The sequence below is a fragment of the Kitasatospora sp. NPDC092948 genome, from assembly GCF_044754805.1.
GTDB lineage: Bacteria > Actinomycetota > Actinomycetes > Streptomycetales > Streptomycetaceae > Kitasatospora.
The window spans coordinates 1-56674 of record NZ_JBIVPU010000004.1 but is presented as its reverse complement, the minus strand read 5'-3'; the positions used below and the strand labels follow the sequence as shown (position 1 = coordinate 56674).

Below are 56674 nucleotides of genomic sequence, written 5' to 3'. Positions count from 1 at the left end.
CTGACCGGGCACGTGCTGCTCCCGTCCCAGCAGGTCGACGTGGTCTTCAAGGACTTCTCGGCCAACGTCTCCAACCGCAGCGACGTCGACGCGGGCCCGCTGGGCGGCCGGCTCTCCTGCGGCGAGATCTCCCTCGGCGGCGAGCAGGGCGGCATCTGCGTGTGGGGCGACAGCTCCTCCGTGGTGGTCGTCATGGAGGTCGACCGCGGCAGCGACACCGGCGTCACCAAGGACAAGGTCGTCGCGGACACCCAGGAGCTGCGCAAGCTCGCCGAAGTCCCCAAGTAGCCTGCGCCGCACCACGGCTGCGACAGCGAAGGGGCCCCGCACCGTTCACCGGTGCGGGGCCCCTTCGCTGTCGCCGGGTTGACGCCGGGTCAGGCGCTCTTCTCCCGGCGCTCACGCTTGATCATGTCGCGCGGGACCAGGGTCGGGATGGCGTGCTTGGAGACCACGTCCCCGGTGACCACCACGCGGGCGACGTCCTGACGGGACGGCACCTCGTACATCACGGACATCAGCACCTCCTCCATGATGGCCCGCAGACCGCGCGCACCGGTGCCCCGCAGGATCGCCTGGTCGGCGATCGCCTCCAGCGCGTCCCGGGTGAACTCCAGCTCCACGCCGTCCAGTTCGAACAGCTTGCGGTACTGCTTCACCAGCGCGTTCTTCGGCTCGGTGAGGATCTGCAGCAGCGCCTCGCGGTCCAGGTTGTGCACGCTCGTGATGACGGGCAGCCGGCCGATGAACTCCGGGATCATCCCGAACTTCACCAGGTCCTCCGGCATCACCTGACGGAAGTGGTCCGAGGCGTCCAGCTCGCGCTTGGAGCGGATGGTCGCGCCGAAGCCGATGCCCTTCGCGCCCGCCCGGCCCTCGATGATCCGCTCCAGGCCCGCGAACGCACCGCCGACGATGAACAGCACGTTGGTGGTGTCGATCTGGATGAACTCCTGGTGCGGGTGCTTGCGCCCGCCCTGCGGCGGCACCGAGGCGGTGGTGCCCTCCAGGATCTTCAGCAGCGCCTGCTGCACGCCCTCGCCGGAGACGTCCCGGGTGATCGACGGGTTCTCGCTCTTGCGGGCGACCTTGTCGATCTCGTCGATGTAGATGATCCCGGTCTCGGCCTTCTTGACGTCGTAGTCGGCCGCCTGGATCAGCTTCAGCAGGATGTTCTCGACGTCCTCGCCGACGTAGCCGGCCTCGGTCAGCGCGGTGGCGTCCGCGATCGCGAACGGCACGTTCAGCATCCGGGCCAGGGTCTGCGCGAGCAGCGTCTTGCCGGAGCCGGTCGGGCCCAGCAGCAGGATGTTCGACTTGGCCAGCTCGATCGCGTCGTCCCGGCCGGAGCCGGAACGACCGGCCTCGCCCGCCTGGACGCGCTTGTAGTGGTTGTAGACCGCGACCGACAGCGCCTTCTTCGCGAGGTCCTGGCCGACCACGTACTGGTCCAGGAACTCGTAGATCTCGCGGGGCTTCGGGAGTTCCTCGAAGCGCACCTCGGAGCTCTCGGCGAGCTCCTCCTCGATGATCTCGTTGCACAGGTCGATGCACTCGTCACAGATGTACACGCCTGGCCCGGCGATCAGCTTCTTCACCTGCTTCTGCGACTTGCCGCAGAACGAGCACTTGAGCAGGTCGCCACCGTCTCCGATGCGTGCCACGAGGTGCTTCCCCTTCGCCAGGGGCCCCGCGGGGGTCCGGGGCCTGGTGCTGTGAGACCGGCTGCGCCACCGGCGGTCGGTCTGGTATCCGACGGTACTCTGCCGAGCCGTAGTTTCAGTCGACTTCGGCCGCTCTGCCGTACGCCCTGGGCGAATTGATACCGAACAGATGCCGTCGCGGGTGCATGACCCGACAGCCATTGTGCCGGGGCGCCGGCCCCGACCGGAACGCCCCGGGGCGGGGCGTACATCACGTACGCGCCGCCCCGGGGCGAGCGATCACTCCATGTAGGAGTTCTTGCGGGTCGAGATGATCTGGTCGATCAGGCCGTACTCCAGCGACTCCTCGGCGGTGAGGATCTTGTCGCGCTCGATGTCCTCGCGGACCTGCTCGACGGACTTGCTGGAGTGCTTGGCCAGCATGGTCTCCAGCTGCTCGCGCATCCGGAAGATCTCCTTGGCCTGGATCTCCAGGTCCGACACCTGACCGCGGCCGGTCTCGGTGTACGGCTGGTGGATCAGCACCCGGGCGTTCGGCAGCGCCATCCGCTTGCCGGGGGTGCCGGCGGCCAGGATGACCGCGGCGGCCGAGGCGGCCTGGCCCATGCAGACCGTCTGGATGTCGGGCTTCACGAACTGCATGGTGTCGTAGATCGCCGTCAGCGCGGTGAACGAGCCACCGGGCGAGTTGATGTACAGCGAGATGTCCCGGTCCGGGTCCATCGATTCCAGGCAGATCAGCTGCGCCATGATGTCGTTCGCGGAGACGTCGTCCACCTGCGAGCCGAGGAAGATGATGCGCTCCTCGAACAGCTTGGCGTACGGGTCGTACTCACGGACGCCCTGCGAGGTGCGCTCGACGAACCGCGGGACGATGTAGCGGCCCTCGGCCCGCATGTCCTCCAGGCGGGCCTTGGCACCGGACAGGCTGGGGATGTTCATGTTCTGTGGTCCTCCGAAGCGTGCGGTCTGGGTTCCGATACCGATCAGCCGGCCTGGCCGGCGCCGGTGCCGCCGCCGCCCGGGACGTCCGCGGCGCTGTGCATGATCTCGTCGATCAGGCCGTACGCCTTGGCCTCCTCCGGCGTGAACCAGCGGTCGCGGTCGGAGTCCGCGGTGATCTGCTCGAAGGACTGGCCGCTGTGCTGGGCGATCAGCTCCGACATCCGCTTCTTGGTGCGCAGCAGCTGCTCGGCCTGGATCCGGATGTCGGTGGCGGAGCCGCCGAGGCCCGCGGAGGGCTGGTGCATCAGGATGTTGGCGTTCGGCAGCGAGAAGCGCTTGCCCTTGGCGCCCGCGGTCAGCAGGAACTGGCCCATCGACGCGGCCATGCCCATGGCGATGGTCACCACGTCGTTCTTGATGTACTGCATGGTGTCGTAGATCGCCATGCCGGCCGAGATCGAGCCGCCCGGGGAGTTGATGTAGAGGTAGATGTCCTTCTCGGGGTCCGCCGCGAGCAGCAGGAGCTGGGCGGTGATCTTGTTGGCGATGTCGTCGTCGACCTGCTGGCCGAGGAAGATGATGCGCTCGTTGAGCAGCCGGTTGTAGACCTGGTCGCCCAGGCCGCCGCCCACGTCGCCGCCGGCGGCGTGCGGTGCCATCGGGCCAGGCATCTGCATCTGCGGGAACGTCACTTAGCCACCTGCTCAGTCGATCTGCGTGTGTGTCGCTGTCCACCGACCCTAACGCGCAGGCCCCGCCGCTGAATCCCCCACGCAGAACTGTTCGCTGTGAGCGCAGGGTGAGCAGCCCGAACGAGAACGGGCCCGGGCACCGTGCGGTGCCCGGGCCCGTGCCCGGTCTGACTCTCCGTCGGAATCCCGGCGGTTACGAGGCTCAGGCCTCGGTGGTCTCCTCGGCGGCGGCCTCGGTGGCAGCCTCCTCGGCGGCCTCGTCGTCCTCGAACGAGACGACCTCGCCGTTGGTGTCGGTGACCTTGGCGGCCTCGACGACCAGGGCCAGCGCCTTGCCGCGGGCGACCTCGCCGACCAGCAGCTGCACCTGGCCGCCCTGGACGACCTGCTGGGCGAACTGGTCCGGGGTCATGCCGGAGCCGGCGGCGCGACGGATGAGGTGCTCGGTGAGCTCCTCCTGGTTGACGCCCAGCTCCTCGTTCTTGACGATCTGGTCCAGCACGAACTGGGTCTTGATGCCCTTCTTCGCCTGGTCCTCGGTCTCCTTGTCGTAGTCCTCGCGGGACTTGTCCTGGGAGGCGAGGTAGGTGTCGAGGGTCAGGCCCATCGGCTCCAGCTGGTGGTGCTCCAGGTTGTGCTTGCGGGTGCCGATCTCGTCCGCGAGCAGCTTCTCCGGGTACTCCATCTCGACGCGCTGCAGCAGCTCGTCGAGGACCTTCTCCTGGGCCTGGGTGGCCTGGTCGAACTCCTTCATCCGCTCAAGGCGCTTGCGGGAGTCCCCGCGCAGCTCCTCCAGGGTGTCGAACTCCGACGCCAGCTGCGCGAACTCGTCGTCCAGCTCGGGGAGTTCCTTCTCCTGGACGGTGGTCACGGTGACGGTGACCTCGGAGTCCTGGCCGGCCTGGGTGCCGCCCTTGAGGGTGGTGGTGAAGGTCTTGGCCTCACCGGCGGACAGGCCGACGACGGCCTCGTCGATGCCGTCCAGCAGGCGGCCGGAGCCGATCTCGTAGCTCACGCCGGTGGCGGTGCCGTCCTCCGGCACCTCACCGTCGACCTTGGCCTCCAGGTCGATGACCACGACGTCGCCCTCGGCGGCGGCGCGCTCGACGTCCTTCACGGAGCTGAAGCGCTCGCGCAGCTGCTGCAGCGACTTCTCGATGTCCTCGTCCGAGACCTCGACCGGGTCCACCACGACGGCGATCTCGGTGAAGTCCGGCAGGGTGACCTCGGGACGGACGTCGACCTCGGCGGTGAACTTCAGGTCACCGCCGTCGGCCAGGTTCTCGACACCGGCGATGTCGGTGATGTCCGGCTGGCCCAGCACGTCGATCTGGCCCTCGTCGACGGCCTGCGTGTAGAAGCGCGGAAGCGCGTCGTTGACGGCCTCCTCCAGCACCGCGCCCCGGCCGAAGCGCTGGTCGATGACCCGGTTCGGGATCTTGCCCTTGCGGAAGCCCGGGACGGTGACCTGCTGGTTGATCTTCTTGTACGCCGCGTCGAGGCTGGGCTTGAGCTCCTCGAAGGGCACCTCGACGGTGAGTCGAACCCGGGTCGGGTTCAGAGTCTCGACGGCGCTCTTCACGGTTAGGTCTCCTAGGGGGCTTGCGGTCAGGGCGATAGGCGGTTGGGGCTGCAATGCTGTCCGTACTACCGCCAGCGGTCCATCCTACCGGTACCACGAAAGCGACTGTGCCCGGCACCGGGTGCACGGCGGAACGGCCCCCGATATCCGGGCCCCACAACGACAACAGGGCCCCGCCCACCGGCGAGACCCTGCCGCACACGGTCGGGGTGACCGGATTCGAACCGACGGCCTTCCGCTCCCAAAGCGGACGCGCTACCAACCTGCGCCACACCCCGTGGTGCCGAGCAGAAGAGTACACGTCGGCCCGCCCCTGACCGGGGCGATATTCGCGAGCCGACGACGCGGAAGAAGTGTGCAATCCACCCGCGCGACCAGGTACCCTGATCCAGTCCTCGCCACCGCGACCGCGGTGCGGGTACGCCTTTGCGGGTGTAGCTCAATGGTAGAGCCCCAGTCTTCCAAACTGGTCACGCGAGTTCGATTCTCGTCACCCGCTCCACCACGGCCGACGGCCCCGACTGCCCATGCAGTCGGGGCCGTTGCCGTTTCTGCCTGCGGGCCGCACCCGGCTTCGGTCCTCGGTCCGCAGATCGCCGGGCATCCCGAGATCCGCCCGCGCACTGGCGTGGAGCACGCCCAGCGCGGCGATCAGCCCGCGCGCCGCGCGCTCCCGTTCCTCCCCCGGCCCGTACACCCGCCGGGTCGCCATCGCCCGGCGGCGCTTGGAGCGCTCGGCCGCCGAGGCGGCAAGGTGCGAGGCGAGAGCGCCGGTCAGGACGCCGGCCGAGGTGACGACCCGACTGATCACCGCGCGACGCCAACAGCGGGACTCCGCTCGCAAAATGGCGCCCGGGCAGCCCGAAGGCCCCGCGCAGCGGAGTGCGCGGGGCCTTCGGAGGGGTGAGGCGTGGGTCAGACGTTGACGCCGTGGGCCGCCAGGTAGGCGATCGGGTCGATGTCGGAGCCGTAGTCCGGGGTGGTGCGGATCTCGAAGTGCAGGTGCGGGCCGGTGACGTTGCCGGTGGCGCCGGACAGGCCGATCTGCTGACCCGCCGTCACGGACTGGCCGGCCGAGACGGAGATCGAGGACAGGTGGGCGTACTGGGCGTACTTGCCGTCGGCCAGCTTGATGACGACCTGGTTGCCGTAGGCGCCGCCGTTGCCGGCGGAGACCACGGTGCCGGCGGCGATGGCCTTGAGGCTGGTGCCGGTGGCGACCGGGAAGTCGATGCCGGTGTGGTAGCCGCTGGACCAGCTGGAGCCGACCACCTTGTAACCGGTGGTGACCTTGCCCGGCGCGGGGGCGACGTAGGCGGCGGACGAGCTGCTGGACGCGGCGGCCGGCACGACCGGCACGTCGACGACGGCCGGGGTGGACGCCTTCGGGGCCGGCTGCTGGGTCTTGGCGGCGTCGGCGGTGGCCGACTTCGCGGTGGTGTCGGCCTTCGGCGCGGCAGCGGCCTTCGGGGCGGCGGCCGTCTTCGGGGCGACGGCGACGGCGGCGGCGTCCGTGGAGGTGGACTTGGCGGCCGGGGCCTTCGCGGGGGCGGCGGGCTGGCCGTTGATCGCCAGCTGCTGGCCCGGGAAGATCAGGTCGGGGTTGCCGCCGACCACGGAGCGGTTGTCCTGGTACAGCTTCTGCCAGCCGCCGTCCACGTGCTGCGCGGCGGCGATCTTGGACAGGGTGTCGCCGGAGACGACTCGGTAGCTGTGCGACTCGGCGGTCGGGGCGGCGTCCGCCGAGACCTTGACCGCGGGGCGGTCGGCGCCCTGGTCGGTGGCGGTGTGCGCGGAGGCGGCGGTGACGGGGAGGCCGATCGCGGCGCCGGCCACACCGGTGGCGATGGCGATGCGGGCGATGGTGGCCAGGCTCGGCTTGCGGTGCTTGCCCTGAGCGGACATGAAGCATTCCTCTCCGACGCCTGCGAGGTGAGCTGTCGGGTTCGGGCGAGAGTTGCCCGGCCGCAGAACTGCGGCTTCACCCCTAGCCGTTCCCGGATGTTCCCGGGCCCGGCGACTTACCTGTGGGTCCCCCGCTCCTGCCGTGGCGTGGTATCTGGTCGGCACCGGACGACGGCAGGACTAGGCGTTCCGTCCGGTGGCCCGCCCGGTCGCTGGCCGGGCTGCGGAGGAAGCAAATCCCACGGCCCGTGAGGCTGGCAAACGCCGATCGGCCCCGTTCCCAAGATCGGGAAGGGGCTGACGATCCACCAGGTCACGCTGTGCCGACACACCCGCTGCGGTGCGCGTACGGGATCATGACAGTGCGCACACGAACCCCGCACGGTGGGCGACTTCGACCACCGTGCGCGCCCGATCGCCGACTCGGCGTGACGCCACGGGTGAGCCTGGTCACCCGCCGGCAGGCCGAAGGGACGGCGCGGGGGTGCCTCCCGCCCGTCGTGACGTGCCGCGGTCGAGCCGACGCGGCGTCAACCCGCGATGGACGCGATGGCCTTGGACACCGAGGTGAGGAACTGCTGGATCGGACCGGCCATGGTCGACTGGCTGAGCATGAAGCCGAACAGGGCGGCAACGATGGCGTGCCCGGTCTTCAGCTGCTTGTTGCGAATGAAGATCGCGCAGATGATGCCGAACAGGACAAGCGCGGAGACGGAGAAGGCCACCGGGACTCACTTCCTCGATTCATGGCGGGGTTCGGGTGGGAGTCGGCGATGGCTCCCAGGCGGAAACCGGCCCCTGCCCCCCGTGTCCCCACCACTCCATCCGGACTCAGTGTGGTCGCTCGTGCGGAGGGCGTAAAGAACTTGCCCGGCCACCGGGCGCCCGAACCCGCCTGGTAGGACTGATTTTCGCCGACCGCGACGATAGCGGACAGGTTCTGACGGCCCGTCGGCGGGCGGCGGTTCGCGCCGGTCGGCGCGGCAAACCGGCAGGCAGATCGGCTGTCGCCGCCGAACCTGGACGGTGCACCGGAATTGGCCGAAGATCAACGCCCGGGTTTGACACTCCGTGGACACTCCACGCTCACCGTGCCTGCACCGCGGGCGAGTTCAGCGACGCCAGATCAGCAGCACCGCGCGGTCGTCGTTGACGTGCTTGGCGACGGTGTCGATCAGCCGCACCGCGGCGCCGGACCGGCCCGCCACGGGGGCGGCGGCGACCAGCCGGTCGGCCTCGCCCATCAGCCGGTCCATGCCCTCGGCGAGGTCGCGGCCGGGGATCTCCACCATGCCGTCGGTGCACAGCATCAGGACGTCGCCGGGGCCGAGGACGCCGCGCACCCCTTCGAACTTGGCCTCGTCGTAGACGCCGAGCAGCGGGCCCTCGGCCTCCTTGACCTCCCAGTACCCGGCCCCGGCCAGGCGGTGCATGCCGGGCAGGTGGCCGGCGGAGAGCAGCTCGTACTCCCCGGTGTCCAGGTCGACCACCAGGTGGACGGCGGTGGCGAAGCCCTCCGCCCAGTCCTGGCGCAGCAGGTAGCCGTTGGCGGCGGGCAGGAAGTCGTGGGCGGGCAGCGAGCCGAGCAGTCCGCCGAACGCGCCGGACAGCAGCAGGGCGCGGCTGCCGGCGTCCATGCCCTTGCCGGAGACGTCGGCGAGGACGACTTCGAGCATCCGCCCGCCGGGGCCGGTGCGGGCGGCGGCCATGAAGTCGCCGGAGAAGGACTGTCCGCCGGCCGGGCGCAGCGCGGTGTCGGTGTGCCAGCCGTCGGGCAGGTGCGGGATGCGGCCCTGCACCCGGATCCGCTCGCGCAGGTCGAACAGCATGGTGGAGCCGCCCCGCCAGGGCACGCCGATCCGGCGGCGGAACTGGGCGACCAGCAGTCCGGCGACGCCGACCGCGCCGACCACCAGGGCGGCACCCGGGGTCACGCCGTGGGCGTAGGCCTCGGGCTGCGCGCTGGCGACGCGCTCCCCGGTGTGCACCAGGGACTCGGTGATCAGGCCGCCGGCCGCGACGGCGTACAGCAGCACCAGGGTGCCGGGGCGCAGCAGCAGCGCGCCGGCCAGCACCGGCAGCACCAGGGCGGTGGGCGGGGCCCAGTCGGGGACCACGATGTTCAGCAGGGCCAGCAGCGGCACGGTCAGGGCGAGGGCGGCGAACGCCCACCAGTCGGCGCCGTCGCCGCGGAAGTAGTCGACGCCGGTTCGGCGCAGCCTGCGCCGGGCCCGGTACAGCGCAGCGCGCAGCCGGGCCGTCACGGGCTCGCGGGACGGTCCGCCGTCCCGGCCCGTCGCTCCGCTGCGCGCGCTGTCGGCCATGGGGACCGACCTTATCCACCGGCGGTGCGCGCGTCGACGGCCCGGGTGGCACCGAGTGCAACGGGGGCGGCACGCTCCGGTGGGTTTCGGCCGTGCGCGCCGGGACGGCGGGCACCGGAGACCGGTGACGACATGCGCGTGACAAATCACTCGCACGGTTCCGTTTCCGGTGGTAGGCAGGCGTCATGACGATTCGACACCCCGATCTGACCGTACGGCCGCTGCGCGCCGAGGAGTGGGAGACCTGGTACAGCACCCTGGACGTGGCCTTCGGCGGCGGCGGGGAGGCGCCCGCGGAGCACGCGCTGTGGCACGAGCTGACGGAGGTCGAGCGTTCGCTGGCGATCTGCGAGGGCGAGCGGATCGTCGGCGGCGGCTCGGCGTTCAGCTTCCGGCTGGTGGTGCCGGGCGGCGCGGTGGTCCCGGCGGCGGGCGTGACGATGGTCGGCGTGCTGCCCACCCATCGGCGCCGGGGCGCGCTGACCGGCATGATGCGCCGCCAGCTGGCGGAGGTGCGGGCGGCCGGGGAGTCGCTGGCGGTGCTGACGGCGTCCGAGCCGGCGATCTACGGCCGGTTCGGCTACGGGCAGGGCACCCGCAAGGTGGCGGTGTCGATGATCCGCGGCCGGGTGAAGGTGCACACCCCGGAGCGCCGCGGCGACCTGGTGCTGCGGCTGGCCGATCCGGTGGCCGAACTGGCGCGCTGCGAGGAGCTGTTCGCCCGCCTCGCCACCGGCCGTCCGGGCATGCTGCTGCGGCAGCCGAAGTGGGAGAAGCTCCCGGTGCTGGACGCGCCGGAGTCCCGCGGCGGCTTCTCCCCGCTCCAGTCGGTGCTGGCGGAGGACCCGGAGACCGGCGAGCTGCTCGGCTACGCCCGGTACGCGGTGAAGGACGACTGGAACGACCGCGGCCCGGCCGGCGTGGTCCGGGTCCGCGCGGTGCAGGCGGAGCAGCCCTGGGTGTACGCCCGACTGTGGGAGTTCCTGCTCGACCTGGACCTGACGGAGCGGGTGGAGGCGTTCAACCTGCCGGTGGACGACCCGCTGCTGCACCTGGTGTCGGACGTCCGGCACCTGACGCCCCGGCTGGTGGACGCCATGTTCGTGCGGCTGGTGGACGTGCCGAAGGCGCTCGGGGCGCGCGGCTGGGCGCAGCCGGTGGACGCGGTGCTGGAGGTCACCGACGCGTTCTGCCCGTGGAACGCGGGCCGTTGGCGGCTGACGGCCGCGCCGGGCAAGCCGGCCTCCTGCGTGCCGACCGACGAGCCGGCCGATCTGGAGCTGGACGTACGGGAGTTGGGCTCGGCCTACCTGGGCGGCACCTCGCTGGCGTCGCTGGCCGCGGCGGGCCTGGTGCGGGAGCTGCGGCCGGGCACGCTGGAGCCGGTGTCGGCGGCGTTCCGCTCGGGGCTGGAGCCCTGGTTGCCGCACAGCTTCTGACCGTCGGCCGGAAAGCGCGCGCCCGCCCGGGGCAACTCCCGGGCGGGCGCGGTGCGTCGGGGGCGGGGCTCAGCCCTGCGGGTGGTGGGCCGGAATGGGCGGCAGCTCACCGGTGGTCTCGTACTCGGAGAGCATCTCGATCCGGCGGGTGTGCCGGGCCTCGCCGCTGTACGGGGTGTTCAGGAAGATCTCGACGAACTTGGTGGCCTCGTCCAGGGTGTGCATCCGGCCGCCGACCGAGATCACGTTGGCGTTGTTGTGCTCGCGGCCGAGGGCGGCGGTCTGCTCGCTCCAGGCCAGCGCGGCGCGGACGCCCTTGACCTTGTTGGCGGCGATCGCCTCGCCGTTGCCCGAGCCACCGATCACCACGCCCAGCGCCTCGGGGTCGGCGGCGGTGCGCTCGGCCGCCCGCAGGCAGAACGGCGGGTAGTCGTCCTCGGCGTCGTAGATGTGCGGGCCGCAGTCGACCGGCTCGTGCCCGGCCTCCTTCAGCCACTCGACGAGGTGGTTCTTCAGTTCGTATCCGGCGTGGTCGGAGCCCAGGTAGACGCGCATGGTCACGAGTGTGACATGCCGCCGGGCCCGCGCCCCGGCAGGGGCGGCGGGCCCGGTTCGGACGGGTCGTCAGCGGCGGCCGACGAGCTTCCAGGTGAGCGGCAGGGCGCCCATCGCCAGCACCATCTTCAGCGCGTCGCCGATCAGGTACGGGTACATGCCGAGGCTGGCGGCCCTGGCCAGCGGGACGTCCAGGGCGAACGCCAGGTAGGGCACGCCGACGGCGTAGATCACCAGGCTGCCGGCCGCCATCGCGCCGGCGGTGTACAGCGGGCTGCGGTCGGCGCCGCGGCGGGCCAGCGCGCCGGTGAGGGCGGCGGCCAGCACGAAACCGATCACGTAGCCGAAGGTGGCCATGCCCGCGCCGGAGGTGCCCTCGGCGAACCAGGGCAGGCCGGCCGCGCCGGCGGCCAGGTAGAGGCCGAGCGCGGCGGCGCCGCGGCGGGCGCCGAGCGCGGTGCCGACCAGCAGCGCGGCGAAGGTCTGCCCGGTCACCGGCACCGGCGAGCCCGGCACGGGGACGGACAGCTGGGCGGCGATGCCGGTCAGGGCGGCGCCGCCGGCCACCAGGGCCAGGTCGCGGGCCCGGGCGCCGATCCGGGTGGACGCCTGCGGCAGCAGGTCGGCAAGGACGGCGGTGGACGGTGTCGACGCGGCGATGGCCATGGCTGCTCCCGGTTTCCGAGGATGTGTGGATCATCTGTGAACCTACGCCGGGTCAGGGCTCCGCAACCGCGTCGGGGCGCGACAAAGCCGACCGGCCCGGGCTTGTCGGGTCCGGCCTGTGACCAAGCCCTCACCGACTGCTCACGGTGGTCCCGACGTCACTGTCCGTCGGTCCGGCGTCCGGATGCCGGTCCCGATTGGGGCGTCCACGTCATATGCCGAATAGTGGACAGACCCCTCCGAAATGGTCGGGCAGTCACACAGTCTGGAAAACCCTCCGCATGACCCGTACCTCCCCCACTTCTCAGGTGCCCACCCGGCCGGACGCCGGCCAGGGCCCCGAGGACTCCGGCCTGGGCCACGGGCTCAAGCAGCGCCACCTGTCGATGATCGCGCTCGGTGGAGTGATCGGTGCCGGGCTGTTCGTCGGTTCCGGAGCCGGCATCGCCGCCGCCGGGCCCGCCGTGGTGCTCGCCTTCGCCGCCTCCGGGCTGCTGGTGATGCTGGTGATGCGGATGCTCGGCGAGATGTCGGCCGCCCGCCCCGCCTCCGGTTCGTTCTCGGTGCACGCCGAGCGGGAGATCGGCCCGTGGGCCGGGTTCACCGCCGGCTGGCTGTTCTGGGTGCTGCTGTGCGTCGGCGTCGGGGTGGAGGCGATCGGCGCGGCCGGCATCGTCTCCGGCTGGCTGCCCGGGGTCCCGTCCTGGGTCTGGGTCGCCGTCTTCATGTCCTTCTTCTGCCTCACCAACCTGGCGGCCGTCCGCAACTTCGGCGAGTTCGAGTTCTGGTTCGCCGCCATCAAGGTGCTGGCGATAAGCGCCTTCCTGGTGATCGGCGTGCTCGCCATGCTCGGCATGCTGCCCGGCACCGCCTCCCCCGGCGCCGCCAACCTCACCGGCCACCACGGCTTCCTGCCGCACGGCGCGACCGGGCTGGTCACCGGCCTGCTCGCCTCGGTCTTCGCGTACGGCGGGCTGGAGACCGTCACCATCGCCGCCGCCGAGTCCGAGAACCCGCGGCGCAGCGTGGCCGTCGCGGTGCGCACCGCGATGTGGCGGATCGCCCTGTTCTACGTCGGCTCGATGGCGGTGATCGTCACCCTGGTGCCGTGGGACGACCCGGCCGTGGTCCGGCCCGGCCCGTACGTCGCGGTGCTGCAGACCCTGGGCATCCCGGGCGCCGCGCAGCTGATGAACGTGGTGGTGCTGATAGCGCTGCTGTCCGCGATGAACGCCAACATCTACGGCTCCTCCCGGATGGCGCACTCGCTGATCGCCCGCGGCCACGGCCCGCGCGCGCTGGCCCGGATCTCCGGCGGCGTCCCGCGGCGTGCGGTGCTGGCGTCCTGCGCGTTCGGGTTCCTCGCCGTGCTGCTGTCCTACTGGTGGCCGGAGACGGTCTTCTCCTGGCTGCTCAACATGGTCGGCGCGGCCGTCCTGGTGGTGTGGGCCTTCATCGCCGTCGCCCAGCTGCGGATGCGCCGGAAGGTGCCGGCGGCGCAGCTCCCGGTCCGGATGTGGGCGTTCCCCTACCTGACGTACGCGGCGCTGGCCGCGATCGCGGTGGTGCTGGTGCTGATGACGCTGGACTCCGCCAACCGCATCCAGCTGTACTTCACCGCCGGTCTGACGATCACCCTGGCCGTCGTCGGCCACCTGCGCAGCCGCCGGACGGCGTCCTGACGCACGAAACCCCCGCATCCCGTCCGAGGTGCGGGGGTTTCTGCGTGCGCCCTACTCGAACGAGGGCGCTGCGGTGCGGGTGCGCTTGATCTCGTAGAAGCCGGGCGTGGAGGCGACCAGCAGCGTGCCGTCCCAGAGCCGGGCGGCGGCCTCGCCGCGCGGGGTCGGGGTGACGACCGGGCCGAAGAAGGCGACCCGGTCCCCGTCCGGTCCCTCCACGGCGATGACCGGGGTGCCGACGTCCTGGCCGACCAGGCCGATGCCCTCGGCGTGGGAGGCGCGCAGCTTCTCGTCGTGGGCGTCGGTGTCGGCGGCGTCCGCGAGCTCGGCGGGCAGGCCGGCGGCGGTGAGGGCGGCGACCACGGTCTCCCGGGTGTTGGGCAGGCCCTGGTTGTGGAAGCGGAGGCCGAGCTCGGTGTAGAGCCGGCCGAGCACCTGCTCGCCGTGCGCCTCGGCGGCGGCGATCAGCACCCGCACCGGGCCCCAGCCGGCGTCCATGATCTCGCGGTACTGCTCGGGCAGGTCGTCCCGCTTCTCGTTCAGCACGGACAGGCTCATCACGTGCCAGCGGACGTCCACCGGGCGGAGCTGCTCGACCTCCAGCATCCAGCGGGAGGTCATCCAGGCCCACGGGCAGATCGGGTCGAACCAGAAGTCGGCGGTCTTGCGGCTGTCTGCAGTACTCACGGGCGGCGTCCCTCAGAAGTCGGCGATCGAGAGGTGCGGGGTGTCCCCATCGGAGCTGCAACCCGGACCGGTCCGTGATGATTCCTCACCCAGTGCAATGGCACAGCGGGGAGGGCGTGAAAGGATGCCTCCGAGGGGTGCCATGAACACTCCGAAGAGCCGTGTGTTCCGTACAGAGGAGTGCCGCCGTGCCGGGCAAGAACCTGAGCCGTGAGGAGGCCCGCGACCGGGCCGGGATCATCCGGGTGGAGAGCTACCGCGTCCACCTGGACGTGAGTGCGGCGGCCGACCCCGGCCGGCCCACCTTCCGTTCCACCACCCGGATTTCGTTCGACTGCAGCGCCCCGGGCGCGTCCACGTTCGCCGACCTGCTCGCCCCCGAGGTGGTCGCGGTCGAGCTGAACGGCCGCTCGCTGGACCCGGCCGAGGTGTTCGACGGCGCCCGGGTCACGCTGCCGGAACTCGCCGCGCACAACGAGCTGACGGTGGTCGCCGAGTGCGCCTACAGCCGTACCGGCGAGGGCCTGCACCGCTTCGTCGACCCGGCGGACGGCGAGACCTACCTGTACACCCACTACGAGCCGGCCGACGCCCGCCGGGTGTTCGCCGACTTCGAACAGCCCGACCTGAAGGCCCCGTTCAGCTTCACGGTGACCGCCCCCGCGGCCTGGGACGTGTACGCCAACGCGGTGCACGAGGAGATCACCGAGGACGGCGCCACCCGCACCTGGACGTTCGCTCCGACCAAGCCGATCTCCACCTACCTGACCGCCGTGGTGGCCGGCCCGTACCACGTGGTGCGCGACCACTACTCGCGCGAACTGGCCGACGGCACCGTGCTGGAGATCCCGCTCGCCGCCACCTGCCGCCGCTCGCTGGCCCCCTACTTCGACGCCGACGAGATCCTCACCGTCACCAAGCAGGGCCTGGACTTCTTCCACGACGAGTTCGACTACCCGTACCCGTTCGGCAAGTACGACCAGTGCTTCGTGCCCGAGTACAACATCGGCGCGATGGAGAACCCCGGCTGCGTGACCTTCCGCGAGGAGTTCATCTACCGCTCGAAGGTCACCGAGGCCGCCTACGAGGCGCGCGCCAACGTGATCCTGCACGAGATGGCGCACATGTGGTTCGGCGACCTGGTCACCATGAAGTGGTGGGACGACCTGTGGCTGAAGGAGTCGTTCGCCGACTTCATGGGCTCCTTCGCGCAGATCGAGGCCACCAAGTACCGCTCCGCCTGGATCACCTTCGCCAACCGCCGCAAGGCCTGGGCGTACCGGCAGGACCAGTTCCCCACCACCCACCCGATCACCGCGGACATCCGCGACCTGGAAGACGCCAAGCTCAACTTCGACGGCATCACCTACGCCAAGGGCGCGTCCGTCCTCAAGCAGCTGGTCGCCTACGTCGGCCGGGACGCGTTCTTCGAGGGCGCCCGCCGCTACTTCAAGAAGCACGCTTATCGCAACACCGTCCTCGGCGACCTGCTGGACGCCCTGGAGGAGACCAGCGGCCGCGACCTGCGCGCCTGGTCCGCCGCCTGGCTGCAGACCTCCGGCGTCAACGTCCTCACCCCCGAGGTCACCGCCGACGCCGAGGGCCGGATCACCGAACTGGCGATCCGTCAGGACGGGGAGGTGCTGCGCCCGCACCGGATCGCGGTCGGCCTGTACGACCTCGCCGAGGACGGCGCGCTGCGCCGCACCGACCGCTACGAGCTGGACGTCACCGGCGCCCGCACCGTGGTCGCCGACGCGGCCGGCCGTTCGCTGCCCGCGCTGGTGCTGCTCAACGACGACGACCTGACGTACTGCAAGGTCCGCTTCGACGAGCGCTCGCTGGAGACCCTGCGCTCCGGCCTCGGCGACCTCGACGGCGAGAGCGGCCTGGCCCGGGCGCTGGCCTGGTCCGCGGCGTGGAACCTGACCCGGGACGGGCTGATGCCCACCCGCGACTACCTCGACCTGGTGCAGCGCTTCGCCGGCCGGGAGTCCGACATCGGCGTGCTGCAGTCCCTGCACCTGCAGGCCGGCGTCGCCCTGGAGGTGTACGCCGACCCGGCCCGCCGCGCCGAGTACGGCGCCGCGCTCGCCGAGGTCGCGCTGCGCGAGCTGGCGCAGGCCGAGCCCGGCAGCGACCACCAGCTCGCCTGGGCCCGCTTCCTGGCCGACACCGCCGAGCGGGCCGACCACCTGCAGCTGCTGCGCGGTCTGCTGGAGGACACCGCGCGGATCGACGGCCTGGCGGTCGACCAGGAACTGCGCTGGAACTTCTGGCTGGCGCTGGCCACCAACGGCGCCGCCACCACCGAGGAGCTGGCCGCCGAACTGGCCCGCGACAACACCGCCAGCGGCCGCCGCCAGCACACCCAGTGCCTGGCCGCGATGCCCACCCCGGAGGCCAAGGCCGCCGCCTGGAGCGCGGTGGTCGACTCCGACGAGCTGCCCAACGCCCTGGTCGAGGCGCAGATCGCCGGCTTCAACGTGGCCGGGCAGCGCGAGCTGACGGCCGCCTACACCGAGCCGTACTTCGCGATGCTGGAGTCGATCTGGGCGGACCGCTCGATCGAGATCGCGATGCGGATCGTCGGCGGCTTCTTCCCCCGGTACCGGACCACGCCCGAGACCCTGGCCGCCACCGACGCCTGGCTGACGGCCCACCAGGACGCCGCGCCCGCGCTGCGCCGCCTGGTGCTGGAGTGCCGCGACGACCTGGCCCGCGCACTGCGCGCCCAGGCCTGCGACGCCGAGTAGCCGAACCGCTCAGTGGGGCAACTCCCGTTCCATTGACGGGAGTTGCCCCACGGCGTGGAGGCTTCCGCTACTTCAGCGTGGCGGAGGTCAGGCCCGCCTGGACCTGGCGCTGGAAGGACAGGTACACCACCAGCACCGGCAGCATCGCGATCGTCATGCCGGCGAACAGGCCGGGGAAGTCGCTGGCATAGCCGGACTGCTGGGCCAGGTTCATCAGGCCCTGGGCGAGCATCGAGTGGTCCGGGTCGCTGCTCTTGTTCTGCTGCATCAGGGTCAGCGGGAGCAGGTACTGGTTCCACTGGCCGAGCACGTTGAAGATGAACACGCTGATCAGGCCGGACTTCGCCATCGGCACCATGACCTGGAAGAACGCCCTGGTGTGCGAGCAGCCGTCGATCATCGCGGCCTCGTGGACGGCGCTGGGCAGCGACCGGAAGAACGAGTGCAGGAAGAACACCGTGAACGGCAGCGAGTAGGCCGTGTAGACCAGGATCAGGCCGGCGTACTGGTTCAGGCCGAGCCACGGGACGACCGTGCCGAGGTTCTTCATCATGAAGAACAGCGGGACGAGCGCCAGGTAGACCGGGAACATCGAACCGGCCACGAAGAAGAAGTAGATGAGCCGGTTGCCGCGGAACTCGTACCGGGCCAGCACATAGGCGGCCATCGAGCCGAGCAGCATGGTCAGCGTCAGCGAACCCGTCAGCACGATCACGGTGTTGAGGAAGAAGTCGCCGATGCCCTTGTTCCAGGCCCGGCTGAAGGCGTCGAAGCCCCAGTGCGAGGGCCAGCTCCAGGCGCTGTCGCCGATCTCCGCGTTGTTCTTGAACGAGCCGAGGATGATCCAGATCAGCGGGCCGATGATCAGGACCGCCCACAGCGCCAGGAAGCCGTGCGAGAAGACGTTGAGGACTCCCCCGCCGTCGGCGAAGCGCTGCTCCTTGCCGGGCTTGCGCGGCTTGTCGGCCCCGCTGCTGCGCTGGTCCGGGATGCCGGTGGTCGCGTCGGTGTTGGTGCTCATGCCGGGAACCTCAGAACTCGATCTTCTCGCGCCGGCTGACCCGGAGCGAGACGACGGACAGGACCAGGGTGACGAAGAAGATCACCACACCCATGGCGCAGGCGTAACCGGCCTTGCCGAAGGTGATGAAGTTGCGCATCAGCAAGGTCGCCATGATCTCGCTGTGGTGGTCCGGGCCACCGCCGTAGTACGCGCCGGGGGTCATGGTGGAGACCAGGGCGAAGGCGTCCATCGCGGCGATCGCGAGGTAGACCCAGGCGGTCTGGATGCTCTCCCAGAGCAGCGGCAGCGTGATCCTGAAGAAGGTGGTGCCGCGCTTGGCGCCGTCCAGCATGGCGGCCTCGTAGATGTCCTTCGGGATGCTCTGCATGGCGGCCGAGAACAGCACCAGGTAGAAGCCGACGCCGGACCAGATGATCACGGCCATCACGCACCACAGGCCGAAGGTCGGGTTGGTCGTCCAGTCCCAGGGGTGCTGCTCGTCGACGATGCCGAGCGAGATCAGGACGCCGTTGAGCAGGCCGCCCTTGTCGGTCCGGTACATGCCCTGGAACAGCACCGACAGGATCGCCACCGAGAGCACCTGCGGAAAGAAGAACACGACCTTGTAGAAGGCCGAGCCGCGGACGCCCTGCACGCCGCCGGTGCCGCTCCTGCCGCCCACGTTGAGCATGAAGGCGAAGAACAGCGCCAGCAGGATGGTGGCCAGCGGCAGCACGATCAGCAGCAGCAGGTTGTGCTGGAGCGCGGACAGGAAGGCGCTGTCCTTGAACAGGGCGACGTAGTTGTCCAGCCCGACGAATTTCTTGGGGGGCGCGGCGCCCGGCCAGTCGGTCAGCGAGTAGCCGAAGGTCTGGAGGTAGGGCCAGATGACCAGAAGGATGTACAGCACGACGGGCGCCACGAGGAACCCGAAGATGAACGGTGTTTTACGGTGTCGCATGGGAGCTGCTCCTGTCCGCCGACAGCCTGTGGTCAGACAGGCCTGGAACTGCGGTGTCGCGTGGAACGGCCGGGGTCCGCGAACGGACCCCGGCCTTGCGGTGTCAAGCCGTCGGCCTGCTGGGGGTCGGTCAGGCCTTCTTGGAGGTCGCGGCCTTGCCGCGGGCGACCCACTCCGCCGGGGTGATGCGCTTGTTGACCAGCTCGTTGGTGGCGTTCTCGACCTCGGCGTCGAACGCGGTCTGCAGGTCCTGGAAGCTGAAGCTGAAGGTGACGTCGCCGGCCGCCTTGACCGCCACGGCCGAGGACTTGGTGCCCGGCTTGAGCTGGACGTCGGGGTTGACGCCGTCCTTCAGGACGGTCAGCGAGTTCGCGGTGGCCACGAACTTCGAGGACCCGTCCTTGGTCAGCATCATGCGCAGGAACTCGAGACCGCCGGCCTTGTTGGCGGCCTTGCTCGGAACCATGAACGGCTCGCCGGCGCCGGCCCACAGGGCGGTGGCGGGCAGCTTGTCGCCGGGCAGCGCCGGGATGGGCAGGAAGGCCATGTCGAAGTCGGCCGGGGTGGCGGCCAGCATCTCGTTCTCCAGCCAGGAGCCGGACGGGATGAAGGCGGCCTTGCCCTGGCACCAGGCGGTCTGCGACTCGGTGTGGGTCATGCCGTTGGTGCCGGGGAGGAGGAAGTCGCCCTCCATGATCTTGTTGAACGCGGTGACGCCGGCCAGCACCGCCGGGTCGTCCCAGGCCGTCGCGTCACAGGCGTTGATCTTCTTGACCAGGTCCTGGCCACCCTGCTTGGCGATCAGGCTGAAGATGACGTAGTTCGCGTAGTAGGGGTACTTGCCCTGGTGCGCGAACGGGGAGATGCCCGCAGCCTTGATGGTGCCGCAGAGGGTGATGAACTCGTCCCAGGTCTTCGGGGCGGCCCAGCCCTTGTCCTTGAACAGCTTGGCGGAGTACCACAGGCCGAACACGGTGTAGACGTAGTTCAGCGAGTACATCTTGCCGTTGATGGTGCCCTGCTCGATGGTGCCGGGCAGCAGGACGTCACGGATCTTCTTGCTCGGGTCGTCCAGGTACGGGGCGTCCAGCAGCACCGTCAGGTCGGTCAGCTGGTCGGCGCCGACCAGGACGTCCGCCTTCATGGCCTGGCCGCCCGAGTTGTCGAAGACGTCCGGCGGGCTGCCGGCGTTGAAGCGCGGCTGCAGCTTGCCGCTGATCTCCTGGGTGCCAAGGTGCGAGACGTTCGCGCCGGGGTAGGCCTTCTTGTAGGCGTCCTCGAAGACCTTGGCGTAGTCGTCGCCGTAGCCGCCCTTGAAGATCACCACGTCGAGCGCGTCGCCGGCCTTCACGCCGAACGGGTTCTTGTTGTCGCTGCCGAGCGTCGGGGTGGCACCCGACTTGTCGTCGCTGCTGGCGGAACCGCCGGCACAGGCCGCGAGCAGCGAGCTGCTGCCGGCCGCCAGGACGGTGATCGCAGCCGCGCGCTTGAACAGGTCGCGACGGTTGTACTCAGTTGCAGAGCCCATGCGTGCCCAACCCCTCAGTTCCAGAAGATATGAGCCGGAGCTGACGTCCCGTCAACTCCCTTGGCCCGAAAGGTGCCCAGCGGCTTAGGTGCCGGTCAGAGGCGGTGAGATGATGCGCAAAGGTATAGTCCACTGCTTCATCTGACAGCAATAGGCCGCCGGTCCGATAACAAACCTGACAGTCAAAGCGTTGTCGGCGGTGCAGCATGTGCAACGTGCAGGGACCCTGCACATTACGTGTCCGCGCCAGCCGTGAGCGCGAATCTAGCGCGCGACTGTTTGCTTGAACATAGAAATGCGCAGCTTCGCGCATCACGGTTCGAGAACCGTGACGGCGGAGCTGCGCACCGGAGACCGCCTGACGACCCCTCGGCAATCCTCAGTCGTCCCGAAGTCCCTTGTCCAGTGCGGCGATCATGCTGCCCTGGGCGTCGTCGCCGTCCAGCGACCAGACCATCACACCGGCCAGGTCGTTCTCCTGGACGTAGCGGGCCTTGGCGGTCGCCATCTCCGGGGTGTCGTACGTCCAGAACTCGTTGCCGTCGTACTTCCAGCTCACCCCGTGCGCCCGGTCCGTCCAGACCTTGCCGGGCAGGTCCTTGATCTGCCTGTAGGCCAGGGTGCCGCCGCGGGCCAGGCCGGTGGCCGGCTGGTACAGGCCGTTGCCCCGCGGGCCGCCGGGCACGCCCGTCCAGCCGAAGCCGTAGAGCGGAACGCCCACCACGGCCTTCTTCGACGGCAGGCCGCGGTCCGTGTAGGCACCGACCAGCCGGTCCACGCTCAGCTGAAGCCCGGTGGGGTCGTTCGGGTCGGAGTACAGGTTGGACTCGTGGTTGGTCGGGCCCTTGACCTCCCACGGGCCGTGCAGCTCGTAGGCCATCAGGTTCAGCCAGTCCACCGGCTTGGCGACCTTGTCGATCTCGAACTTGTCGATCGCGGACTCGCCGGCCGGCACCGCGGCGGTGAGCAGGTAGTGCGGGCCCTTCTTGCCGGACAGCGCGTCCAGCTGGGTGCGGAACTCCTGCATCAGCAGGGTGAAGTTCCGCCCGTCCTCGGGGCGCACCACGTTGCCGTCGTCACCGGGGGTGCCCGGGTACTCCCAGTCGATGTCGATGCCGTCGAACACTCCGGCGCCCGCGCCCGCGCCGCCCTCGGCGGAGCCCAGCTGCGGCAGGTCGCCCTTGAGGTACAGGTCGATGCAGGAGGAGACGAACTTCTTCCGGGAGGCATCGGTCAGCGCCGCGTCCGAGAAGTGCTTGGACCAGCTCCAGCCGCCCAGCGAGATCACCGCCCGCAGCTGCGGGTTCTTCGCCTTCAGCTTGCGCAGCTGGTTGAAGTTGCCCTTGAGCGCCTGGCCCGGGGCGTCCGCCACGCCGTCCACCGACTCCTCGGCGCCCACCGGCCGCTGGTAGTCGGCCCAGGCGTCGCCCTCCCCGGCCGCGTTGGCCTCGAAGCAGGTGCCGTCGGCGGAGACGTTGCCGAACGCGTAGTTGAGCACGGTCAGCTTGCCGGCCTGGCCGCTGTCCTGGACCTTCTTGGCGGAGAACCCGCTGTAGATGCCCCACTGGGTGAAGTAGCCGACCCGCTGGCCGTTCAGGTGCGGGGCCTTCTCCTGGGTCTGCGCGGCCTGCGCGGTGACCGGGGAGACGAGCAGGGCGCCGATGGTCGCGGCGGCGAGGAGGGCCGAGGTGCGTCTGGTCATTCCGTGAATCTCTCCGATTCAGCGTCAGATTGGTATGGACCAAGTGCTGATGGAGAGGTCTAGTCCACTCGACCGGTACCGCACAAGAGGATGGCCGAATTCCTCCAAGAAATGGCAAAGAGCCGCACCACTCCTCGCGGGAGCGGTGCGGCTCTTGACTGCGCGTCAGGTCAGCAGCTGTGCCCGATCAGCCGATCAGGCTGCGCAGCACGTACTGCAGGATGCCGCCGTTGCGGTAGTAGTCCGCCTCGCCGGGGGTGTCGATGCGCACCACGGCGTCGAACTCGACGGCGCCGGCCTTGACCTTGACGGTCTTCGGGGTGCGGCCCTCGTTCAGCTCGGTGACACCGGTGAACTCGAAGGTCTCCTCGCCGGTCAGGCCCAGCGAGTCGGCGTTCTGGCCGGCCGGGAACTGCAGCGGCAGGACGCCCATGCCGATCAGGTTGGAGCGGTGGATGCGCTCGTAGGACTCGGCGATGACGGCCTTGACGCCGAGCAGCGCGGTGCCCTTGGCCGCCCAGTCGCGGGACGAGCCGGAGCCGTACTCCTTGCCGGCCAGGACCACCAGCGGGATGCCCGCGGCCTGGTAGTTCTGCGAGGCGTCGTAGATGAACGACACCGGCGCGTCGGCCTGGGTGAAGTCGCGGGTGTAGCCGCCCTCGGTGCCCGGCGCGATCTGGTTGCGCAGGCGGATGTTGGCGAAGGTGCCGCGGATCATGACCTCGTGGTTGCCACGGCGCGAGCCGTAGGAGTTGAAGTCACGCTTCTCCACACCGTGCTCGGTGAGGTACTGCGCCGCCGGGGTGCCCGGCTTGATGTTGCCGGCCGGGGAGATGTGGTCGGTGGTGACCGAGTCGCCCAGCTTGGCCAGCACGCGGGCGCCGGCGATGTCGGTCACCGGGCTCGGGGTCTTGGCCATGCCCTCGAAGTACGGGGGCTTGCGGACGTAGGTGGACTCGGCGTCCCACTCGAAGGTGTTGCCGGTCGGGACCGGGAGCGACTGCCAGCGGTGGTCGCCGGCGAAGACGTCCTGGTAGCCCTTGTCGAACATGGCCTCGTCGATCGAGCCGGCGACCGCGTTGGCGACCTCCTGCTCGGACGGCCAGATGTCGGCGAGGAAGACGTCGTTGCCGTCCGCGTCCTGGCCCAGGGCGTCCTTGGTGATGTCGACGTTCATGTTGCCGGCGAGGGCGTAGGCGACCACCAGCGGCGGGGACGCCAGGTAGTTCATCTTGACGTCCGGGTTGATCCGGCCCTCGAAGTTGCGGTTGCCGGACAGCACCGAGACGACCGCCAGGTCGGACTCGTTCACCGCGGCGGAGACCTCCTCGGGCAGCGGGCCCGAGTTGCCGATGCAGGTGACGCAGCCGTAGCCGACCAGGTTGAAGCCCAGCTTCTCCATGTACGGGAGCAGGCCGGCCTTCTCGTAGTAGTCCATGACGACCTTGGAGCCGGGCGCCAGGGTGGTCTTGACCCAGGGCTTGACGTGCAGGCCCTTCTCCACGGCCTTCTTCGCCAGCAGGGCAGCGCCCAGCATGACGGAGGGGTTGGAGGTGTTGGTGCAGGAGGTGATCGAGGCGATCACGACCGCGCCGTTGTCGATCTCGTAGGTCGAGCCGTCGGGGGCGGTGACGGCGGTCGGCTTCGAGGCCTCGGCGGAGTAGGTCGGCAGCGCCTCGGCGAACTTCTCGGCGGCCTCGGCCAGGATCACGCGGTCCTGCGGGCGCTTCGGGCCGGAGATCGACGGGACGACGGTGGAGACGTCCAGCTCCAGGTACTCGGAGAAGACCGGCTCGACCGACGGGTCGTGCCAGAGGCCCTGCTCCTTGGCGTACGCCTCGACCAGGGCGAGCTGCTGCTCGTCACGGCCGGTGAGCTTCAGGTAGTTGATGGTCTCGGCGTCGATCGGGAAGATCGCACAGGTCGAGCCGAACTCCGGCGACATGTTGCCGATGGTGGCGCGGTTCGCCAGCGGGATCGAGGTGACGCCCTCGCCGTAGAACTCGACGAACTTGCCGACCACACCGTGCTTGCGCAGCATCTCGGTGATGGTGAGCACCAGGTCGGTGGCGGTGGTGCCGGCCGGCAGCTGGCCGTTCAGCTTGAAGCCGACCACGCGCGGGATCAGCATCGAGACCGGCTGGCCGAGCATCGCGGCCTCGGCCTCGATGCCGCCGACGCCCCAGCCCAGCACACCCAGGCCGTTGACCATGGTGGTGTGCGAGTCGGTGCCGACGCAGGTGTCCGGGTACGCCTGGCCGCCTCGCACCATGACGGTGCGGGCCAGGTGCTCGATGTTGACCTGGTGGACGATGCCGGTGCCCGGCGGGACGACCTTGAACTCGTCGAACGCGGTCTGGCCCCAGCGCAGGAACTGGTAGCGCTCCTTGTTGCGGCCGTACTCGATCTCGACGTTCTGGACGAAGGCGTCCGGGGTGCCGAACTTGTCGGCGATGACGGAGTGGTCGATGACCAGCTCGGCCGGCGCCAGCGGGTTGATCTTGGACGGGTCGCCGCCCAGCTCCTTCACGGCCTCGCGCATGGTGGCCAGGTCGACCACGCAGGGCACGCCGGTGAAGTCCTGCATGATCACGCGGGCCGGGGTGAACTGGATCTCCTCGGACGGCTCGGCCGTCGGGTCCCAGCCGCCCAGCGCGCGGATGTGGTCGGCGGTGATGTTGGCGCCGTCCTCGGTGCGGAGCAGGTTCTCCAGCAGGACCTTGAGGCTGTACGGCAGCCGCTCGGAACCCTCGACGGCGGAGAGCTTGAAGATCTCGTACGACTCGTCGCCCACCTGCAGCGAGCTGCGGGCGTCGAAGCTGTTCGCGGACACGACTGACTCCTTCTTGGTCCACCCGGTGGTAAGGTAAGGCTTGGCTAACCTGTCGGTCGCCTGCCCACCGAGCCGATGATGGAAGGCCCGCCGAACGCGGGGCCTGCGCCTCTCGGCAAGTATCTTGACGTCAAGATAAAGTCTAACGCCGAATGTATCTCGATGTCGAGATAAACCATAGTGCATGGCTCCGTCCAAACTTCACCGGCACATCCTGTAACGCAACCGCAGCCCCGGCGCATCTGTCCTCATGTACCGAGCAGGCCAGGCGGGGCCGCCGGAACCGGCACGTGACGAGGGGTGCGGATGGCGGTGGGGCGGCGACGGGCCGAGGAGCGACGCGAGTTCGAGGAGTTCGCGCACGCCCGCGGCACCGCGCTGTTCCGCACCGCCCTGCTGCTCTGCGGCGACTGGCACCTCGCCGAGGACCTCACCCAGACCGCGCTCGCCCGCATCTACGCCTCCTGGGGCCGGGTCCGGCAGGCCGACAACCCGGTCGCCTACGCCCGCACCGTGCTGCTGCGCTGCTACCTCTCCCACCGGCGGCTGCGCCGCAGCAGCGAACTGCCCGGCCTCGACCTCCTCCCCGAACAGGCCGCCCCCGACAGCGACCCGGCCCTGCGCGTCGCCCTGCTCGCCGCCCTCGCCGAACTGCCGCCCAAGGACCGGGCCGTCCTGGTGCTGCGCTACTGGGAGGACCGCAGCGTCGAGGAGACCGCCGCGGAACTCCAGCTCTCCCCCGGCACCGTCCGGGTCCGCGCGCTGCGCGCCCTCACCCGGCTGCGCCGCCAACTCGCCCCGCACCTGGACACCCTCGTCCCGTGACCCCTCCCCTGCTGCCCTGCTGGGACCGTTCGGCCGCCCGGCCGCCCGCCGACCCGACCGACGTGCCGTCAGAAAGCGAGAACTCCCCGATGCCCGAGCAGGAGCTGAACGACGTCTTCCAGCGGGCGGTCGGCGACGCGGCACCCGATCTCGGCCTGCTCGTCGCCGGGGCCACCGCCCGGGGCCGGTCCATCCGGCTGCGCCGGCGGGCCGCGCTGCTCGGGACCGTCCTCACGGTCGCCGGGCTGGCCCTCGGCGGCGGACTCCTGCTGCGCCCCGCCCCGCCCGCCCCCGCCGTCGCCCCCGCCGCCGCCGGGTCGGTGGCGCCCGTCCCCTCGCCGCAGCCGACCCTGCCGCCGGGCTGGGCGCCGATGAACGGCACCCGCACCCGGGCCATGCTGGAGAAGCTGCTGAGCCCGGAACTGACCATCGACACCTGGAACGGCCGCCGCGCCACCTCGGACACCCAGGTGCAGACCGTCTTCCTGGCCCGCCTGCGCAGCCTCGGCGACCAACGCACCGGCACCTTCGAGATCCAGGTGTCGTTCCCGACCGGCCGGACGCAGCCGCCGTTCGACCGCCTCGACTGCACCACCAACCCCGCCGACGAGAACTGCCGACCGCTCACCGGCGGCAAGGGCGACACCGGCGTGGCCTTCACCAGGTACGACGAGGCCGGCCAGATCAGCTACGTGACGAAGCTGCGGCAGGCCGACGGCGTCCTGATCACCCTGATCGCCGTCGGCACCGACGGGGACGAGCCCTTGGTGAGCCTCTCGAGCCTCATGAAGTGGGTGACCGGACCGGACTGGCCGACCTTCATCGCCCAGGAGAACGCCGAGACCCCCGCGCCGCAGCCGGAGCCCGGCCCCGACCGGACCTCGACGGGGCGGCCGACTGCGGCGGTGTCGCACCTGCCCCTGGGCGCGCACCCCGGCACGCCGCTGGGCGGGACGTCGCAATAGCCGGGCAGCGAGCGCCGGTTGGGGCACCCCGACGCCGAGCCGCAGGCAGCGAGCCCTGGTTGGGGCAGCACGCCGCCGAGCCGCAGGCCGGGAACGGCGGTTGGGGCACCCCGACGCCGAGCCGCGGGCCGGGCGGGCTACCGTGGGCGGGTGATCGTGGTGGACGCTTCCGCAGTGGTGCTCTCGCTCGCCGACCAGGGCCCGCGAGGGGCCGCGGCCCGGGCAGCACTGGCCGCCGACCCCGACTGGGTCGCGCCCGAGCACGTGCTGATCGAGGTGATGCAGTCGCTGCGCGGGCTCTACCTCGCCAAGGAGGTGACCGCCGAACAGGCGGCCGAAGTCGCCCGGCGGCTGCCGGAGCTGACGATCCGCAAGGTGGAGATTGCGCCGCTGCTCGGCCGGATCTGGGAACTCAAGGACAACCTGACCCCGGACGACGCCGCCTACGTCGCGGTCGCCGAAGCCTGCGACGCCCCGTTGATCACCGCCGACCTGCGGCTGATGCGCGCCAGCGGTCCGCGCTGCGAGATCCGCGGCATCACCGCAGCGGGCTGAGCGGGCCGGCGCAGCCCCGGGGTGGCCCGGCCTCGTCACTGCCGGGCTGCCGGCTTCGACCGGGACGGGCTGTGACAGGCTGGGCTGGGACGGGCCGGGCTGGGCTGGGACGGGCCGAGCCGGGGCCGGGCCGGTTGCCCGCTGACGGTCCGTCGAGGTCGACCGGGACGGTTCTGCGCCCGGCCGGGCGTTCTCGTACGGGTGACTGCGGGCGGCACTGCGGCACGGCGACGTGCGTGACGGGGCGACCGGCGGCCACGGTGGGCGATGTTCCCTGACGGCCCGTCGGAAGGTCCGCGATGCCCCTGCCCTCCGTCTCCGGTGCACTGCTGATGCCGCTCGCCCTGCTGCCGGTCGGCCCGCCCGCCGTCGCGGGCCCGGCCGGGACGCCGCTCGGGGCCGTCCCCGACCAGGTGGTGGACGCCCGCTTCGACCGCGCCGACGGCATCGTCCCCGCCAGGGCGATCACCCACGAGCCCGACCTGGTGCCGTACGGCGCGCAGGTGCGGGTCACCGTCCACCGGGAGGCGGGCCGGACGACCGTCGCGGTGGAACTGGCCGGGGTGGCAGGCTCGCACGAGTTCCCGACGCACGTGCACACCGGCCACTGCAGCGCCGACCCGACGACGTCCGGGCCGCACTACCAGCACACGGCGGGTTCGGACGCCGCGGACAACGAGCTGCGGATGACAGTGCGCACCGACCCCGGCGGGCGCGGCGACGCCTCGGCGACCGTCCCGTGGACGTTCCGGCCCGACGGGGCGCACTCGCTGGTGCTGCATGCCGGCCCCGATGCCGGGTCGCACGCGCCCACCGACCGGGTGGGCTGCGTGGACGTCGATTTCTGACCCTCGACGCCCGGCGATCGGCGGCGCCGGGCGCCGAAGGTCAGGAGTCGGGGGCCAGGAGTCGGCAGGCAGGTGGCGGCGGTCAGGAGCCGAGGGTCGCCACCATCACGGCCTTGATGGTGTGCAGGCGGTTCTCGGCCTGGTCGAAGACCACGGAGTGCGTCGACTCGAAGAGTTCGTCGGTGCACTCCAGCTCGGACATGCCGGTGAGTTCGAACATCTGGCGGCCGATCTCGGTGCCGAGGTCGTGGTACGCGGGCAGGCAGTGCAGGAACTTGACCGCCGGGTTGCCGGTGGCGCGCACCGTGTCCATGGACACCTGGTACGGCTTCAGCAGCGCGATCCGCTCGGCCCAGACCTCCTTGGGCTCACCCATCGACACCCAGACGTCGGTGTACAGGAAGTCCGCACCGGCCACGCCCGCCGCCACGTCCTCGGTCAGCGTGATCAGCGCGCCGCTGGCCTCGGCCAGCGTGTGCGCGGCCTTCTGGACCTCCTCCGACGGCCACAGCTGCGCCGGGGCGACGATCCGGATGTCCATGCCCAGCAGCGCGCCGGTGACCAGCAGCGAGTTGCCCATGTTGGAGCGGGCGTCGCCGAGGTAGACCAGGGTGGTCTCGTTCAGCGGCTTGGTGGAGTGCTCCCGGATGGTGAGCACGTCGGCCAGCATCTGGGTGGGGTGCCACTCGTCGGTCAGGCCGTTCCAGACCGGGACGCCCGCGTGGGCGGCCAACTCCTCGACGATCTCCTGGCCGTCGCCGCGGTACTCAATGCCGTCGAACATCCGGCCCAGCACCCGGGCGGTGTCCTTGACCGACTCCTTGTGACCCATCTGCGAGCCGGCCGGGTCCAGGTAGGTGGTGGACGCACCCTGGTCGTGGGCCGCCACCTCGAACGCGCAACGGGTGCGGGTGGAGGTCTTGGCGAAGATCAGGGCGATGTTCTTGCCCGTCAGCCGCGGCTGCTCGGTACCGGCGTACTTGGCGGCCTTGAGCTGCGCGGCAAGGTCGACCAGGTGACGGAACTCCTGGGGAGTGAAGTCGATCTCCTTGAGGAAGTGCCTGTTCCGGAGGTTGAACGCCATACCGGTCTCCTGGGTCGGTCAACGGACTGAGACGGGAAGTGTATACGAGTTATCGAATATTCATGCACATCGAGGTCCGTTTCCGGCGGCGGGCCCGACGGGGGCGGCGAACCGGCGGCACCGGAGCCGGCCGCACCCGACCCGGCCGGGGCAGGGCTCCCCGGCCGGATCCGGCGGTGGGCGTCAGAGGCGGGGGTCGACCGGCTCGGACTCCAGGGCCAGCACCGCGAACACCGCCTCGTGCACCCGCCAGAGCGGCTCGCCGGCCGCCAGTCGGTCCAGCGCCTCCAGGCCGAGCGCGTACTCGCGCAGTGCGAGCGAGCGCTTGTGGCCCAGCGACCGCTGCCGGAGCCGGTCCAGCTGCCGGGTGTAGTCCGGGCCGTAGATGATCCGCAGGTACTCGCGGCCGCGGACCTTCAGGCCGGGCTGGACCAGCCGCCCCGTACCGTCCCGGTGCAGTGCCTCGACCGGCTTGACCACCATGCCCTCGCCGCCCGCGCCGGTCAGCGCGTCCCACCAGGCGGTGGCGGCGGCCACCGAGGACTCGTCCTCGGTGTCGACCAGCATCCGCCCGGTGCGGTGCAGCAAGGCGGTGGTGCCGTCCGACGCCTCGGCGAGCCGGTGGTCGGCGTCCACCAGGCGGTCGATCAGGTCGAGGTGCTCGGTGTGCGGGCGCAGCGCCAGGTTGGTGCCCTCGGCGGCGAGCAGCTGGAACGGGGCCAGCCGGATGCCGTCGAGGCCCTCGGTCGGCCAGCAGTAGCGCCGGTACGCCTCGGTGAAGGCCAGCGCGTCGGCGGCGCGCTCCTGCTGGCGTCCCGTCAGCTCCGTCACGTCCAGTCCGCGGGCGGCGGCCTTGGCGAGGGCGTCGAGCGCGACCGGCAGCGCGGCGCCGGCGGCCGCGCCGACCGCTGCGTACTGGCGGCGCAGCAGCTCGACGGCCTTCAGCGACCAGGGCATCAACTCGGCGTCCAGCAGCAGCCAGCCGGTGTCGAGTTCGTCGAACAGACCGGACTGCTCGGCGGCGGCCCGCAGCCGGTCGAGTATCGCGCCGGTGAGCTGCTCGTCGGACAGGAAGGCCCGGCCGGTCCTGGTCCAGATCGCGCCCCGGCCGGGCAGGCCGAAGCGCTTGTCGAGCGCGGTGTCGTCCCGGGCGACCAGCACGACGGCGCGCGAGCCCATGTGCTTCTCCTCGCAGATCACCTGCCGCACCCCGTCGTGCCGGTAGGCGAGGATCGCCTCCTCGGGGTGCTCCAGGAAGCCTTCGCGACGGGAGGTCGGCGAGGGCGCCATGGTCGGCGGCAGGTAGGCGAGCAGCCGCGGGTCGAGCGCGAAGCGGCTCATCACCTCCAGCGCGGCGGCGGCGTTCTCCTCCCGGACGCCGACGTTGCCGAGCGTGGCGGTCTCCACCACGCGGCGGCCGGCCACGTCGGCGAGGTCCAGCGGGCGACCCTCCCGGCCGCCGGGCGCGTCCTTGCGCAGCGGGCGGACCGGCTCGTACCACTCCTGCTCGGCCGGCACGCCGACGATCTCCCGCTCCGGGTAGCGCAGCGCGGTGAGGCTGCCGCCGAAGACGCAGCCGGTGTCGAGGCAGATGGTGTTGTTGAGGAAGCTCGCGACCGGCACCGGGGTGTGGCCGTAGACCACCAGGGCCCGGCCGCGGTACTCCTCGGCCCACGGGTAGCGGACCGGCAGGCCGTACTCGTCGGTCTCACCGGTGGTGTCGCCGTACAGCGCGTGCGAGCGGACCCGGCCGGAGGCACGGCCGTGGAACTTCTCGGGCAGGCCCGCGTGGCAGACCACCAGTGCGCCGCCGTCCAGCAGGTAGTGGCTGACCAGGCCGCGCATGAACGTCCGCACCTGGGCGCGGAACTCCTCGCTCTCGCCGGACAGCTGATCGATCGTCTCCTGCAGACCGTGCGAGACGGTGACCTTGCGGCCGTCCATCCAGCGGCCGAGCTTGTTCTCGTGGTTGCCGGGCACGCAGATCGCGTGGCCCGCCGTGACCATGCCCATCACCAGACGCAGCACGCCCGGGCTGTCCGGGCCGCGGTCGACCAGGTCGCCGACGAACACCGCGGTCCGGCCGTCCGGGTGCGCGGCGTCGACCGGGCGGCCCTGTTCGTCGCGGGTGATCGCGTAGCCGAGCCGGCCGAGCAGGGTCTCCAGCTCGGAGCGGCAGCCGTGGATGTCGCCGACGATGTCGAACGGGCCGGTCAGGTGCCGGAGGTCGTTGAAGCGCTTCTCCGGGACGATCTCGGCGTGCTCGATCTCCTCGACCCCGCGCAGCACGTGCACCTTGCGGAAGCCCTCGCGTTCCAGGCCTCGCAGCGAGCGCCGCAGGTCGCGCTGGTGCCGAGGGATCACGTGGGCCGGCAACTGCCGGTCCGGCCGGGCCCGGTTGCGTTCGGCGCACACCTCGGCGGGCACGTCCAGCACGATCGCGATCGGCAGCACGTGGTGCTCCCGGGCGAGGGCGATCAGCTGACGCCGGGCGTCCTGCTGGACGTTGGTGGCGTCGACCACGGTGAGCCGGCCGGCCGCGAGCCGCTTGCCGACGATGTAGTGCAGCACGTCGAAGGCATCGGCCGACGCGGACTGGTCGTTCTCGTCGTCGGAGACCAGCCCCCGGCAGTAGTCCGAGGAGATCACCTGAGTGGGCAGGAAGTGCTTCCGGGCGAAGCTGGACTTTCCGGAGCCGGTGCTGCCGATCAGCACCACCAGCGAGACATCGGTGACGGGGAGCCGCCGGCCGGTCGGGGTTCCGGCCTCCAGGGTTTCGGTGGTCATCGGTGGGCGCTCCCTTCCGGGGCGAGGTCGTTCGACGGGGCGTCGGTGCGGTCGGTGGAGGTGGTCGGGCCGGCTGCGACAGCGGCGGCCGCGCCGGTGGTGGTCACGCCGGTGGTGGTCGTATCGGGCTCGGTGACGCGGAAGTGTGCGAGTTGGGTGGGTGCGCCGACCTCCGGGTCGACAGGGCCGACCGGCTCGAACGCCACCGTGTAGCCGTAGTTCTCCGCCACCCGCTCCGCCCAGGCCACGAACTCGGCGCGGCTCCACTCGAAGCGGTGATCTCCGTGCCGCACGTGCCCGGCGGGCAGGCTCTCCCAGCGCACGTTGTACTCGACGTTCGGGGTGGTGACCACGACCGCGGCGGGCCTGGCCGCACCGAACACGGCGTACTCCAGCGCGGGCAGCCGAGGCAGGTCGAGGTGTTCGATCACCTCGCACAGCACCGCCGCGTCGTAGCCCTTCAGCCGGGCGTCGGTGTACGTCAGCGCGCCCTGGACCAGCCGCACCCGGCTGGCCTGACGCTCCGACATCCGGTCCAGCCGGAGTCGGCGAGCGGCGATCGCCAGCGCCCGGGAGGACACGTCCACACCGAGCACCTCGCTCACCCGCGGCTCCTTGAGCAGCGCGCCCACCAACTCGCCCTGGCCGCAGCCCAGGTCGAGCACCCGGGCGGCACCGGTGCGGGCCAGCGCGGCCAGGATCGCGGTACGCCGCTGCTCCGCCAGCGACCCGACGCGCCCGGCTGCCTCGCCGCCCGCGAAGGGGGAGTCGGCGCCCGGTCCGCACGGCTCCGGCTCGGTGGTCGGCGGTGCCTGCGCGGCCGACGGTGACTGCACGGCCTGCGCGGCCTGCGCGGCCTGCGACGGAGTTGACGCGGCGTCGACGGCAGGCCCGGCCGGGCCGCTGGCCGACACGTCTGCGGTCGGTTCGGTGATCGGTTCGGTGATCGGTTCGGTGATCGGGTCGGTGGTCGGGTCGATGGGGGTCACCTCCTCCGGGTCGTCGGGAACGGCGTTGTCGAGTTCCTCGGCCTCGCGGTCGTCGGCCTCGGCCAGGCGGGCCAGGGCGAGGCGTTCCATCGCCAGCCTGGTCAGCGACCAGCGGCGGGACAGGTAGCGGCGGGTGATCAGGGCGCGTTCGGGGTGCTCGGCGAGCCAGCCCTGGCCGGCCGCCAGCAGCTTGTCGACCTCGTCGGGCGCGACCCAGTAGTGCTTGGAGCCGTCCAGCACCGGCAGCAGCACGTACAGGTGCTGCAGGGCGTCGGCGAGCCGCAGGGTGCCGGTGAGTTCGAGCCGCACGTACCGGGAGTCGCCCCACTCGGGGAAGGACTCGTCCAGCGGGACGGGCGTCGCCTCGACCTGCCAGCCCAGCGGGGCGAACAGCCGCTCCACCAGGTCCGCTCCGCCGCCCACCACGGGAACGGCGGGCAGGGCGATCCGCAACGGCATGACGCGGCCGGGCAGTTCGGGGCGGTGCGCGCACTCGCCCTTCATCGCGGACCGGAACACCGTGCGCAGCGCCACCGCGAGCAGCGAGGACGCGGCGTACGGCCGGTCGTTGACGTACTCGGCGAGCGCCAGGTCGGGCGATCCGGCGCGGCCCTTGCCGCGGCCGTGGCGCAGCAGCGCCGCAGGGTCGATCTCCAGCAGGAGCGCGGCGGTGCACGCTTGCTCCCCGGATTCGGGGTAGAAGACATGCGCGGTGCCGTGCGCGGTGGTGAACCGCTGCACCCGGTCGGGGTGCTTGTGCAGGAGGAAGCCCAGGTCGGAGGCAGGATTCTCGGCAGTGCCGACGGTGGAGATGGATACGAACACCAGGCCGAGTATGGTCGTCGGGCCTGTTCACGGGCATCTGGTTTTGTCCGTCCGGTGAGCGTGTTGGTCAGCCCTCGCCCCAATTGGTTAACGTGCGGGATGTGACTGCTGAGACCTCCACTCCCGCAAACGGTGCGGTGGCCGCCGGCCTGGCGACCATCGCCGCCGACGGCACCGTCCTCGACACCTGGTTCCCCGCGCCCGAACTGGCCGCTGCCCCCGGCCCGTCGGGCACTGTCCGGCTGAGCGCCGAGGAGGCCGAGCTGGCGCTCGGCCCGGGCGCCGCCGAGGCGCTGCGCGCCGACGCTCGGCGCGGCGTCGAGGTGGTGGCGGTGCGCACCGTGATCTCCTCGCTGGACGAGAAGCCGCTGGACGCGCACGACGTCTACCTGCGACTGCACCTGCTCTCCTCCCGGCTGGTGAAGCCTCACGGCCAGAACCTGGACGGCATCTTCGGCCTGCTGGCGAACGTCGCCTGGACGTCGATCGGCCCGGTGCCGGTGGGCAACGTGGAGCAGGCCCGGCTGGCGGTGCGCGCCCAGGGCGGGCAGCTCGCCGTGTACGGCATCGACAAGTTCCCGCGGATGACCGACTACGTGGCGCCGAGCGGGGTGCGCGTCGCGCACGCCGACCGGGTCCGCCTCGGCGCGCACCTGGCCGAGGGCACCACCGTGATGCACGAGGGCTTCGTCAACTTCAACGCCGGCACCCTGGGCACCTCGATGGTGGAGGGCCGGATCAGCGCGGGCGTCGTGGTCGGCGACCACAGCGACATCGGTGGCGGCGCCTCGATCATGGGCACCCTGTCCGGTGGCGGCAAGCAGATCGTCTCGGTGGGCGAGCGCTGCCTGCTGGGCGCCAACGCGGGCATCGGCATCTCGCTGGGCAACGACTGCGTGGTGGAGGCGGGCCTGTACGTCACCGCCGGCACCCGGGTCACCGCCCCGGACGGCACGGTGGCGAAGGCGGTGGAGCTGTCCGGCCAGGACAACCTGCTGTTCCGCCGCAACTCGCAGTCCGGTGCGGTCGAGGTGATCGCCCGCTCCGGTTCGTGGGGCGGTCTGAACGCGGATCTGCACTCGCACAACTGATCTCCTTTCAGGTGCTGTCGGCCTCCGCTCGGCGCCGTAGCCGAGCGGGGGCCGGGCTCGCAAACTCGGCTCACCCCTGGGGCTGACCGGGCCCCGGGGTTGGACCGCTACGGGTGGTCCGGGGTGACCGTGCGTGGCGGGGGCTCGTTGGACCGGCGGCGTCGATCCCCCGGCGCTTCACCCCGCACCACCGAGCTGAAGGGGCCCTCTCATGTCCGAGCCCTGGACCGAGCCGCCCGCCCCGGGCACCCCCACGGGCGGCGCGCCCGCCACCACCAAGTCGTTGCTGGAGCAGATGCAGGAACTGCTCGCCTCGATCAACACCGACCTGGCCGGACTCGACTCCGAGCTGCGGGACGCCGCACCCACGACCGAGCCGGACGACTCGGCCCACGACTGAGCGCGCGCCACCGGAACCGGCGGGCCCAGCGGGACCACGAGCTTCGACTCCCCCCGCAGGGCCCCGCCCGGCACCTCCTCCGGCGCCGGACGCGCCGCCGGTTCGACCGGTGCCCCGCCCTCCGCCGCTTCCGGTGACAACCCGTCGGGCGCCTCGACCCGCCGCCGCTCGCGCAGCAGTTCGGCGACCAGATCCCGGCATTCGGAGTTCGCGTCGAGCCCGTCGATGCAGGCCCAGTACAGGCTTTCGGTCTCCGCTCCGCAGGCCAGCACCACCAGGCTCTCGCCTGCCTCCGCGAGCAGCTCCGCGAGCTCCGTCAGTACCGGCTCCAGCTCGCCGAGCTCGGTGAGCCGCTCCACCAGCGGCGGCCCGGACCAGTCGCCCAGCCCGTTGACCGGCCCGTCGCCCAACAGGCCTCCGGACCCGTAGGGGCCACGGTCGGGCGGGTGCCGCAGGCAGCTCGCGGCGTGCGAGCCGGCCTCCGAGAGCAGCTGCCCGAGGGTGGCGAACTCCTCGCCCTCGTGGTCGGCGATCCGGGCCCCGACCGTCTCGGTGAGCAGCCCGGACTGCCAGGCCTGGTGCAGGATGTCGGCGGTGGCCCGGGCCTCGGCCAGGGCGTGCCGGACGGTCTTGATCAGTCGCAGTGCCTCCACGGTGCAGCGCTCCCCTCGTTCACCGCCGCCGTCGGTCGGCGGTCGGTCAGGGGCTCAGCGTGCCGCCGCCGGCCGGGTGCTCCCAGCGCATTCGCCGCACCTGTGGAAAACCCGGCCCTGTGGAAAACTCCGGTCCCCCGCAGGAGGGAAAACCGGATGATTTTCCCGCCCGCCGGGAACTGCCTCGGGGGCGGGGAACTGCCGCCGCCGCAGGGCTCCAGGAGCTGCCTCAGGGCGCGGGGAACTTCCTCAAGGCGCAGGAAGAAGCTGCCTCAGGCCGCCGGGAATCGGCTCTCGTTGCGCTCGATTTTCTCCGTGAGCGCCCGCAGCGGATCCACCTCCAGCACGGTGCACAGCTGCAGCAGGTAGGCCAGCACATCGGCGACCTCGTCCCGGACGCGGTGCGCGGACTCCGCGTCCGCCATCACCGCACCGGCCTGCTCGGGCGTCAACCACTGGAAGATCTCCAGCAGTTCGCCGGCCTCGACGCTCAGCGCCGAGGCCAGGTTCTTCGGGGTGTGGAACGGCTGCCAGTTCCGGGCGGCCGCGAACTCGGCAAGTCGCCGCTGGAGTTCGGGCACGGTGAGATCGTCGTTCATTCCCCCAGGTCTACCACCGCGGAGTCGTCGCGCGCCGCGCCCTGGACGGGCACCCGGGCGACGGGTTCGGTGCGGCGCAGCAGGCTGTGACCGGTGGCCGGATCGCGGCGGCACTCGACCAGTTCGACGCCGTCCAGGCCGAGCGCCGCACCGGGGTCCTGGAGGGTGGCGAGCAGCCGGATGTCGCCCTTGCCGGTGACTTCGCGGGCGAGGCGCAGCAGCGCGGCCACCTGCTCGGCTGCCAGACCGGCCCCGAGGTCCTCGGCGAGCAGCACCAACTGCCGGTGCGCGTCGGGGACTTCGGCGGCCGGGTCGACGTCGATGACGTCTGCGCCGGTGAGCAGGACGGCGGCGAAGGCGAGCAGCCGCAGCATGCCGTCGGAGGCCTGGTCGGCGCCGGTGCGGCCGAGTACGCCCTCGTCGAAGACGGCGATCAGCCGCTGCTGCGCGCCGTCGCCGCGCCGGGCGACGTCCAGGCCGAGCAGCGGGTGCGGGGCGGCGGCCTGGACGGTGCGCAGCAGCCGGGCCCAGCGGCGCTGGCATTCCTGTTCGAGGCGGCCGAGGACGGCGGAGATGTTGGCGGCGGTGCCGAGCAGCCGGGCCTGCGGTTCGGGCCGGGCCCAGCCGCGCATCGCGGCGGGCACCGGGTGCAGGGCGAACACCTCGCGCAGCGCGGTGAGCAGCTGTTCGGAGGCGGCCAGCACCTTGCGTTCGCCGTTGGACGACCCGGCCACCCGCAGCGGCAGTTGGGCGGTGATCAGGCTGCTGCTGGACAGCGGTGCGCGGATGTCGCCCTGCCGGGAGTCGTTGTGCCAGGTGACGTTGACCCGGCCGCGGGCGAGGTCCTGTTCGCCGGTCTCCATCAGGGTCCGGCCGTCCAGGGTGAGCCACTCGCGGGCGATCCGGACGCGTTCGTCGGTGCGCACCACCACTTCGAGCCGGACCGGCCCGACGCCGGTGCGGACGGTGCAGCCCAGGATGATCGCGTTGCGTCCGTGCGGCACGCAGCCGACCAGTCCGCCCCGCACCGGGACGGCGAGCGGGCCGCCGATCCCGCCGATGCCGTCCAGCGAGGGCCTGATCTCCTCGCCGAGGGCGAGCCGGGAGAGCACGGCGAGGGCGTCCAGCGCGTTGGACTTGCCCGCCCCGGACGGGCCGTGCAGGACGGTCAGCGGCGACAGCGGCAGGGTGGCGCGCCGGTAGGACTTGAAGGACGTCAGCCGCAGTTCCTCGACGGTCGGGCGCTTCACCAAGGGAGTGGGCTCCGCGAGCGGACGCCGGCCCGGCTGGGCGGAGGAGCGGTCGGGCGGCCCGACCGGGGGCGGGGCCAAGGGGGCTTCGCTGGTCACTCCGAGCACTCTAGGCCCGCAGTGAGCTGGAGAATCGTCTCTCCTGACGGCCTTTCACCCCTTCGAGTCCCAACCGTCCCCGGGCCTCCGGCGGGGTGTCACTCGTACGCGGTGATCCGCACCGAACCGGTGACCTGCACCGGCTGCGGCAGCCCGTCCAGCGCGGCGGCCAGCGCGGCCGGGTCGGTGTGCCAGGCGCTCGGCCCCATCCCGACCACCGCGGCGGCGTCCGTCCGCGACAGCCGCAGCGCGAACTCCACCTCGGTGCGCCCCACCGGCGTGAACCACGGGCCGAGCTTCTCCTCGATCCGCCGGTCCTTGTCCTCGTCCACCGACAGCAGGCCCAGCACGCCCACCAGTTCCCGCAGGTGGCGGGAGGTCGGCGCGGCGACCAGCAGCCGCCCGCCCGGGCGCAGCACCCGCCTCATCTCCGGTCCGTTGCGCGGCGCGAACACGTTCAACAGCACGTCCGCCGCGCCGTCCCGCAGCGGCAGCGGGCGCCACGCGTCGCACACCACGGCCCCGATCCTCGGGTGCGCCTTCGCGGCCCGCCGCAGCGCGTACTTCGACAGGTCGAGGGCCGCGCCCGCCGCGCCGGGCCGCGCTTCGAGCACCCGCGCCAGGTAGTGGCCGGTGCCCGCGCCCAGGTCGGCCACCAGGCCGGTGTCCGCCGCGACGTCCGCCGCGGCCTCGGCCAGCGCCTGCTCCAGCGGACGGTAGTGGCCGGCCGCCAGGAACTCGCTGCGGGCGGCGACCATCTCCGCGGTGTCGGCGGTGCCCGCCTTCGCGTCACCGGCCAGCAGGCTGACGTAGCCCTGCCGGGCCTGGTCGAAGCTGTGGCCCTGCGAACAGCGCAGGGTGCGGCCGTCCAGGGTCAGTGGGTGGGCACAGTGCGGGCAGACCAGATAGGGCTCGATGTCCTGCAGCAACTCGGTCGCATCCTCGCGGGATCGTCAGGGGCCGGGGGAACGTCGAGGGTATCCCGGCTGCGGACGCCTCGTCGCTCTCCCGACCCCTGACCCGACCTGCGCCGACGTATCGACGTGCCGACGTATCGACGTGCCGGCGGCTCACTCCTCGCCGTCGTCGCCGACCTCTTCCTCCTCCGACTCGTCGACGACCCACATGGCCAGCCGCTCCGCCACACCCGTGATCCCGAGCTTGCCCTCCCGGATCGCCCGGGCCAGGCTGCGCACCTCCCGCGCGGTGGTCGCCACCCGGCAGCCGCTGGCCACCAGGTACGCGTAGGCCACGGCGGTGGCGAACAGCTCGTTGTTGCGTTCCAGCGCGGGGACCCGGATCAGCTGGTGCATCAGCGCGGCCGCACGGTCCTGCGGCTCCGGGTAGACGGCGATGTCGAAGATCTCGGCCTGATGCCTGGTGACCGCTGCGAGCAGCGATCCGTAGTCGGTGACCTGCGGGTCACCGGGCGTGTACTGCTCGGCGGTCATGAGCAGCCACGAGAGGTCGACCTCAAGTTTCAACGGCGCACGTCCTGGAGTTCGCTCGGCGACCCGAACTCCGCGAGGAACGCCGCCTCGTGCTCCTTCATGAACTGCGCCGCGGCATCCACGAAGTTGCGCCCGGCCTCGCCCATGTCCTGCTGCACCAGACGCTCGATGTACTGGTTCATGCTGATCCCCTGCTGCTCGGCCCGCTCGCGGGCCATCTCGGCGGTGGTCGCATCCACCCTGACGTTCAGCTGCTTCTTGGCCATACTTCACGCTAGCGCCGAGGTGCTAGCACAACAAGGGCGCAAACCGGCCGCACCCCCACTCCCCACCCTGTCCGCCCACGCCCCGACAAAAACCGGCCACCTGTCCCGAACCGTCAACTCCCCAGCACCACCGGCCGACCGCAGCCACAGCGCACTACTCCACCTCCACGCCGTACCCGCGGACCAGGGCCTCCAGGCCGTGGTCGTATCCCTGGCCGACGGCGCGGAACCGCCACCGCGAGCCCCGGCGGTAGACCTCGGCGAGCAGCAGCGTGCGTTCGCTGGTGGCGGCGTCCAACGTGGACTGGGCCACCGCCGGAGCGTCGACACCCGGCGCGACCGCCAACTGCACGGCGCCGACGTCCCCGAAGTTCTCCGCGCCGTCGATGGCGGCGGCGATCGCGATCCGGTGCGCGGCGGGCGGCAGCGCGGCGAGGTCGATGGCGATGGTCTGCTCGGTCGGGCCGTCGCAGAGCAGGCGGACGGTTCCGTCCGGGCTCTCCGGCGCACCGTAGAAGACGAAGTCCTCGTCGCAGGAGACCTGTTCGTCCTCGTCCAGGACGAAGGCGACGACATCGATCTCGCAGTTCGCCTGCTGCGCCCAGGACGCGGCCACATGCCACAGCCCGGCGCTCGGAAGGTCGACCACCGCGCCGCGCCGCAGCACCTCCGCCACCGCGCCGTCCTGGACGGGGGCGTCGGCCGACTCCGCAACGGGGGCTCCGAGCCACCCGTGCGGGTGAACCGGAAGTCCCAGCACAGTGACGCGGGCCATCCGACGGTCGAGCTCGCCGCCGGGGAGGAGGACGACGTCCGTGACACTGGCCGAGAGGTTGATCGCGGCCGTCCCGCCCAGCTCGACGATCCTGGCCCGGGCCGTGGACGCCTCCTCGTGCGTGCCGCCCAGGACCAGCACCCGCCGTCGGCCGAACGGCCTGGCCACGGACGCGGCAGGCCGTCGCGGAGCCGTCACCACGGGGGAAGGATCGGGGGCCGCCACGACCGGGACGGGGTCGGGAGACGCCACCGGCGGCACGACAGGTGCGACAGGTGCGACAGGTTCGACGGGCTCGGCAGGTGCAACGGGCTCGGCAGGTGCGACGGACGGCTCCGGCCTGGCGGCGGGGATCTCGACCACCGCCGGCTCCGTCCGTGTCGGCCCGTCGTGGGGCGTCCCGGGCCGCACGTCCGCCAGCAGTGCGAGGAAGGTGCGCTCGTCGACGACCGTCACCCCCTCCGCGACCGCCCGCCGGGCCTTCGCCGAACCCGAGGCCACGTTGTTGGTGACCAGGACGCCGGTGTGCCGGCTGACCGTCGACATCACGTTCAGGCCCGCGCCGACCGCTCGGGACACCAGTTCGGCCCGGGCGACGGCGGTCTCGCCCGTGATGGCGATCTTCACGCCCTGCACCAGCGGCTCACCGGGCGCCGGACGGCCCGGGTTCCGGTAGGCGCACGGGGTCTTCGGCGGCGTCGGCGTGAACTTCGGGTCCTGCCGGGGCGGACAGGCCACCAGCGGCAGCGGGACGCCGAGCCGCGCGGCCTCGACCAGGGAGGACCGGAAGATCCCGGCGAGGACACGGGTGTCGTCCAGCGCGTCGTGGGCGTTGGTCTGCGGCACGCCGTAGTACTCGGCGAGGGACGCCAGACTGAGGCCCGCGACGGGCGGCTCCACCCGGCGGTTCAGGGCCAGGGTGCACAGGCGCCGGGCGACCGGGAGGTAGCGCCGGGCGCGGGAGAACTCGTGGGCCAGGAAGTCGTAGTCGAACTGGGCGTTGTGGGCCACCATGACGCGGTCCTGGAGCAGCGCGCCGATCCGGTCCGCCACCTCGTCGAACGTCGGGGCGCCGCTCAGCCGTTCCGCCGTCAGGCCGTGGACGTGCACCGGCCCGGGGTCGCACCCGGGGTTGAGCAGGGTCGAGTACTCGCCGGTCTGCACCCCGTCCGGACCGAACGTCAGCACCGCTATCGACAGGACCCGGTCGCGCCGGGCGATCAGGCCGGAGGTCTCGACGTCGACCAGGGCCCAGTCGTACGCGTAGTCGGACAGCTGTGGCATATCGAGCGGGGCAGCGAGCGGCATGGCAGCAAGGATGAGCCGGGCGTGATCGCCACTTCAAGTGGAACGCCGATTCGTCCCACGGTCCGTCGGTCGGGCCCTAGACACGGAACGGGCGCGCGACGGCCCCGGAAACGCGGAACGGGCGCGGGGAAGAAGTCCCGCGCCCGTCCTGACGGTGGATCGGCTACTGCTGGTCGGCGATCGGCTCCAGGATGGCCACGCACTCGAAGTGGTGGGTCATCGGGAACAGGTCGAAGGCCCGCAGCGAGACCGGGCGGTAGCCGCCCTCGCGGAAGAAGGCCAGGTCGCGGGCGAGGGCGGCGGGGTCGCAGGCGACGTAGGCGATGCGGCGGGCGGACAGCGAGCAGAGGTGGGCGACGGTGTCGCGGCCCGCGCCGGCCCGCGGCGGGTCGAGGACGATCAGGTCGGTGGAGGTGATGCCGGTGCGGGGCAGCAGGGTCTCGACCTTGTCGCACTCGATCCGGACGTTCTCCAGCGCGGCCAGGTTGTGCCGGGCGTCCACGACGGCCTGCTTGCCGGACTCGATGCCGAGCACCGCGCCTTCCTCGCCGACCCGCTCGGCGAGCGCGCCGGCGAACAGGCCGACGCCGCAGTACAGGTCGAGGGCGTTCTCGCCCCACTGCGGGTCGAGGCCGGTGAGGACGGCGTCGACCAGGGTGTCCGGGGCCTCGGGGTGGATCTGCCAGAAGCCGCCGTTGGAGACCCGCCAGGTGCGGCCGGCGGCGCGCTCGCGGACGAAGGTGCGGCCGTGCACGCGGTGGAAGAGGTCCTGCTCGTCGATCCGGGCGATCGAGGCCTCCCGGTCGAGTTCGACCAGCGGGAGCTGCTCGCCGGGCTGCGGCCGCAGGATCACCTGCCGGTCGGAGGAGCCGGACGCGGCGATCGCCTCGACGCCGGCGACGCCGGTCCAGTCGCGGGACTCGATGCCGAGTTCGGTGACGCCGGGCGCGGCGATCAGGCAGCGGTCGATCGGCTGGATGTCGTGCGAGCGGTGCTTGCGCAGGCCGATCGTGCCGTCCTCGTCGACGGCGTACTGGACCCGGCTGCGCCAGGCCGGGACCTCGCCCGCCGGGAGCTTGCCGCCGACCGGCTCGACGGAGCCGTCCCAGCAGGCCTCCTCCGGGGTCAGGCCGGCCAGCTTGGCGAGCTGCTCGGTGAGCACCGAGCCCTTGAGCTTGCGCTGCCCGCCGGGGGTGACGTGCTGCCAGTCGCAGCCGCCGCACTTGCCGGGGCCGGCGAACGGGCAAGGGGCCTCGATCCGCTCCTTGGCGGGCTCCAGCACCTCCACCGCGTCCGCCCGCAGGAACCGCGACGTGGTGGTGCCGTCGGTGACCTGCGCGATCACCCGCTCGCCGGGCAGCGCGTGCCGGACGAACAGCACCCGGCCCTCGTGCCGGGCCACGCAGTGGCCGCCGTGCGCGACCGGCCCGACCTCGACCTCGTAGCGCTCGCCGACCAGCGGGTCCCCGGAGGGCTGGCGCAGCACCGGCTGGGCCGGCCGCACCGCCTTCGGCGCCCGCACCGCACCGGGCTTGCGCCCCTGCCGCTCGGCCTTCTTCGCCGGAGCCCCGCCCGGCGCGCCCTTGGTGCCCCTGGTGTCCTTGCCGCCCTGGGCGGCGCCCTTGCCGCCGCGCGCCCCCTTCTCGGCGGCGGGCCGCTCGTCGGCGGGACGGGCGGGACGCTGCTCGCCCGGCACCGGCGGCAGGCTGCGGGCGGTGTTGCCCTCCCGGTCGGTGGCCTCGGGCCGGGCCGGCCGGCTGCTCCAGCGCGGGTGCGCCACCTGCCCGGGCTTGGCGCCGGACGTGCGGCCGGCACGGCCCTGACGACCGGAGGAGCGGGGCGGGTTGTTGCGGGTCACAGGGCGCTTCCTTACGCGTTACGAAAAGACAGGGGACGGACGGTGGGAACACGGCGGCCCGTGGCGGACCGGGAACGATCCGCCACGGGCCCATTGAAGGCCATCGGGAGGCCGGACGGGCTGTGCGCCGCTCAGTCGCGCGGCGCGGCGTCGTCCTTGCCGCCCCGGGACTCCCCGGGAGCCTGCCCGCGGCGCGGACGGGGCTCACCGCGGCGCACCGCGCCGGGCGCGGACCACGCCTTGGGCGCCTTGCGTCGCTCCGAGGACTCCAACTGCCAGGGTACGGACGTCACCATCACACCGGGCTTGAACAGCAGACGTCCCTTGAGCCGCAGCGCGCTCTGGTTGTGCAGCAGGTGCTCGTACCAGTGGCCGACCACGTACTCGGGGATGTAGACCGCGACCACGTCCCGCGGGCTGTCGCGGCGCAGGTTCTTCACGTACTCCAGCACCGGGCCGGTGATCTCGCGGTACGGCGAGTCGAGGACCTTCAGCGGCACCTCGATGCCGCGCTCGTCCCACTCCTTGCGCAGCGCCGCGGTGTCGGCCGGGTCCACGTTGACGGTGACGGCCTCCAGGATGTGCGCCCGGGACAGCTGGGCGTACGCGAGGGCGCGCAGGGCGGGCTTGTGCAGCTTGGAGACCAGCACGACGGCGTGCACCCGGGTCGGCGGGGCGACGTCCGCGGCCTCCTCGGCGGCCTTCAGCTCGGCGTTGACGCTGTCGTAGTGCCGGCGGATCGCCTTCATCATCACGAACAGCACCACCATCAGCGCGATGGCGATCCAGGCGTGACCGATCTTGGTGGCGAGCACCACGATCAGCACGGCCATGGTCATCACCAGGCCGAAGGTGTTGATCGCCCGGCTGCGCTGCATCCGGGCGCGCTTCTTCGGGTCTGTCTCGGTCTTCAGCAGCCGGGTCCAGTGCCGGATCATGCCGGACTGGCTCATGTTGAACGCCACGAAGACGCCGACGATGTACAGCTGGATCAGCCGGTTCGGGTCGGCGCCGAACGCCACGATGAACAGGATCGCCGCGCCGGCCAGCAGCACGATGCCGTTGGAGAACGCCAGCCGGTCGCCGCGGGTGTGCAGCTGCCGCGGCAGGTAGCGGTCCTGGGCCAGGATCGAGCCGAGCACCGGGAAGCCGTTGAACGCGGTGTTCGCGGCCAGCACCAGGATCAGGCCGGTGGTGCCTGCCACGAAGTAGAAGCCCGGGGTGAAGTTGGAGAACACCGCCTCGGAGATCTGTGCCAGCACGGTCTTCTGGTGGTAGTTCTCCGGCGCGCCGATCAGCTGCTCGGCCGGGTTCTCGGCCATCTGCGTCCCGGTCAGGTGCGCCAGGTAGATGATGCCCATGAACATCGTCACGGCGATGCTCGCCATCATCAGCAGCGTGGTCGCCGCGTTCTTGCTCTTCGGCTTGCGGAAGGCCGGCACGCCGTTGGAGATCGCCTCCACACCGGTCAGCGCCGCACAGCCCGACGAGAACGCCTTCAGCAGCAGGAACACCAGCGCGAACCCGCCCAGCGCCCCGTTCCCGGGCGTCGCCTCCAGGTGGTACGCCGAGCTCTCCGCGGGCAGCGCCGCGTTGAACCCGAAGTGCCGCACCAGGCCGTAGACCACCATGCCGAGCACGCCCACCATGAACGCGTACGTCGGCACCGCGAACGCGCTGCCCGACTCGCGGACGCCGCGCAGGTTCATGCCCATCAGCAGGATGACCACGAACACCGACAGGGCCATCTCGTGCCCGCGCAACGCCGGCACCGCCGACACCACGTTGGCGACGCCCGACGTGGTGGACACCGCCACGGTGAGGATGTAGTCGACCATCAGCGCACTCGCCACCACCAGGCCGGAGTTCGGCCCGTGGTTGACGGTGGCGACCTCGTAGTCGCCGCCGCCGCTGGGGTACGCGTGAACGTTCTGCCGGTACGAGGCGACCACCGCGAGCATCACGATGGCGACCACGACGCCGATCTGCCAGGAGAAGTGGATCGCCGACGCGCCGGCCAGCGACAGCGTGAGCAGGATCTCCTCGGGCGCGTACGCCACGGAGGAGAGCGCGTCCGAGGCGAACACCGGCAGCGCGATCCGCTTGGGGAGCAGCGTCTCCCCCAGCTTGTCGCTGCGCAGCGCACGCCCGATCAGGATGCGTTTCGGTAGGTCAGCAGGCATAGGCACAGCAACGAATGCTAAGGGCTCGCACTGGCAGTCGACGCCTCACGGGGGGCACCTTGCCCGCGAGTGTGTTCGGTGGACCGGCTAGCGTGTCGGACTTAGGGTTTGCGGGCAACACCACGTTGCCTCCTGCGTCGGATCACAGGCGCGGCCGACAATTCGCCCCCTCATTCGGGGGCACGGAAGGACGATGAGCGGTGTTTACGCAGGTCATGACCCCAACGGATCGGGTGAGGTAGTCGCGTGCACATCGTCATCATGGGCTGCGGGCGCGTGGGCTCCGCCCTCGCCAGAACGCTCGAGAAACAAGGCCACTCGATCGCGGTCATCGACCAGGACCCGACCGCCTTCCGCCGGCTCGGCGCAGGCTTCAACGGCCGCCGGGTCACCGGCGTCGGCTTCGACCAGGACACCCTGAGGGAAGCCGGCATCGAGGAGGCGGGCGCCTTCGCCGCCGTCTCCAGCGGTGACAACTCGAACATCATCGCGGCCCGGGTGGCCCGCGAGAACTTCGGCGTCGAGCACGTCGCGGCCCGCATCTACGACCCGCGCCGCGCCGAGGTCTACCAGCGTCTGGGCATCCCGACCGTCGCCACCGTCCGCTGGACCGCCGACCAGATGCTGCGCCGGCTGCTGCCCAGCGGCGCCGAGCCGGTCTGGCAGGACCCGTCGGGCGCCGTGCAGCTCGCCGAGGTGGCGTTCAACCCCTCCTGGATCGGCCACCGCCTGTCCGAGCTGGAGGCCGCTGCCGGTGTCCGGGTGGCCTTTGTCACCCGGGTCGGCGAGGGCGTGCTGCCCACCCCGCAGATGGTGGTGCAGGAGGGCGACCTGGTGCACGTCATGCTGCGCCGCAACGAACTGACCGCGGTCGAGGCGGCCTTCGCCAAGGGCCCCGAGGAGGCTGGTCACTGATGCGCGTCGCAATCGCCGGAGCCGGTGCCGTCGGCCGTTCCATCGCCGGAGAGCTGCTGGAGAACGGCCACGAGGTCCTGCTGATCGACAAGAACCCGAACTCCATCTCGGTGGAGCGGGTTCCGCTGGCGGAGTGGCTGCTCGCCGACGCCTGCGAGATCACCTCGCTGGACGAGGCCGCGCTTCAGCGCTGCCACGTGGTGATCGCCGCCACCGGTGACGACAAGGTCAACCTGGTCGTCTCGCTGCTCGCCAAGACCGAGTACGGGGTTCCCCGGGTGGTCGCCCGGGTGAACAACCCGAAGAACGAGTGGCTGTACAACGAGTCCTGGGGCGTGGACGTCGCCGTCTCCACCCCGCGCCTGATGTCGGCGCTGGTCGAGGAGGCCGTCAGCGTCGGCGACCTGGTCCGGCTGATGCGCTTCTCGCAGGGCAACGCCAACCTGGTCGAGCTGACCCTGGCCGCCGACACCGGCCTGGTCGGCACCCGGGTCGCGGACGTCGCCTGGCCGGTGGACACCGCGCTGGTCACCATCATCCGGGCCGGCCGGGTGCTGGTCCCCGGCGGCAGCGACACCCTGGAGGCCGGCGACGAGCTGCTGTTCGTGGCCGCCCAGGAGCGCGAGGAGGAGCTGGAGACGCTGCTCGCCGGCTGATCCGCCCCGCCGTACGACGAAGGGCCCGCGCACCACGCGCGGGCCCTTTGTCACATCTGCGGCGTCACTTCCCGGGTTCTTCCTCGTCCTCCGGCAGCTCCGCCTTGATCGGCGGCGGCGCCTTCAGCAGGATCTGCCAGGTCACGTACATCGCCAGCAGCATCGGCGGGATGCCGAGCGCGACCTTCAGCCAGCCCAGCAGGTTGACGTTGTGGGTGAAGTACAGCGGGAAGAGGATCATCGGCTTCAGGCCCATGATCAGCACCCAGGCCCAGGTGGCCCGGGTGTAGGCGGCCAGCCGGCCCGGGTTCTGCTTGCGCCAGGTGAACATCTCGCCGGTGATCGGGCCCAGCATCAGTCCGATCATCGGCCAGCGCACCAGCGCGGAGATCGCCAGCGCCACGCAGTAGCCGACGTTCCACAGCAGGCCCGGCAGGTAGAAGTCCTCGGCCTTGCCGGTCTTCATGGAGATCCAGGCGCCGAGCGCCACGCCGAACACGCCGGAGAAGGCGTGCTGGATGGTCTCCCGGCGGGCCAGCCGGACCACCACGAACACCGCGCACAGCGCCAGCGCCGACCAGGCGGCCACCGGCACCTTGTGGGTGATGTTGAAGGCGACGATGAACACCAGGCCGGGCAGCGTCATGTCGATCATGCCGCGGACGCCGCCGAACGCCTTCAGCACCGTCTCGGCCGCCTCCTTGGAGGCGTCCCGCTCGTACACGCTGCCCGGTTCGTCGCTCTGCTGGTCGTGCGCGGCCATCCGGACCGCCTCGGCCTCGTTGCTCACGCGGACTCGCTCCCGTGTCCCACCGGACGCAGTTCGTAGCGGGGGTTGAAGAGCACCCGGCGCCCGCGTGCGTGGCCGATCCGGCCGCTGGCGATCAAACGGCGGCCCGGCTCGATTCCCACGATCGAGCGACGGCCCAGCCACACCACGTCCAACGCCTCGGTGCCGTCGAACAGCTCGGCCTCCAACGCGGGCACACCCGCGCGGGGGCGCAGCGTGACGGTCCGCAGCGTGCCGGCCACGGTGACGATGTCCCGGTCGCCGCAGGCGGCGATCGGGGTGCAGCCCGCCTCGGCGGTGTCCTGCCGCAGTTCCTCGGCGGCCAACTCCTCCGAGGAGGTCGTCAGCCGACTCAGCATGCGGCGGAAACGGCCCTGCGGCTGGTCGCCGGTGTTGTCACCACTCATGCCGGAAGGGTACCGGTTCACCCCCGCCCGGCGGCAGAGCCACGGGTGGGCCGGGTCACGCCCCGGTCACGGCTCGAAGCGGTAGCCCATGCCCGGTTCGGTGATGAAGTGGCGGGGGTGCGACGGGTCGGCCTCCAGCTTGCGGCGCAGCTGTGCCAGGTAGACCCGCAGGTAGTTGGTCTCCTTGCGGTAGGCCGGGCCCCACACCTCCTGAAGCAGCTGGGTCTGGCTGACCAGCCGCCCGGAGTTGCGCACCAGCACTTCCAGCAGGTGCCACTCGGTGGGGGTGAGTCGGACGTCGTGGCCCTGACGGTTGACCTTCTTGGCGGCCAGGTCGACGGTGAACGACTCGGTGGCGACCACCGGCTCGCCCTCGGCGGTGACCGGTTCGGCGCGGCGCACCGCGGCCCGCATCCGGGCGAGCAGCTCGTCCATGCCGAACGGCTTGGTGACGTAGTCGTCGGCGCCGGCGTCCAGCGCCTCGACCTTCTCGTCGGAGGCGTGCCGGGCGGACAGCACGATGATCGGCACCCTGGTCCAGCCGCGCAGGCCGCGGATCACCTCGACGCCGTCCATGTCGGGCAGGCCTAGGTCGAGCACCACCACGTCGGGGTGGCGGGCGGCGGCCAGTTCCAGGGCGCTCGCGCCGTCGTGCGCGGAGTCCACCTCGTACTTGCGGGCCTTGAGGTTGATCACCAGGGCGCGGACGATCTGCGGTTCGTCGTCCACCACGAGGACCCGGGTCATGCGGGACCGGCCTTTCCGTTGTCAGCGTGGTCGTGCAGGTCGACGGCGGGCAGGGAGACCACCATGGTCAGCCCGCCGCCGGGGGTGTCCTCGGCGGTGACGGCTCCGCCCATCGCCTCGGCGAAGCCGCGCGCCACCGCCAGGCCGAGACCGACGCCGGTGCCGCGCGGGGCGTCGCCGTAGCGCTGGAACGGGGCGAAGATCCGCTCCCGGGCCTCCTCGGGGACGCCCGGGCCGCGGTCGACGACACGCAGCTCGACCCGCCCGTCACGCGGCAGCAGGTCCGCCTTGACCAGCACCTGGCTGTCCGGCGGGCCGTACTTGACGGCGTTCTCCACCAGGTTGGCCAGCACCCGTTCCAGCAGGCCGGCGTCGGCGCGCACCATCGGCAGCGACTCGGCGACGTCCAGGCGGACGCTGCCGGGCGGGACACCGCCGAGCGCGAACGGCACCACCTCGTCCAGGTCGGTGGGCTGCAGCAGCGGGGTGACGGTGCCGGTCTGCAGGCGGCTCATGTCCAGCAGGTTGTTGATCAGATGGTCGAGGCGGTCCGCGCCGGACTCGATGCCGGCCAGCAGCTCGGCCTCGTCCTCCGGGTCCCACTCGACGTCCTCGGCGCGCAGCGAGGTGACGGCCGCCTTGATCCCGGCCAGCGGCGTGCGCAGGTCGTGCGAGACGGCGGCCAGCAGCGCGGTGCGGATCCGGTTGCCCTCGGCCTCGCGGCGGGCGGCGGCGGCCTCCCCGGCCAGTCGGCGGCGCTCCAGCAGCACGGCGGCCTGGTTGGCGAACGCACCGAGCATCCGCCGGTCCGCGGCGGGCAGCACCCGGCCGCGCAGCACCAGGGCGAGCCGTTCGCCGACCGGCACGTCCACGTCCGCCTGCTCGGGGCCGGCGGGCGGGCGCGGGCCGACCGAGGCGGCGGCGTGCCAGGGGGCGTGCGGGTCGGTGCGTTCGACCAGCGCCACGGCCTCCTGCTGGAAGGTCTCCCGGACCTGCTCCAGCAACGCGGTCAGCACCCCCTCGCCGGTGGGGGCGCCGCGCAGCACGGTGCCGGCCAGCGCCGACATGGTCTGCGCCTCGGCCTGGGCGCGGGCCGCCTGGTGGCTGCGCCGGGCGGCCAGGTCGACCACGGTGGCGACCGCGATGCCGACCGCCGTGAAGATCGCCACCGCCAGGATGTTCTGCGGCTCGGCGATGGTGAAGGCGTGAATGGGGGGCGCGAAGTAGTAGTTGAGCGCCGTCGATCCGACCAGTGCCGAGGCGATCGCCGGGTACAGCCCGCCGACCAGCGCCGCGCACACCGTCAGCGACAGGAACAGCAGCATGTCGGTGGAGAGCCCCTGGCTGTGGAACCGGCTCAGCACCAGCGCCAGCAGCGGCGGCCCGGCCACGCCGATCAGCCAGCCCGCCACCGTCCGGGTCCGGCCCAGGTCGGTGACCTTGCGGATCGGGATCCGGCCCCGGCCGCGCGCCGCGTGCTCGTGGTTGACCATGTGGACGTCGATGTCCCCGGAGTCCCGGGTCACCGTGAGGCCGACGCCCGGCCCGTACACGTACTGCCAGAGCTTGCGGCGGCTGGTGCCGATCACGATCTGGGTGGCGTTGACGCCGCGCGCGAAGTCCAGCAGCCCGGCCGCCGGGTCGTCGCCGAGCACCGAGTGGAAGCTGCCGCCGAGGCTCTCCACCAGCGCGCGCTGCTCGATCAGCGTCTGCGGCGAGGAACCCGACAGGCCGTCGGACCGCGAGATGTGCACCGCCAGCAGCTCGCCGGCGCTGGCCCGGGCCGCGATCCTGGCGGCGCGGCGGATCAGCGTGGCGCCCTCCGGGCCGCCGGTCAGACCGACCACGATCCGCTCCCGGGCCTGCCAGGTGCCCTGGATGCCCTGCTCGGCCCGGTACCGCTGCAGGTACTCGTCGACCCGGTCGGCCGTCCACAGCAGCGCCAGTTCGCGCAGCGCCGTCAGGTTGCCGGGCCGGAAGTAGTGGGCGAGCGCCGCGTCCACCTTCTCCGGCGCGTACACGTTGCCGTGCGCCAGGCGGCGGCGCAGCGCCTGCGGCGACATGTCGACCAGCTCGATCTGGTCGGCGCGCCGCACCACCTCGTCCGGCACGGTCTCCCGCTGGCGGACGCCCGTGATGCCCTCGACCACGTCGCCGAGCGACTCCAGGTGCTGGATGTTGACGGTCGAGATGACGTCGATCCCGGCCGCCAGCAACTGCTCGACGTCCTGCCAGCGCTTGGTGTGCCGGGAACCAGGGACGTTGGTGTGGGCCAGCTCGTCGACCAGCGCCACCGCCGGGTCGCGGGCCAGCAGCGCCTCCAGGTCGAGTTCGGTGAACTCGGCGCCGCGGTGGGTCAGGGTGCGCCGCGGGACGATCTCCAGACCGTCCAACAGTTCGGCGGTGCGGGCGCGTCCGTGGGTCTCGACGAATCCGACCACCACGTCCGCGCCGCGTTCGAGACGCCGGTGCGCCTCGGCGAGCATGGCGTACGTCTTGCCGACGCCCGGGGCCGCCCCGAGGTAGATCCGCAGCCGGCCGCGGCCCGTGTGCACCATGTCCTTGAGATTACGGCCTGCGATCGGAATATCCGCTGATCAGGCTGGTCCGGCTGAAGAATTGTCAACTTCTTGACGCACCTTGCGCCAGAATGCCGAAACCAAGCGATCGATTCCAGGGGGACCCTCATGCGCGGACTCGTACTCGGCGGCGGCGGACTCACCGGCATCGCCTGGGAGACCGGCCTGCTCCACGGCCTCGCCGAAGCCGGCCTCGACCTCCCCGGCACCGCCGACCACATCCTCGGCACCTCCGCCGGCGCCACCGTCGGCGGCCAACTCGCCTCCGGCCTCCCGCTCTCCGAACTCCACCTCCGACAGACCGACCCGGCCCGACAGAACCACGAGATCGTCCCGCCCCTCGAAACCGTCGGACAGGTCCTCGAAACCTGGAACGCCCTGATCGCCGAGCTCACCGACCCCGTCGAACTGCGCCGCCGCATCGGCCGCCTCGCCCTGGACGCCGACACCGTCCCCGCCGCCGAACGCCGCGCCGTCATCACCGGCCGCCTCCCCGCCCACGACTGGCCCGCCCGGCCGCTCACCCTGGTGGCCGTCGACGCCCACACCGGCGAACCGCGCACCTTCGACCGCCACAGCGGCGTCCCCCTGATCGACGCCGTCGCCGCCAGCTGCGCCATCCCCGGCATCTGGCCCACCGTCGAGATCGACGACCACCGCTACATGGACGGCGGCATCCGCAGCAACACCAACGCCGACCTGATGACCGGCCAGCAGGCCGTCCTGATCATCGCCCCGATGACCGACCACAACCTGGCCGGCGAACTGGAGACCCTCCGAACCACCGGCGCCGTCCTCGCCCTCACCCCCGACGAGGACGCGCTCGCCGCCTTCGGCGTCAACCCGCTGGACCCCGCCGTCCGCGCCCCCGCCGCCGAAGCCGGCCGCGCCCAGGCCCACCGGGTCGCCGACCAGGTCCGCGAGCTCTGGGCCTGAACCGCTACTCGACGATCCTGCCGTCCCGCAGCTCCAGCACCCGGTCCGCCAGGTCCATGAGCTGCGGGTCGTGCGTCGCCACCAGCGCCGTCACCCCCTCGCTGCGCACCACCGCCCGCAGCAACTCCATGATCGCCAGACCGGTGTCCGAGTCCAGCTGCCCGGTCGGCTCGTCCGCGATCAACAGCGCCGGCTCGTTCGCCAACGCCCGCGCCACCGCCACCCGCTGCTGCTGACCACCCGACAGCTCCGTCGGCCGCTGCCCCGCATGGTCGGCCAGACCCACCATCGCCAGCAGGCCCCGCACCCGATCCTCGCGCTCCTTCACCGCCACCCGGCGCAACCGCATCGGCACCCCGACGTTCTCCGCCGCCGTCAGCACCGAGATCAGCCCGAACGACTGGAACACGAAGCCGATCCGGTCCCGCCGCAACGCCAGCCGGCCCGCCTCGTCCAGACCCGACAGGTCCATCCCGGCGATGCTGATCCGCCCCGCCGACGGCGTGTCCAGACCGCCCACCAGGTTCAGCAGCGTCGTCTTCCCCGACCCCGACCGGCCCCGCAGCGCCGTCAACTCCCCGGCCTTCGCCGTGAACGACACCCCGCGCACCGCGTGCACCGCCCGGTCACCCGCACCGAACGTCCGGTGCACGTCCTCCACCACCACCATTGCGCCGGTCACCCGCGTACCTCCGACCCCTCCGCACGCCACACCCCGATGTGGTCCTCCTCCAGCGCCAGCCGCACCCGGCGGCTCAGCCCCAACGCCTCCGTGAAGTCCTGCGGCAACTGCAACCGGCCCACCCGGTCCAGCACCGCGTACTCCACCCCCGGCTCGCCCCGCTCCGGACGCAGCACCTCCGTCGAGGTCCGCCCGTTGCGGATCCGCACGGTGCGCCGCACCTCCTGAGCCACCATCGGATCGTGGGTGACGATCAGCACCGTCACCCCCAACTCCTCGTTCACCGAACGCAGCGCCGCGAAGATCTCCTCGCTGGTCGCGCTGTCCAGCTCACCCGTCGGCTCGTCCGCCAGCAGCAGCGCCGGCGAGTTCGCGTTCGCCACCGCGATCGCCACCCGCTGCTGCTCGCCGCCCGACATCTCCGCCGGCCGACGCCCCGCCAGGTGCTCGACGCCCAGCATCTCCAGCAGATCCGTCGCCTGCCGCTGCCGGTCCTGCCGCGGCACCCCCGCGTACCCCATCGGCAGCATCACGTTCTCCACCGCCGTCAGGTACGGCAGTAGGTTCCGCGCCGTCTGCTGCCAGACGAACCCCACCGTCCGACGGCGGAACGCCAACCGCTCGCGCTTGTCCATCGCCAACAGATCGTGGCCCGCCACCCGGGCACTGCCCGCCGTCGGCACGTTCAGCCCCGCCAGAATGCCCAGCAGCGTCGACTTCCCCGAACCCGACGCGCCCACCACCGCGATCAACTCGCCGTCCTCGACCGTCAGATCGAGGCCCTGCAGGGCCTGCACCTCGACGCCCTCGGAGCGGTGGATCCGCACCAGGTTCTCGCACACCACCATCCCGTCGACCGGCTCCGGCACCGCCGCGGTCGCCCGCCTGCGCAGCTCGTCCAGCCCCTTGGGCTCCCCCACCGCTCCAGCCCCCACCACGATCCCCTCCGGCCGGCGAACCCACCGTCCACCACGGCCTGCACTCCGGGCCGACATCCGACCGGACGGCCGGGGCAGTCCCCTGTTCTGCCCCGACCACCCGACCGGACGTTCCCCCCGTGCACCGCCGCCCCGATCGGCAGCGGCCTCACCACTCCAACGCGGCCCGGAGCAACCCGGTTGCACCGGGTTGCGGACTTTTTTCGAAACCTCCGCCCGCCACCCCGGACCGCCGCTGCCCGGGCGTCGGCCGGCCGCCCGCCGGGCGTCAGCCCGACACGGCATCGGGCGCGCGCAACTGCAGGAACTCCCCCGCCGACGCCCGGAACGGATCCGACAACCCCGCAGCCGGCGACACCCCGCGCCCACCACGACGCACCGTCAACACCGCCACCATCGTGCCGCTGATGTGCACCGCGACCTCCTCGGCGTACGCCACCGGCTGCCGCAGCCCCAACGCCACCACGGCACCGACCTGTTGCTCCACCGTCCAGCCCGCGCCCGAACTCACGCACTCCCCGCCCCGCATCAGCCGGCTCGCCTGGTACTCCGCCTCCAACGGCGACCCGAACTGCATCACCACCTGCTGCGCCGACGCCTCCGGGTGGCCGTAGTCCACGTACCGCTGCCCCCACACCTGCTCGGCGCCCGACGTACGGACCAGGCCCGACGTGCACCCGTCCGCGAACGCGTCCGCGAACGCATCCGCGCCGCGGGCGCCGGTCGGGCTCCCCGAGGGCGCGGCGGAGCTCCAGGAAGGTACGGCAGGGCCGCCGGAGACCGCGGACGGGCTCCCGGACGGTGAACTCCCGGCAGAACCCACCGAGTTGTCACCCACCGGCGGCACCGCCGCACCGGGCTTCTCCGCGGACGCGCTCGCCGACGAATCGGCCACCACCGGGTCCACCGCCGGAAACACCGTCCACGGGCCGTACCCGCCCAACATGCTCGGCAGCCGCGACACATCCAGCGCCAACGCCTGCACCACCGGATCGGCCGACTCCAACGACGCCCACTCCGCCGACCGGTCCACCGACGGCAGCAACGGCAACTGCGGTGCCGGCAAGGGCAGATCACCCGTCGGCCCAGGAGCCGGAGCCAGAGCCGTCGGCGGCACCGGATACCCCGCCACCCCGTGCCCCGCCGGCCCGGGCACCACGGCCGCCGCAGACCACAGCACCGCGACGCCCACGACCCCCGCCACCACCACCGCACCCGTCCGCCGCCGACGACGCCTCGCCCCGCGACGCACCACCTCCGCACTCGGCGGCGCCGACACGCCCAGCACCACCTCGCGCCGCAGCCCGTCGAACATCGCCTCCAACCGGGCCGCCCCGATCGCCGGACGGTCCTCCGCCTCCACCGACGGCTCCACCTCGGGTCTAGACATGCGAACCGCAGTCCTCCGCCACCCGCACCCCGGCCCCCGTCACCCGCACGGCCACCGGCTCCCCGCCACCATCGCCGACCCCCGTCAACTTCCCTCTCCCCGAAGCCCGTTCACCCGCGGCAGCCGCCGGAGCCGACCGCAGCGGCGCGATCCTCGGCTCCTCCACGACCGCCGCCGGCTCTTCCCCCAACAGCACCGCCAACGCCTGCCGCCCCCGATGCAACCGCGCTTTGACCGTCCCCACCGGCACCCCCTCGTCCGCGGCGATCTCCGCCACCGAACGACCCCCCATGTGATGCCACACCAACGCCGACCGCTGCGCTTCCGGCAACTGCCGCAGCGCCTTCACCAACGCCACCGTCTCCGGCCCCGGCCCCGGAACCGGCGAATTCCCGTCCCCGTGCCGGATCCAGCTCTGCAACGCCGTCCGCGCCCGCCGCCACCGACTGATCGCGATCCGCTGCCCCGTCAGCCGCACCCACGCCACCGGATTCTCGTGCGCCACCAGCCGCCCCCAGTGGTTCCACGCCCGGACGAACGCCTCCTGGGCAGCATCCTGTGCCTCGCCCAGATCACCCGTCAGCGCGTACAAGTGGGCGACCAGTTGACCGTACGCGGCCTCATAGAACACCCGAAAGTCGTCGCCGCCCCGACCGACTCTGCCGCCGGCCCCCTCGCCTTGCTCCACGACCATGACGCCACAGTGTGCCGTGCCCCGAACCACCCGGCAACAGTCGGCGCACACCGGAACCTGCCCCCGGAAATGCAGAAAGGGCCCCAGCCATGTGGCTGGAGCCCTTTCCAGAAGAATTGTTCGGCGGCGTCCTACTCTCCCACAGGGTCCCCCCTGCAGTACCATCGGCGCTGTGAGGCTTAGCTTCCGGGTTCGGAATGTAACC

Annotated in this window: 48 protein-coding genes, 2 tRNA genes, 1 rRNA gene and 1 riboswitch (1 of these 52 cut by a window edge); of the genes, 13 read left to right on the top strand and 38 right to left on the bottom strand. The window is 71.7% G+C overall.

The window, feature by feature from the left end; all coding sequences use genetic code 11:
• On the top strand, positions 1–288 hold the final stretch of the coding sequence (locus ACIQF6_RS13825; protein ID WP_400894030.1) for a hypothetical protein. Its footprint begins 501 nt before the window's first position; the window shows 288 of its 789 coding nt (coding positions 502–789); its start codon lies beyond the left edge, outside the window; its stop codon occupies positions 286–288.
• Positions 289–377: 89 nt separating this feature from the next.
• Here ACIQF6_RS13825 and clpX read toward each other — a convergent pair whose 3' ends face one another.
• The 5 genes from clpX to ACIQF6_RS13800 all read right to left on the bottom strand — a co-directional run bounded on the left by clpX (position 378) and on the right by ACIQF6_RS13800 (position 5161).
• Positions 378–1664 carry an ATP-dependent Clp protease ATP-binding subunit ClpX gene (gene clpX / locus ACIQF6_RS13820; protein ID WP_073812376.1) on the bottom strand — a complete coding sequence of 429 codons (1287 nt, stop codon included), beginning with the start codon at positions 1662–1664 and terminating at the stop codon, positions 378–380.
• A 279-nt stretch (positions 1665–1943) separates the two neighbouring features.
• Positions 1944–2606, bottom strand: coding sequence for an ATP-dependent Clp protease proteolytic subunit (locus ACIQF6_RS13815; RefSeq protein WP_400894028.1), 663 nt, complete (start codon positions 2604–2606; stop codon positions 1944–1946).
• A 44-nt stretch (positions 2607–2650) separates the two neighbouring features.
• Positions 2651–3280 carry an ATP-dependent Clp protease proteolytic subunit gene (locus ACIQF6_RS13810; RefSeq protein ID WP_043916365.1) on the bottom strand — a complete coding sequence of 210 codons (630 nt, stop codon included), beginning with the start codon at positions 3278–3280 and terminating at the stop codon, positions 2651–2653.
• A 223-nt stretch (positions 3281–3503) separates the two neighbouring features.
• Positions 3504–4883 carry a trigger factor gene (tig, locus tag ACIQF6_RS13805; RefSeq protein WP_400894026.1) on the bottom strand — a complete coding sequence of 460 codons (1380 nt, stop codon included), beginning with the start codon at positions 4881–4883 and terminating at the stop codon, positions 3504–3506.
• Positions 4884–5087: 204 nt separating this feature from the next.
• A tRNA-Pro gene (locus ACIQF6_RS13800) sits at positions 5088–5161 on the bottom strand.
• A 150-nt stretch (positions 5162–5311) separates the two neighbouring features.
• On the opposite strand from ACIQF6_RS13800, the gene ACIQF6_RS13795 reads away from it, so the two are divergent.
• Positions 5312–5385 (top strand) — tRNA-Gly (locus ACIQF6_RS13795).
• Here ACIQF6_RS13795 and ACIQF6_RS13790 read toward each other — a convergent pair.
• The 4 genes from ACIQF6_RS13790 to ACIQF6_RS13775 all read right to left on the bottom strand — a co-directional run bounded on the left by ACIQF6_RS13790 (position 5374) and on the right by ACIQF6_RS13775 (position 9112).
• Complete coding sequence (locus tag ACIQF6_RS13790) at positions 5374–5694, bottom strand: hypothetical protein (protein WP_400894024.1); 321 nt, start codon at positions 5692–5694, stop codon at positions 5374–5376. The genes ACIQF6_RS13795 and ACIQF6_RS13790 overlap by 12 nt on opposite strands.
• Positions 5695–5798: 104 nt before the next feature.
• Complete coding sequence (locus ACIQF6_RS13785) at positions 5799–6788, bottom strand: peptidoglycan DD-metalloendopeptidase family protein (RefSeq protein ID WP_400894022.1); 990 nt, start codon at positions 6786–6788, stop codon at positions 5799–5801.
• Between the two features lie 2 nt (positions 6789–6790).
• Positions 6791–6946, bottom strand: a riboswitch (cyclic di-AMP (ydaO/yuaA leader).
• A 372-nt stretch (positions 6947–7318) separates the two neighbouring features.
• Complete coding sequence (locus ACIQF6_RS13780; RefSeq protein WP_400894020.1) at positions 7319–7513, bottom strand: hypothetical protein; 195 nt, start codon at positions 7511–7513, stop codon at positions 7319–7321.
• A gap of 387 nt (positions 7514–7900) precedes the next feature.
• Complete coding sequence (locus ACIQF6_RS13775; RefSeq protein ID WP_400894015.1) at positions 7901–9112, bottom strand: PP2C family protein-serine/threonine phosphatase; 1212 nt, start codon at positions 9110–9112, stop codon at positions 7901–7903.
• A 185-nt stretch (positions 9113–9297) separates the two neighbouring features.
• Between ACIQF6_RS13775 and ACIQF6_RS13770 the strand changes: the two genes are divergently transcribed.
• Positions 9298–10551 (top strand): GNAT family N-acetyltransferase, encoded by a 1254-nt coding sequence (locus ACIQF6_RS13770; protein ID WP_400894013.1) that lies wholly within the window; start codon positions 9298–9300, stop codon positions 10549–10551.
• 69 nt (positions 10552–10620) lie between these two features.
• Here the strand turns inward: ACIQF6_RS13770 and ACIQF6_RS13765 are convergent, their stop codons facing one another.
• Both ACIQF6_RS13765 and ACIQF6_RS13760 read right to left on the bottom strand, forming a co-directional pair.
• On the bottom strand, positions 10621–11106 hold the full coding sequence (locus ACIQF6_RS13765) for a ribose-5-phosphate isomerase (protein ID WP_359891280.1): 486 nt from the start codon (positions 11104–11106) through the stop codon (positions 10621–10623).
• Between the two features lie 69 nt (positions 11107–11175).
• The gene (locus ACIQF6_RS13760) at positions 11176–11772 is read right to left on the bottom strand and encodes a biotin transporter BioY (protein WP_400894010.1); all 597 of its coding nucleotides are present in this window, start codon (positions 11770–11772) and stop codon (positions 11176–11178) included.
• A gap of 281 nt (positions 11773–12053) precedes the next feature.
• Here ACIQF6_RS13760 and ACIQF6_RS13755 point away from each other — a divergent pair, with 281 nt between their 5' ends.
• Entirely contained in the window at positions 12054–13454 is a 1401-nt protein-coding gene (locus ACIQF6_RS13755; protein WP_400894008.1) for an amino acid permease, read from the top strand.
• 51 nt (positions 13455–13505) lie between these two features.
• On the opposite strand, the gene ACIQF6_RS13750 is transcribed toward ACIQF6_RS13755, so the two are convergent.
• Positions 13506–14141 (bottom strand): disulfide bond formation protein DsbA, encoded by a 636-nt coding sequence (locus ACIQF6_RS13750; RefSeq protein WP_400894006.1) that lies wholly within the window; start codon positions 14139–14141, stop codon positions 13506–13508.
• Positions 14142–14329: 188 nt separating this feature from the next.
• Here ACIQF6_RS13750 and pepN point away from each other — a divergent pair, with 188 nt between their 5' ends.
• A complete protein-coding gene (pepN, locus tag ACIQF6_RS13745; RefSeq protein ID WP_400894004.1) occupies positions 14330–16897 on the top strand; it encodes an aminopeptidase N in 2568 nt (855 codons plus the stop codon).
• A 67-nt stretch (positions 16898–16964) separates the two neighbouring features.
• Here pepN and ACIQF6_RS13740 read toward each other — a convergent pair whose 3' ends face one another.
• From ACIQF6_RS13740 to acnA, 5 genes are all read right to left on the bottom strand, one after another.
• Positions 16965–17918: a carbohydrate ABC transporter permease gene (locus tag ACIQF6_RS13740; protein ID WP_400894002.1), complete on the bottom strand. Its 954-nt coding sequence runs from the start codon at positions 17916–17918 to the stop codon at positions 16965–16967.
• Positions 17919–17928: 10 nt separating this feature from the next.
• Positions 17929–18861, bottom strand: a complete 933-nt coding sequence (locus ACIQF6_RS13735) for a carbohydrate ABC transporter permease (protein WP_400894000.1) — start codon at positions 18859–18861, stop codon at positions 17929–17931.
• 130 nt (positions 18862–18991) lie between these two features.
• Positions 18992–20389 carry an N-acetylglucosamine/diacetylchitobiose ABC transporter substrate-binding protein gene (gene ngcE / locus ACIQF6_RS13730; protein ID WP_400893998.1) on the bottom strand — a complete coding sequence of 466 codons (1398 nt, stop codon included), beginning with the start codon at positions 20387–20389 and terminating at the stop codon, positions 18992–18994.
• Positions 20390–20768: 379 nt separating this feature from the next.
• Entirely contained in the window at positions 20769–22091 is a 1323-nt protein-coding gene (locus tag ACIQF6_RS13725; RefSeq protein ID WP_400893996.1) for a glycoside hydrolase family 18 protein, read from the bottom strand.
• 187 nt (positions 22092–22278) lie between these two features.
• Positions 22279–24924, bottom strand: a complete 2646-nt coding sequence (gene acnA / locus ACIQF6_RS13720) for an aconitate hydratase AcnA (RefSeq protein ID WP_400893994.1) — start codon at positions 24922–24924, stop codon at positions 22279–22281.
• Positions 24925–25230: 306 nt separating this feature from the next.
• On the opposite strand from acnA, the gene ACIQF6_RS13715 reads away from it, so the two are divergent.
• From ACIQF6_RS13715 to ACIQF6_RS13700, 4 genes are all read left to right on the top strand, one after another.
• Positions 25231–25749, top strand: coding sequence for a SigE family RNA polymerase sigma factor (locus ACIQF6_RS13715; protein ID WP_400893992.1), 519 nt, complete (start codon positions 25231–25233; stop codon positions 25747–25749).
• On the top strand, positions 25746–26714 hold the full coding sequence (locus ACIQF6_RS13710; protein WP_400893990.1) for a hypothetical protein: 969 nt from the start codon (positions 25746–25748) through the stop codon (positions 26712–26714). Before ACIQF6_RS13715 ends, ACIQF6_RS13710 begins: the two co-directional genes overlap by 4 nt.
• Before the next feature lie 150 nt (positions 26715–26864).
• Positions 26865–27269: a type II toxin-antitoxin system VapC family toxin gene (locus ACIQF6_RS13705; protein WP_400893988.1), complete on the top strand. Its 405-nt coding sequence runs from the start codon at positions 26865–26867 to the stop codon at positions 27267–27269.
• 299 nt (positions 27270–27568) lie between these two features.
• The gene (locus ACIQF6_RS13700; RefSeq protein WP_400893986.1) at positions 27569–28117 is read left to right on the top strand and encodes a superoxide dismutase family protein; all 549 of its coding nucleotides are present in this window, start codon (positions 27569–27571) and stop codon (positions 28115–28117) included.
• 82 nt (positions 28118–28199) lie between these two features.
• On the opposite strand, the gene argF is transcribed toward ACIQF6_RS13700, so the two are convergent.
• The 3 genes from argF to ACIQF6_RS13685 all read right to left on the bottom strand — a co-directional run bounded on the left by argF (position 28200) and on the right by ACIQF6_RS13685 (position 33802).
• Positions 28200–29201, bottom strand: a complete 1002-nt coding sequence (argF, locus tag ACIQF6_RS13695) for an ornithine carbamoyltransferase (protein WP_400893984.1) — start codon at positions 29199–29201, stop codon at positions 28200–28202.
• A gap of 183 nt (positions 29202–29384) precedes the next feature.
• Positions 29385–31988, bottom strand: a complete 2604-nt coding sequence (locus tag ACIQF6_RS13690) for a polynucleotide kinase-phosphatase (protein ID WP_400893982.1) — start codon at positions 31986–31988, stop codon at positions 29385–29387.
• Positions 31985–33802, bottom strand: a complete 1818-nt coding sequence (locus ACIQF6_RS13685) for a 3' terminal RNA ribose 2'-O-methyltransferase Hen1 (RefSeq protein WP_400893980.1) — start codon at positions 33800–33802, stop codon at positions 31985–31987. Before ACIQF6_RS13685 ends, ACIQF6_RS13690 begins: the two co-directional genes overlap by 4 nt.
• 101 nt (positions 33803–33903) lie before the next feature.
• On the opposite strand from ACIQF6_RS13685, the gene dapD reads away from it, so the two are divergent.
• A complete protein-coding gene (gene dapD / locus ACIQF6_RS13680; RefSeq protein WP_400893978.1) occupies positions 33904–34893 on the top strand; it encodes a 2,3,4,5-tetrahydropyridine-2,6-dicarboxylate N-succinyltransferase in 990 nt (329 codons plus the stop codon).
• Between the two features lie 177 nt (positions 34894–35070).
• Here the strand turns inward: dapD and ACIQF6_RS13675 are convergent, their stop codons facing one another.
• The 9 genes from ACIQF6_RS13675 to ACIQF6_RS13635 form a co-directional block, all read right to left on the bottom strand.
• Complete coding sequence (locus ACIQF6_RS13675) at positions 35071–35946, bottom strand: DUF6099 family protein (protein ID WP_400893976.1); 876 nt, start codon at positions 35944–35946, stop codon at positions 35071–35073.
• A gap of 272 nt (positions 35947–36218) precedes the next feature.
• Entirely contained in the window at positions 36219–36545 is a 327-nt protein-coding gene (locus tag ACIQF6_RS13670; RefSeq protein ID WP_400893974.1) for a nucleotide pyrophosphohydrolase, read from the bottom strand.
• Positions 36542–37894 (bottom strand): AAA family ATPase, encoded by a 1353-nt coding sequence (locus ACIQF6_RS13665; protein ID WP_400893972.1) that lies wholly within the window; start codon positions 37892–37894, stop codon positions 36542–36544. Before ACIQF6_RS13665 ends, ACIQF6_RS13670 begins: the two co-directional genes overlap by 4 nt.
• A 98-nt stretch (positions 37895–37992) precedes the next feature.
• Positions 37993–38823, bottom strand: a complete 831-nt coding sequence (locus ACIQF6_RS13660) for a putative RNA methyltransferase (protein WP_400893970.1) — start codon at positions 38821–38823, stop codon at positions 37993–37995.
• Positions 38824–38964: 141 nt separating this feature from the next.
• Positions 38965–39378: a hypothetical protein gene (locus tag ACIQF6_RS13655; RefSeq protein WP_043914018.1), complete on the bottom strand. Its 414-nt coding sequence runs from the start codon at positions 39376–39378 to the stop codon at positions 38965–38967.
• Entirely contained in the window at positions 39375–39611 is a 237-nt protein-coding gene (locus tag ACIQF6_RS13650) for a toxin-antitoxin system HicB family antitoxin (protein ID WP_035862820.1), read from the bottom strand. Before ACIQF6_RS13650 ends, ACIQF6_RS13655 begins: the two co-directional genes overlap by 4 nt.
• Before the next feature lie 154 nt (positions 39612–39765).
• Positions 39766–41694, bottom strand: coding sequence for a TerD family protein (locus ACIQF6_RS13645; protein WP_400893967.1), 1929 nt, complete (start codon positions 41692–41694; stop codon positions 39766–39768).
• A gap of 163 nt (positions 41695–41857) precedes the next feature.
• Positions 41858–43198 carry a class I SAM-dependent RNA methyltransferase gene (locus ACIQF6_RS13640; protein WP_400895310.1) on the bottom strand — a complete coding sequence of 447 codons (1341 nt, stop codon included), beginning with the start codon at positions 43196–43198 and terminating at the stop codon, positions 41858–41860.
• Positions 43199–43683: 485 nt separating this feature from the next.
• Complete coding sequence (locus ACIQF6_RS13635; RefSeq protein ID WP_400893965.1) at positions 43684–45735, bottom strand: APC family permease; 2052 nt, start codon at positions 45733–45735, stop codon at positions 43684–43686.
• Positions 45736–45981: 246 nt separating this feature from the next.
• Between ACIQF6_RS13635 and ACIQF6_RS13630 the strand changes: the two genes are divergently transcribed.
• Both ACIQF6_RS13630 and ACIQF6_RS13625 read left to right on the top strand, forming a co-directional pair.
• The gene (locus ACIQF6_RS13630) at positions 45982–46650 is read left to right on the top strand and encodes a potassium channel family protein (RefSeq protein WP_400893963.1); all 669 of its coding nucleotides are present in this window, start codon (positions 45982–45984) and stop codon (positions 46648–46650) included.
• Positions 46650–47306 carry a TrkA family potassium uptake protein gene (locus tag ACIQF6_RS13625; protein ID WP_035862848.1) on the top strand — a complete coding sequence of 219 codons (657 nt, stop codon included), beginning with the start codon at positions 46650–46652 and terminating at the stop codon, positions 47304–47306. Before ACIQF6_RS13630 ends, ACIQF6_RS13625 begins: the two co-directional genes overlap by 1 nt.
• 64 nt (positions 47307–47370) lie before the next feature.
• On the opposite strand, the gene ACIQF6_RS13620 is transcribed toward ACIQF6_RS13625, so the two are convergent.
• The 4 genes from ACIQF6_RS13620 to ACIQF6_RS13605 form a co-directional block, all read right to left on the bottom strand.
• Positions 47371–48096 (bottom strand): DUF3159 domain-containing protein, encoded by a 726-nt coding sequence (locus ACIQF6_RS13620; RefSeq protein ID WP_400893961.1) that lies wholly within the window; start codon positions 48094–48096, stop codon positions 47371–47373.
• Entirely contained in the window at positions 48093–48503 is a 411-nt protein-coding gene (locus tag ACIQF6_RS13615) for an OB-fold nucleic acid binding domain-containing protein (protein ID WP_400893959.1), read from the bottom strand. Before ACIQF6_RS13615 ends, ACIQF6_RS13620 begins: the two co-directional genes overlap by 4 nt.
• 66 nt (positions 48504–48569) lie before the next feature.
• Positions 48570–49250, bottom strand: coding sequence for a response regulator (locus ACIQF6_RS13610; protein ID WP_043914021.1), 681 nt, complete (start codon positions 49248–49250; stop codon positions 48570–48572).
• Positions 49247–51808 (bottom strand): ATP-binding protein, encoded by a 2562-nt coding sequence (locus tag ACIQF6_RS13605; RefSeq protein ID WP_400893956.1) that lies wholly within the window; start codon positions 51806–51808, stop codon positions 49247–49249. Before ACIQF6_RS13605 ends, ACIQF6_RS13610 begins: the two co-directional genes overlap by 4 nt.
• Positions 51809–51937: 129 nt before the next feature.
• Between ACIQF6_RS13605 and ACIQF6_RS13600 the strand changes: the two genes are divergently transcribed.
• A complete protein-coding gene (locus ACIQF6_RS13600) occupies positions 51938–52765 on the top strand; it encodes a patatin-like phospholipase family protein (protein ID WP_400893954.1) in 828 nt (275 codons plus the stop codon).
• Positions 52766–52769: 4 nt separating this feature from the next.
• Here the strand turns inward: ACIQF6_RS13600 and ACIQF6_RS13595 are convergent, their stop codons facing one another.
• The 5 genes from ACIQF6_RS13595 to rrf form a co-directional block, all read right to left on the bottom strand.
• Positions 52770–53435 (bottom strand): ABC transporter ATP-binding protein, encoded by a 666-nt coding sequence (locus ACIQF6_RS13595; RefSeq protein WP_400895308.1) that lies wholly within the window; start codon positions 53433–53435, stop codon positions 52770–52772.
• 8 nt (positions 53436–53443) lie between these two features.
• Entirely contained in the window at positions 53444–54295 is an 852-nt protein-coding gene (locus tag ACIQF6_RS13590; RefSeq protein ID WP_400895305.1) for an ABC transporter ATP-binding protein, read from the bottom strand.
• A gap of 358 nt (positions 54296–54653) precedes the next feature.
• Positions 54654–55775, bottom strand: a complete 1122-nt coding sequence (locus ACIQF6_RS13585; RefSeq protein ID WP_400893952.1) for a hypothetical protein — start codon at positions 55773–55775, stop codon at positions 54654–54656.
• On the bottom strand, positions 55768–56469 hold the full coding sequence (locus tag ACIQF6_RS13580; protein WP_400893950.1) for a SigE family RNA polymerase sigma factor: 702 nt from the start codon (positions 56467–56469) through the stop codon (positions 55768–55770). Before ACIQF6_RS13580 ends, ACIQF6_RS13585 begins: the two co-directional genes overlap by 8 nt.
• A 118-nt stretch (positions 56470–56587) precedes the next feature.
• Positions 56588–56674, bottom strand: a 5S ribosomal RNA gene (rrf, locus tag ACIQF6_RS13575); the annotation flags it as partial.

What these genes read in the sequence shown, in the direction of transcription:
- ACIQF6_RS13815 (WP_400894028.1), bottom strand. Translation starts at nt 2,606, where the DNA reads ATGAACATCCCCAGCCTGTCCGGTGCCAAGGCCCGCCTGGAGGACATG.
- ACIQF6_RS13810 (WP_043916365.1), bottom strand. Translation starts at nt 3,280, where the DNA reads ATGCCTGGCCCGATGGCACCGCACGCCGCCGGCGGCGACGTGGGCGGC.
- ACIQF6_RS13785 (WP_400894022.1), bottom strand. Translation starts at nt 6,788, where the DNA reads ATGTCCGCTCAGGGCAAGCACCGCAAGCCGAGCCTGGCCACCATCGCC.
- ACIQF6_RS13775 (WP_400894015.1), bottom strand. Translation starts at nt 9,112, where the DNA reads ATGGCCGACAGCGCGCGCAGCGGAGCGACGGGCCGGGACGGCGGACCG.
- ACIQF6_RS13770 (WP_400894013.1), top strand. Translation starts at nt 9,298, where the DNA reads ATGACGATTCGACACCCCGATCTGACCGTACGGCCGCTGCGCGCCGAG.
- ACIQF6_RS13765 (WP_359891280.1), bottom strand. Translation starts at nt 11,106, where the DNA reads ATGCGCGTCTACCTGGGCTCCGACCACGCCGGATACGAACTGAAGAAC.
- ACIQF6_RS13760 (WP_400894010.1), bottom strand. Translation starts at nt 11,772, where the DNA reads ATGGCCATCGCCGCGTCGACACCGTCCACCGCCGTCCTTGCCGACCTG.
- ACIQF6_RS13755 (WP_400894008.1), top strand. Translation starts at nt 12,054, where the DNA reads ATGACCCGTACCTCCCCCACTTCTCAGGTGCCCACCCGGCCGGACGCC.
- ACIQF6_RS13740 (WP_400894002.1), bottom strand. Translation starts at nt 17,918, where the DNA reads ATGAGCACCAACACCGACGCGACCACCGGCATCCCGGACCAGCGCAGC.
- ACIQF6_RS13735 (WP_400894000.1), bottom strand. Translation starts at nt 18,861, where the DNA reads ATGCGACACCGTAAAACACCGTTCATCTTCGGGTTCCTCGTGGCGCCC.
- ngcE (WP_400893998.1), bottom strand. Translation starts at nt 20,389, where the DNA reads ATGGGCTCTGCAACTGAGTACAACCGTCGCGACCTGTTCAAGCGCGCG.
- ACIQF6_RS13725 (WP_400893996.1), bottom strand. Translation starts at nt 22,091, where the DNA reads ATGACCAGACGCACCTCGGCCCTCCTCGCCGCCGCGACCATCGGCGCC.
- ACIQF6_RS13715 (WP_400893992.1), top strand. Translation starts at nt 25,231, where the DNA reads ATGGCGGTGGGGCGGCGACGGGCCGAGGAGCGACGCGAGTTCGAGGAG.
- ACIQF6_RS13700 (WP_400893986.1), top strand. Translation starts at nt 27,569, where the DNA reads ATGCCCCTGCCCTCCGTCTCCGGTGCACTGCTGATGCCGCTCGCCCTG.
- argF (WP_400893984.1), bottom strand. Translation starts at nt 29,201, where the DNA reads ATGGCGTTCAACCTCCGGAACAGGCACTTCCTCAAGGAGATCGACTTC.
- ACIQF6_RS13690 (WP_400893982.1), bottom strand. Translation starts at nt 31,988, where the DNA reads ATGACCACCGAAACCCTGGAGGCCGGAACCCCGACCGGCCGGCGGCTC.
- ACIQF6_RS13670 (WP_400893974.1), bottom strand. Translation starts at nt 36,545, where the DNA reads ATGAACGACGATCTCACCGTGCCCGAACTCCAGCGGCGACTTGCCGAG.
- ACIQF6_RS13650 (WP_035862820.1), bottom strand. Translation starts at nt 39,611, where the DNA reads ATGGCCAAGAAGCAGCTGAACGTCAGGGTGGATGCGACCACCGCCGAG.
- ACIQF6_RS13645 (WP_400893967.1), bottom strand. Translation starts at nt 41,694, where the DNA reads ATGCCGCTCGCTGCCCCGCTCGATATGCCACAGCTGTCCGACTACGCG.
- ACIQF6_RS13635 (WP_400893965.1), bottom strand. Translation starts at nt 45,735, where the DNA reads ATGCCTGCTGACCTACCGAAACGCATCCTGATCGGGCGTGCGCTGCGC.
- ACIQF6_RS13625 (WP_035862848.1), top strand. Translation starts at nt 46,650, where the DNA reads ATGCGCGTCGCAATCGCCGGAGCCGGTGCCGTCGGCCGTTCCATCGCC.
- ACIQF6_RS13615 (WP_400893959.1), bottom strand. Translation starts at nt 48,503, where the DNA reads ATGAGTGGTGACAACACCGGCGACCAGCCGCAGGGCCGTTTCCGCCGC.
- ACIQF6_RS13610 (WP_043914021.1), bottom strand. Translation starts at nt 49,250, where the DNA reads ATGACCCGGGTCCTCGTGGTGGACGACGAACCGCAGATCGTCCGCGCC.
- ACIQF6_RS13605 (WP_400893956.1), bottom strand. Translation starts at nt 51,808, where the DNA reads ATGGTGCACACGGGCCGCGGCCGGCTGCGGATCTACCTCGGGGCGGCC.
- ACIQF6_RS13600 (WP_400893954.1), top strand. Translation starts at nt 51,938, where the DNA reads ATGCGCGGACTCGTACTCGGCGGCGGCGGACTCACCGGCATCGCCTGG.
- ACIQF6_RS13595 (WP_400895308.1), bottom strand. Translation starts at nt 53,435, where the DNA reads ATGGTGGTGGTGGAGGACGTGCACCGGACGTTCGGTGCGGGTGACCGG.
- ACIQF6_RS13590 (WP_400895305.1), bottom strand. Translation starts at nt 54,295, where the DNA reads ATGGTGGTGTGCGAGAACCTGGTGCGGATCCACCGCTCCGAGGGCGTC.
- ACIQF6_RS13585 (WP_400893952.1), bottom strand. Translation starts at nt 55,775, where the DNA reads ATGTCTAGACCCGAGGTGGAGCCGTCGGTGGAGGCGGAGGACCGTCCG.
- ACIQF6_RS13580 (WP_400893950.1), bottom strand. Translation starts at nt 56,469, where the DNA reads ATGGTCGTGGAGCAAGGCGAGGGGGCCGGCGGCAGAGTCGGTCGGGGC.